The organism is Microvirga soli (assembly GCF_016734765.1).
Lineage (GTDB): Bacteria > Pseudomonadota > Alphaproteobacteria > Rhizobiales > Beijerinckiaceae > Microvirga > Microvirga soli.
The window spans coordinates 1-57,671 of the sequence record NZ_JAERQE010000016.1 but is presented as its reverse complement, the minus strand read 5'-3'; the positions used below and the strand labels follow the sequence as shown (position 1 = coordinate 57,671).

Sequence of the window (57,671 nt, the reverse complement as noted above, 5' to 3'; positions counted from 1 at the left end):
TCGGTCCGGTCATGGGCCTCGCGCATCCAGAGGCGGATATCAACGGCGACCTGGTCGTTGCGGCTGCGGGCCGTATGCAGGCGGGCCGCCGGGTCGCCGACGATCTCGCGCAGGCGGCTCTCCACATTCATGTGGATGTCTTCGAGCGCCGTGGAGAAGGTGAAGGAGCCGGACTCGATCTCGCCCAGCACCCGCTGGAGCCCCTGGTGGATGGCGTCCCGGTCGCTCTCGGCGATGATCCCTTGTTTCGCCAGCATGGTGCTGTGGGCAATCGAGCCTTGGATATCCTGGGAGGCCAGTCGCTTGTCGAAGTCGATGGAGGCGTTGATGGCTTCCATGAGAGCGCTGGGCGAGGACGAGAACCGTCCGCCCCACATGGTGTTGGCGCCGGGTTTTTTGGCTTCTTCAGACACGGGCTTCATCCGATCAAGAAAGGTCGGGCAGCCTTTGCCACATTTTCCCCCTCCAAGCCAACCTGAAGCTCCCCTGCTCGGCCTTTGGGCATGCTGCACAAGGTTTACCAGTTGGTAACCAGTTAGTAGACTCGACAGAACCTGTGTGATTTGCATTCATACGGGCGCACAAGAAGCGCACCCAGCGTTGCGAGGGAACTGGCCTATGAGAACATTACCGAAATTTATCCTATCCGCCGCCATGGTCACCGTGATGGCGACCTCCTTCTCTGCCGTACAGGCAGCCACGCCAGCTGACACTCTGGTCCAGGCCTGGCAGATGGACGATATCATCTCGCTCGACCCCGCCGAGATCTTCGAGCTGAGCGCGTCCGAGATCAACGGCAACACCTATGAGCGCCTGATCACCTACGACATCAAGGATGTCTCGAAGATCTCCGGCCAAGTCGCCGAGTCCTGGACGGTCTCGCCGGACGGCAAGACCTACACGTTCAAGATCAAGCCGAACAAGAAGTTCGCCTCCGGCAGCAACATCACGGCCGAGGATGTAGTCTACTCGCTCCACCGCGCCGTGTCGCTCGACAAGTCCCCGGCTTTCATCCTGGGCCAGTTCGGCTTCACGAAGGACAACGTGAAGGACAAGATCAAGCAGACGGGGCCGCTCGAGCTCACGATCGAGGTCGACAAGCCCTATGCTCCGACCCTGGTTCTCTACTGCCTTGGCAACTCGGTCGCCTCGATCGTGGAGAAGAAGGTTCTCGTCCAGAACGAGAAGGACGGCGACTGGGGCTATAACTGGCTCAAGACCAAGTATGCCGGCTCGGGCCCGTATATCATGCGCGATTGGAAGGCCAACGAGGTCCTCGTCCTCGAGCGCAATCCCCACTACGAGAAGCCGACACCTCTCGCCCGCATCATCTACCGCCACATCAAGGAAACCGCGAGCCAGCGCCTTCTGCTCGAGAAGGGCGACATCGACGTGGCCCGCAGCCTGAACCCGGAAGAGATCACCGCGATGTCCAAGAGCCCGGACATCAAGGTTCAGAGCGCCCCGAAGGGAACGATCTACTATCTCGGCCTGAACCAGAAGAACCCGAACCTGTCCAAGCCCGAAGTTCGTCTGGCTCTCAAGTACCTCGTGGATTACTCGGCGATTGCCGACACGATCATGAAGTACAAGGGTGAGGTTCACCAGAACTTCCTGCCCAAGGGCTTCCTCGGCGCCGAGACCACAACTCCCTATAAGGTCGATGTCGCTAAGGCGAAGGACCTCCTCGCTAAGGCCGGCCTGAAGGACGGCTTCTCGGTGACCATGGACACGCGCTCGACACCTGAGATCATGGGCGTCGCCCAGGCCATGCAGTCGACCTTCGCCCAGGCCGGCATCAAGCTGGAGATCCTGCCGATGGACTCCAAGCAGGCTCTGACCAAGTACCGCGCCCGCCAGCACGACATCTATATCGGCAACTGGGGCTCGGATTATCAGGACCCGAACTCCAACGCCGACACCTTCGCGGCCAACGACGACAACTCGGATGGCGCAAAGGCGAAGCCCCTCGCTTGGCGCAATGCCTGGGATCCGGGCCCGCTGACCGCCAAGACCCGCGCTGCCGTCATGGAGCGCGACGCCGAGAAGCGCGCTCAGATGTACAAGGAACTGCAGAAGTCGGTTCTCGACGACAGTCCGTTCGTGATCTTCCTGCAGCAGACTGAAGTCGCGGCTGTGCGCAAGAACGTGGACAACTTCGTCCTCGGTCCGTCGTTCAGCGACAACGATATGTCTCAGACAAAGAAGAACTAACACTTCGATGGTTTCAGCAGTCGTGAACCAGGGCGGAGGGCACGCAAGTGCCCTCCGCTCCTCCCTTAGGAACATCGCCCAGTTCGTCATCGTCCTGTTGACGACCCTCCTCGGCCTTGCCGCCGTCACCTTCTTCATCGGGCGCGTCGTGCCCATCGATCCCGTGATCGCCATTGTGGGCGACCGGGCACCTGCGCAGGTTTACGAACGCGTCCGCCAGGAACTCGGCCTCGATCTGCCGATGGCGCAGCAGTTCTGGATCTATCTAAAGAAGGCCGCCACAGGCGATTTCGGCAATTCGGTCCTCACCACCAATCCGGTGCTGACGGACATCGCCAATACGTTTCCCGCGACGCTGGAGCTTGCCACCCTCGGCACCCTGATCGGCGTCATCCTCGGCATCCCGCTCGGCATCCTCGCGGCGGTGAAACGCGGCAGCTTCATCGACCAGTTCGTGCGTGTGCTCGGTCTTGCCGGCTACTCCATCCCGATCTTCTGGCTCGGCCTGATGGGCCTGCTGGTCTTCTATGCCAAGCTCGGCTGGGTGGCTGGACCGGGCCGCATCGACGTGACCTATTCGTATCTCTACACACCGGTCACCAACATCGTGCTCCTCGACACAGCCATGCAGGGTCAGTGGGACGCGTTCTGGGATGCGGTTTCGCACATCATCCTGCCCGCCTGCCTGCTCGGCTATTTTTCGCTGGCCTATATCAGCCGCATGACGCGCTCCTTCATGCTCAACGAGCTTGCGCAGGAGTATGTGATCGCGGCGCGCGTCAAAGGCCTGTCCGAGATGCGCGTGATCTGGCGCCATGCCCTGCGCAACGCGGCCGTTCCCCTGATCACCGTGATCGCCCTGTCCTATGCCAACCTGCTCGAAGGCTCCGTGCTCACCGAGACGATCTTCGCGTGGCCAGGTCTGGGTCAGTACATCACCAATTCGCTGCAGAATGCGGATATGAACGCGGTGCTCGGCGGAACCCTCGTGATCGGAACCGCCTTCGTGCTGCTCAATCTCGTGTCCGACCTGCTCTACCGCTTGCTTGATCCGAGGACACGCTGATGACTGGCGCCCCTCTCCCCCTGGCTTCCGAGCCTGCCGGCATGCGTGCCTGGCTGCTCTCCCCGGAGCCGCATTCCCGCTGGCAGGCGCGCCTCGGCCGCTTCTATCTCGGCTGGCGTTCCTTCTCCCGGAACCCGCTCGCCGTCGTCGGCCTCGGCATCGTCCTCCTGCTGATCCTCGTGGCGATCTTCGCCGACGTCATCGCACCCTATTCGCCGGTCACCGGCGGGGACCTGCGCACTGAGCGTCTCCTGCCGCCGAGCGAGACCTTTTGGCTCGGAACGGACGATCAGGCCCGCGATATCTTCTCACGCATCGTGCACGGCTCCCGCGTCACGCTCTTCATCGTTGTTCTGGTGGCCCTGATCGCAACGCCCATCGGGCTTCTGGTCGGCACCGTCTCCGGCTATCTCGGCGGCTGGGTCGATACGGTCCTGATGCGGACAACCGACATCTTCCTGGCCTTCCCGCGCCTGATCCTGGCGCTCGCCTTCGTGGCGGCGCTGGGTCCCGGCATCGAGAACGCCATCATCGCCATCGCCATCACCTCCTGGCCGCCTTATGCCCGCATCGCGCGCGCCGAGACGCTGATGATCCGCAACAGCGATTTCATCGCGGCCGTGAAGCTCCAGGGCGCGTCTACGCCACGCATCATCCTTGGCCATGTGGTGCCGCTGTGCCTGTCCTCGCTGATCGTGCGCGTGACGCTTGACATGGCCGGCATCATCCTGACGGCGGCGGGCCTCGGCTTCCTCGGCCTTGGGGCGCAGCCGCCGATGCCGGAATGGGGCGCCATGGTGGCCACGGGCCGCAACTACCTCATCGATCAATGGTGGGTCGCCGCCATGCCGGGCATCGCCATCTTCGTGGTGAGCCTCGGCTTCAACCTGCTGGGCGACGGCCTGCGCGACGTTCTCGATCCGAAGGCTGCCAAATGACCAAGCCGCTTCTCGACGTCGAGGACCTGCGCGTCCGCTTTCATCTGCGCACCGGCACCGTGGAAGCGGTGCGCGGCGTGTCCTTCCAGCTCGGCCGCGAACGCCTCGGTATCGTGGGCGAGTCCGGCTCCGGCAAGTCTCAGACGGGCCGCGCCATCCTCGGCCTCACCCCGCCGCCCGGCGAGGTGACGGCCAAGCGCCTCGCCTTCGACGGCATTGACCTGCAGAAAGCCTCGAAGCGCACCCTGCGCACCTTGCGCGGCGGGCGCATCAGCATGGTCATGCAGGATCCGAAGTATTCGCTCAATCCGGTCATGACCATCGGCGAGCAGATCATCGAGGCCTATCAGGCCCATGTGAAGGCCGGCAAGGCGGAGGCCCGCGACAGGGCACTCGCCATGCTGGAAGCCGTGAAGATGCGTGACCCCGGCCGTGTGTTCTCCCTCTACCCGCACGAGGTCTCCGGCGGCATGGGGCAGCGCGCCATGATCGCCATGATGCTCGTGACAGAGCCCGACCTGCTCATCGCCGACGAACCCACCTCGGCTCTCGACGTGACAGTCTCGATGGAAGTGCTGCGCATTCTCGACGAGCTCGTGTCGGAACGCGGCATGGGCCTCATCTTCATCTCACACGATCTCAAGCTCGTCTCCTCTTTCTGCGACCGGGTGCTGGTGATGTATGCCGGCCGTGTCGTCGAAGAGCTGGAAGCGAAGAACCTGCGCGACGCGCAGCACCCATACACCCAGGGGCTGATGCGCTGCCTGCCGACGCTGGCGAATGACGTTCGCCCGCTACCCACCCTGAACCGCGATCCCGCATGGGCATTGTGACAGGCGACAGAACCGATGCTTGATATTCAGAACCTCAACGTTGTCTTCGGCACGGGCCGCCTCAGGGTCGACGCAGTCAAGAACGTGAGCTTCCACGTGGAGCCCGGAGCCGCTTACGGCCTCGTGGGTGAATCCGGGTCCGGCAAGTCCACGGTGCTGCGCGCCATCTGCGGCCTCGCGCCGATCACCAGCGGGCGCGTTGTCGTGGAGGGGAAGGAAGTCACCTCGCCGCGCAGCAAGGCCTTCTACCGCACCGCGCAGATGGTGTTTCAGGACCCCTACGCCTCGCTGCACCCGCGCCACACGGTGGACCGCACGCTGTCCGAGCCTCTCGCGATCCATGGCGAGAAGGACGCGGAGGCGCGCATTCTGCAGGCCCTGCGGGAGGTAGGCCTCGGCCCGTCCTTCCGCTTCCGCTATCCGCACCAGCTCTCCGGCGGCCAGCGCCAGCGCATCGCCATCGCCCGCGCGCTGATCCTGCGCCCGAAGGTGCTGCTCCTCGACGAGCCGACCTCGGCCCTCGATGCCTCCGTGCAGGCAGAGATCCTGAACCTCCTCGACGACCTGCGCCGGAGACTCGGCCTGACCTATATCCTGGTCAGCCATGACCTCGCCGTCGTAGCCCATCTGTGCGAGCGCCTGCTGGTCATGCAGCATGGCGAAGCCGTCGAGGAGACAACCTCTGCTGCCCTGCGCTCGGGCGTGGCCACGAACGACTATACGCAGTCGCTGATCCAGGCGAGCCAGGGCTTCACGCGGGTTGCCCCGCAACCGCTCCAGGCTCCTGCCGCCTAAGTACGCATTTTTCCCGCCACCCATTTTGATGTGAAACGATGTCCAGCTCTCCTTTGATGCCTGTCTTCGACGGCCACAACGACGTGCTGCTGCGCCTCATGCGCGGCAAGATCCAGCCCGAGCAGGCTTTTCTCGAAGGGGACAATATCGGCCATCTCGATTGGCCGCGCATGAAGCAGGGCGGCTTTGTCGGCGGGTTCTTCGCCGTCTACGTGCCGTCCGAGAGCGCGAATATCGACGTGGATGAGCTGATGGCTCAAGCGCAGTACGATGTTCCCCTCTCCTCGCCGCTTCCGCTGCCGACGAGCCAGCAGGTGACGGCGCACATGGCCGCGCTGCTCATCCGCATCGAGCGCGCCTCGAAAGGCGAGGTGAAGATCTGCCGTACAGCGGCCGACATCCGCCACTGCATCGATGCGGGCAAGCTCGCGGCGATCCTGCATATCGAGGGTGCTGAGGGAATCGACCCCGATCTCTATATGCTCGACGTGCTCTACGAGAGCGGCCTGCGCTCAATCGGCCCCGTCTGGAGCCGCCCGAACATCTTCGGCCATGGCGTGCCGTTCCGCTATCCCTCGACGCCGGACACAGGTCCCGGCCTCACCGATTGCGGCATCGAGCTAGTGCGCGCCTGCAACCGCCTCAAGATCATGATCGATCTCTCGCACCTGAACGAGAAGGGTTTCTGGGACGTGGCGCGGCTCTCCGATGCGCCGCTCGTCGCGACCCACTCCAATGCCTGGGAGATCTGCCGGCATTCGCGCAACCTGACCGACAAGCAGCTCGGCGCCATCCGCGAGAGCCGTGGCATGGTGGGCGTGAACTTCGCCACCTCGTTCATTCGCCCCGACGGCATGCGCAACGACGACACGCCCCTGGAGGAGATGATCCGCCATATGGATCACCTGATCGAGCATGTGGGTGTGGACGGCGTCGGCCTCGGCTCCGACTTCGACGGCGCGACGATTCCGGCCGAGATCGGCGACGTGCGCGGCCTGCCCCGCCTCGTCGATACCATGCGCCGCCACGGCTACGACGAGGCGACCCTGCGCAAGCTCTGCTACGAGAACTGGGTGAACGTTCTGGAGCGCACCTGGGGGCGGTGAGGCTGTTAAGCAGCACATCCCCTCTAGGGTCATCCCGGACGCCGCAGGCGATCCGGGATCGTGCGCAGAACCGGGCACTGGAACCTCGACACTGTCATCCCCGCGCAGGCGGGGATCCATAAACACGACATTTCATCACCGAACGAGGAGTGTCGCGCCTCGTTCTGCATCGTCAGCGGCTATGGATCCCGGGCTCCGCTTACGCGGCTCCGGGATGACAGTGCTGGACTGGTTTGAACGATCCCGGATCGGCATTCGCCGTCCGGGATGACACCTTAACATCTTCATAGCCGGCACAAGGACGGTGATGCCAAAGGCGGTGACCTACCGCTCCGCCTTCGAGGTCAGTGCAAACACGCTCGCAATGCCGCCGACGCCGAGCATGAGCAGCAGGCTCACCGCGTTGATCGCCGGCGATGCGCCCTCGCGCATCTGTCCGTACATGGTGATCGGCAGCGGCGCCACGGAACCCACCAGCATCAGGGTCGTGTTGAAGTTCTCGAACGACATCAGCAGCGCCACGAGGCCTGCCCCGATGAGGGCGGGTTTCAGGAAAGGCAGCGTCACGGTTCGCAGCACGCGCGCACGGCTGGCGCCGAGATCGAAGGCGGCTTCCTCCAGCGACCGGTCGAACTTGCGCAGGCGTGCGGCGATGATGAGCGTCGCGATGGTCAGGATGAAGGAGAGCTGGCCCAGCACCACGAGCGGCAGGCCGGGGCGCAGGAAGTCGAGATCGGTCTGAAGCCAGTCTTCAAGCCCATTCGCCACGCGCGAGAAGAAGGCCAGGATCGAGATGCCGAGCACCACGCCGGGGATGACCAGCGGCCACAGCATCATCATGGCCACGAATGTCTTGCCGCGAAACTCGGCCCGCTCCAGCACCCAGGCGTTCACCGTACCGAGCAGAACGGCGAGCAGCGCCACGGGAATCGCAACCCTGAAGCTGTTGCCGATGCTCTCGAGCCAAATCGGGTCCACCAGCACACCCGGCTTGCCGGCAATAGAGCCGGAGCCGGTGAACCATTCCAGCGTGAAGCCGCGCCACGGCGGCGACGGGAACGGGCTCGCGTTGAAGGCGAAGACCGCCACGACCAGAAGCGGCGCGAACAGGAAGAGATAGAACGCCCCGATGTAGAGCTTCCAGGTGAGAGACGGACGGTTCATGATGCCTAAGCCTGCTTCAGAGTGGTGCCGAGGCTCTGGCCGGTGAGGCGCAGGCCTAGCCACACGATGGCCGAGGAGAGCAGCAGGAGCAGCATGCCGAAGGCCGCGCCCTGGGGCCAGTTGAAGCGCGTGATGAACTGCGCGTAGATCTGCTCCGTGAACCACAACCCGTTCTTGCCACCAAGTAGCACCGGCGTGGCGAAGTTGCCCACGGTGAGCATGAACACGATGATGCAGCCCGCCACGATGCCGGGCATGGCATGGGGAATGACGATGCGGCGCAGTACGGTCCAGCGGCTCCCGCCGAGATCGTAGCCGGCCTCGACGACGGCGGGTTCCAGGCTCTCCAGCGCGTTAGCGAGCGGAACGATCATGAACAGCAATCCGCCATAGACGAGGCCGAGGATCACCGCGCCGTCGTTGTAGAGGAGCTCGACCGGCTGGCTCGAGAGGCCAATGGAACGCAGCACATAGGAGACCACGCCGGTCTCGCGCAGTAGGATCATCCAGCCGAGCGTGCGCACCAGCTCCGACACCCAGAACGGCAAGAGGCACAGCAGGAGAAGCATCGCCTTGAGGCGGCCTTGCGCCACGCGAGCGATGTAGAGCGCGATGGGAAAGGCGAGCACCAGCGTGAGCGCCGTCACGAGGATCGACATGAAGGCTGTGCGCGCGAAGGTGCGCCAGTAGAGCGGCTCGGTGAAGAATTCGAGGTAATTGCCGACACCGAAGGCATAGACCCGCGGCGCCACGCGCTCGCTGAAGGAGAGGACGAGGATCTCCACATGCGGCAGCACGATGAGCAGCCCGAGCCACAGGATGGCAGGCGCGAGCAGCAGGAAGAGCGTGAGGCGCTGCGCAGGCTTCGCGATCATGTGGCGAAGACCTTCATGGCATCGGCCGTCCAGCCCACGTGAACGGGCGCGCCGACCTGGATGCCGGCGAGCGGACCAACTTGCGGCAGCACAGCTCGCACCGGCTGCTCAAAGCCGGTCGTGTCGATGAGCAGGCTCGAAGCGGCCCCGTCGAACAGAACGGCCGAAACGCGGCCCTCGAAGCGGTTGGGGAGATTGCCCAACGATGAAGGATCCTGCGCGAGGGCCACAGCTTCAGGGCGCACGAAGGCAAGCGCCGCCTTCGCGGCTGCACTCCCCTGCCCCTGCACGATAGTGCCCGATGGAAGACGCACGGCAATGGCACCATTGGAGGCCGGCGCCGCCTCGCCCTGCAGGCGGTTCGTCTCGCCGACGAAGCTCGCGACGAAAGGCGTTGCCGGGTTGTGATAAAGCTCGCGCGGACTTCCTACCTGCTCAAACCGGCCCTGGTTCATCACCGCGATGCGATCGGACATGACGAGCGCTTCGGACTGATCGTGCGTGATGTAGGCGAAGGTGGTGTTGAACGTACCCTGCAACTGCTTGAGCTCGATCTTCATGTGCTCGCGCAGTTTCAGGTCAAGCGCGCCGAGCGGCTCGTCGAGGAGCACCAGCGTGGGCTCCAGCACCAAGCAGCGGGCAATCGCCACGCGCTGCCGCTGGCCGCCCGACAGCGCCGTCACGCGGCGCTCGCCGAAACCCTTGAGGCCCACACGCTCCAGCATGCGGCCTGCCCGCTCCTCGGCCTCCGCGCGCGAGACGCCGCGGCAGGTGAGCCCATAGGCCACGTTCTCGCCCACGCTCATCATGGGAAAGAGCGCGAGGCTCTGGAACACCATGTTGACCGGGCGCCGGTTGGCGGGAACGCCGATCATCGATTTCCCACGGATGCGGATGTCGCCGGAGGTCGGATGCTCGAACCCGGCGATCATGCGCATCAGGGTGGTCTTGCCGCAACCGGAGGGGCCGAGGATCGAGAAGAACTCGCCGGGAGCGACGCTGAAACTCACGTCATCGACGGCGGCATGCGCGCCGAAGCGCTTGGTGACGTTGACGATGTCGAGATCGGTGGAAGAGGCCATGACGCTGCCGATACAAAGTGTCATCCCCCAGCTTACGCCGGGGGATGATGGGACAAACGATGGAAGAGTTACGAACCGGCCTTCAGGCGGTCGAGAACCTTGCCTTCGATCTCCTCGAGGCCTGCCGGCACGGCTGGATACCACCGGATGTTGTCGATGGCGGCCTTCGGGAAGCTCTCGGCGAACTGATCCTTCAGCTTGCCTTCCATGAGCTTGTCGGCGCCGTTCGAGGCCGTGAAGTTGCCGGCGGCGGCAGCAACCTTTGCGGCGATCTCCGGGCGCATGTTGAAGTTGATCCACTTATAGGCAGCATCGTCGTTGCGGCCCTTGGCGGGGATTGCGAAGGTGTCGACCCAGCCGAGCGCTCCGGACTTCGGTGCAATGAACTTCATATCCGGGTTGTCGGCGTTGAGCTTCCATCCGCCCGTATCCCAGGCCATGGCGGCGACGATCTCGCCGGAGCGCAGTGCATTGAGGAGTTGATCGTTGCCCTCCCAGAAGAACTTCACGTTCTTTTTGCACTCGGCAAGCTTGGCGCCGACCTTGTCCATCAAGGCGGCATAGGCCTTTGCATCGCCGTACGCTGCGAAGGGATCCATGCCGTTGGCGAAGGCAAACGCAATCAGGGCCGGGCGCTTAGCGCGGAAGCTGGTCTTGCCGGCGAGAGACGGATCGCAGAGATCGTTGTAGTCGGCGACCTTGGGGGCGGCCTTGGTGTTCACCACGAGTCCGTCCGTGCCCCAGATATGGGGAACGCCGTAGACCTTGCCGTCCACGGTGGTGTTCTTTTTGGTGGCCTCGAGCATGGAGGCGATGAACTGGTCGGATTTCAGCTTGGAGACGTCGAGCGGCTTGTAGATGCCGAACTCCGCCTGCGGGCCGGCGATGCGGTCCTGGCTCGGCTGGGCGAGATCGAAGCCCGCCCCTTGGGTGGCGCGCAGCTTGGAGATCATCTCCTCGTTGTTCGAGGTCGTCACCTCGACTTCGATGCCTGTCTCCTTCGTGAACTGCGCCACGATATCGGCCGGCGCATAGCCCGACCAGGTCAGGAGCCGCAGTTTCTCGGCGGCCTCTGCCGATCCGACGACCATGAGAGCGGCCAGAGCGGTTGCCAGCTTCAGGCTGGTGCGTTTCGTCAACATCCTCGTCCTCCAGTGTGGTTGGGCTTTGCCCTTGTTCCCCAGTTGCAAAACTATATGACAGTTGCACGACGCGCTAGGGGTTTGAAGCCGGCTTAGGAATTCAAGGCCATGCTGACAGGGGCCGCTCTCCCGGCTATGGATGGGCTCTCTCTGCAGGAGCCTCTAGCCATGCGCAGTTTCTACCCCGAAATAGAACCCTATGAGACCGGCATGCTCGATGTGGGCGATGGTCATCGTGTCTATTGGGAATTGTGTGGGAATCCGAAAGGAAAACCCGTGGTTTTCCTTCATGGCGGCCCTGGTGGCGGCTGCACGCCGACGCAGCGCAGGCTGTTCGATCCTAAAAAATACCGCATCCTGCTCTTCGATCAGCGCGGCTGCGGGCGGTCCACTCCCTATGCCAGCCTGGAGGCCAACACCACTTGGCACCTCGTGGCCGATATCGAGCGCTTGCGCGAAATGATCGGTGTGGACAAGTGGATGGTCTTCGGCGGCTCCTGGGGCTCGACGCTTGCGCTCGCCTATGCCGAGACCCACCCGGAGCGCGTGACCGAACTCGTGCTGCGCGGGATCTTCACGCTGCGCCGCTCGGAGCTGCTCTGGTATTACCAGGAGGGAGCCTCGTGGCTCTTCCCCGACAAGTGGGAAGGCTTTCTCGCGCCGATTCCCGAAGAAGAGCGCGGCGATCTCATGGCGGCCTACCGCAAGCGCCTGATCGATCCAGATCCGGCCGTTCAGGCCAAGGCCGCACGCGCCTGGAGCCTGTGGGAAGGCGAGACGATCACACTTCTGCACAATCAGGAATACAGCGACCAGTTCGGCGACGAGCATTATGCCATCGCCTTCGCGCGAATCGAGAACCACTACTTCGTCAACGAGGGCTGGTTCGAGGAGGGGCAACTCATCCGCAACGCCCATCGGCTGAAGGGCATTCCGGGCGTGATCATCCAGGGCCGCTACGACATCGCCACGCCGCCGAAGACGGCGTGGGATTTGCACAAGGCTTGGCCTGAGGCACAGTTCATCATGGTGCCGGATGCCGGCCACGCGGTGAGCGAGCCGGGAATCACGCATCACCTCATCGAGGCGACGGATGCGTTTGCGAACCACTAAGCGTCATCCCGGATCGCCTGCGGCGTCCGGGATGACGAGCGTGCATTCTACTTCGCCGTCCAGCCGCCATCCATCGACAGGTTGGCGCCCGACATCTGGCTCGCTGCATCCGAGCACAGGAACACGGCAAGCCCCGCCACCTGATCGACGGTGACGAACTGCTTGGTGGGCTGCGCTTCCAGAAGCACGTCGTTGATCACCTGCTCCTTGGTCATGTTACGCGCCTTCATGGTGTCGGGAATCTGCCGCTCGACAAGCGGTGTCCAGACATAGCCGGGGCTGATGCAGTTCACGGTGATCCCGTGCGTCGCCACTTCCAGCGCCACCGTCTTGGTGAGGCCAGCGATGCCGTGCTTTGCCGCCACATAGGCCGACTTGAAGGGCGAGGCCACGAGGGAATGGGCCGAGGCCGTGTTGATGATGCGGCCCCATCCGCGTGCCTTCATGCCGGGCACCGCAGCGCGGATGGCGTGGAAGGCCGACGTGAGATTGATCGCGATGATCTGGTCCCATTTCTCGACCGGAAAATCCTCGATGGGCGAGACGAACTGGATGCCCGCATTGTTGACGAGAATATCGACGCTGCCGAAGGTACGCTCGCCGAGACGGACCATCTCCTCGATCTCGTCGCTTTTCAGCATGTTGGCCGGCGAATAGACCGCCTTCACGCCGAATTCGCTCTCGATCCCGGCGCGGGTCTTCTCGATCTCGACCTCGTCTCCCAGACCGTTGAGGACGACATTGGCGCCCTCCTTGGCGAACGCGCGGGCAATGGCCAGGCCGATACCACTGGTCGAACCGGTGACGACGGCTGCTTTCGATGTCAAGGTCATGGTCTTCTCCGCATGGGCCTGGGCTCCAGGCATCAGATGGCAGGTGGCATAACACGAAGGGCACGGTGGGGGTGAGCCTAGCAAAAAGGAGCATGGGGAACAGCAGCTATGCGCAAACCTGCCCATGTGTTGGGCGCATGTCCCTTTCACCTTCCCTACCGTTGTGTGGCAGCCGCCGATATGAGATGGATCGGAAGCCTTTGGACAACGCGATGGGGGCGTGGTGCCGACACCAAAGATTCTTCCCTGCGGCGATAGCGCCCTGACAGTCGAGTTCGGGAGCACGATCGATCCTGCCCTCAACGCCATGGTTCTGGCCCTCGATGAGATCGTCCGCACCCGTGCTCCAGCCGGGCTGATCGAGACGGTGCCGACCTATCGCTCGCTCAATATCCAGTTCGATCCGGCGGCGACCGACTACGATGCTCTTGTGAGGCTCCTCGACGAGGCGACGACGGATCTCGCGCCCCGCCACGCAGTGGGCCGGCGCTGGCGCGTGCCGGTGGTCTATGGCGGCGAATACGGGAGCGACCTGGAGGAAGTGGCGGAGATCCACGGCCTCACGCCCACCCAGGTGATCGATATCCACTCGTCTTCGGTCTACCGCATCTACATGATCGGCTTCCTGCCGGGCTTCACCTATCTCGGAGGCCTCGACAAGCGGATCGCCACATCGCGCAGGCTTCATCCGCGGGCCAAGATCCCTGCCGGCACCATCATGATCGGCGGCGAGCAGGCCGGCATCGCCCCCATGGACATGCCGAGCGGCTGGCACAATCTCGGCCTAACGCCCGTGCGGCCCTACGCACCGGAGCGCGATCCGGTGTTCCTGTTCGCGGCCGGTGATGAGATCATTTTCGAGCCCGTCGACGCCTTGCGCTGGGAGGCCATGGAGAAGGCCGTTCAGGCAGGCGAGCCGGTGGCCGAGGAGGTTTGCCCATGATCGACCTCGTGGTGAAATCCTGCGGCCCCATGACGGCCCTGCAGGATCGCGGCCGCTTCGGCTATCAGGGCTTCGGCGTCTCGCCCTCGGGCGCTATGGACCGTCGTGCCCTGGCGATGGCCAATGCCCTCGTGGGCAATCCGCACGACATGGGTGCAATCGAGTTCGTCAATCTCGGCGGCTCCTTCAACGGCGAAGGCGGCGACCTTCACCTTGCCGTCGCCGGCGCGGGCGTATCCGCCAGCATCGATGGCACCCCCATCCCGCCCCTGACATCCTTCGTTCTGAAGGAGGGCCAGAGCCTGGAGGTGGGGCACCCGCGCACCGGCACCTTCGCGTATCTGGCCGTAGCCGGCGGCGTTGCGGTCGAGCTGCAGCTGGGAAGCGTCTCGTTTCATCTGCGCTCCCGCCTCGGTGGCCTGAAAGGGGCGCCACTCCAGGCAGGAAACCGCCTGCTGTGCCGGCCGGAGAATCAGACGGGCGAGCCGATGCAGCTGAGCGTCGACATCCTTGAGGGGACCGGCCCCTTACGCGTCATGATGGGGCCGCAGGACGATTACTTCACGCCGGAAAGCATTTCTTTGCTTCTGGAAAGTGAATTCACCATCAGCCCCCAGGCCGACCGGATGGGCTTCCAGCTCACCGGCCCTAAGCTTGAGCATGCCAAGGGCTTCAACATCGTGTCGGACGGGATCGTCGACGGCCATATCCAGGTGCCAGGCAGCGGCCAGCCCATCGTGCTGATGCGCGACCGCCAGACAGCAGGCGGCTATCCGAAGATCGCCACGGTGATCAGCGCTGATCTCGCCCGCCTCGCGCAGATGCGCCCAGGCGCGAAGCTGCGCTTCAAGGCTGTGGGGCGGGACGAGGCCGTAGCGGCGGCGCGGCAGCTGAAGGACTGGATCGCGTCACTGCCTGGGCATCTCACTCCTGTGCGCTACAGCCTGACAACAGAACATCTCCTGAGCCGCAACCTCATCGGCGGCACGGTCGATGCGCTCTCTCCCGCAGGCCACGACTGAAAAGGGCGCCGCAACGGCGCCCTTCCCTTCTACTGTGTTCTGACGCCGCTCTCGTCGATGCGGTCCGGCGCGCCGGACGCCTTTGCCTCGCGACGGCGTTCGTGCAGCACGTATTCGGTATAGCCGTTGGGCTGCTCCGCCCCCTTGAACACCAGATCGCAGGCAGCGCGGAAGGCGGGGCCGTCGAAGTTCGGCGCCATCGGCCGATAGAGCGGATCGCCGGCATTCTGCCGGTCCACCACTTCCGCCATGCGGCGCAGGGTCTGCATCACCTGATCCTCGCTGACGATGCCGTGGCGCAGCCAGTTGGCAAGGTGCTGGCTCGAGATGCGCAAGGTGGCACGATCTTCCATGAGACCAACGTCATGGATGTCCGGCACCTTCGAGCAGCCGACGCCCTGGTCGATCCAGCGCACCACATAGCCGAGAATGCCCTGGCAGTTGTTGTCGAGTTCCTGCTGCACCGCATCGGGTGCCCAGTTCGACTGCGACACCGGGATGGTCAGGATGTCGGAGAGCTTGGCGCGCGGGCGCTTCTTGAGTTCTTCCTGTCGGGCCGGCACGCTCACCTGGTGATAATGCAGCGCATGCAGCGTCGCGGCGGTGGGCGACGGTACCCAGGCGGTGGTGGCCCCGGCCTGCGGGTGGCCGATCTTCTGGGAGAGCATGTCGGCCATCTTGTCGGGCGCGGCCCACATGCCCTTGCCGATCTGCGCCTTGCCGGGCAGGCCACAGAGCATACCCACATCCACGTTGTTGTCTTCGTAGGCCTTGATCCAAGGCATCGACTTCATGTCGTTCTTGCGGATCATCGGGCCTGCTTCCATCGAGGTGTGGATCTCGTCGCCCGTGCGGTCGAGGAAGCCGGTGTTGATGAACACGATGCGCTCGGCCGCCGCATGGATGCAGGCCTTGAGGTTGACGGTGGTGCGCCGCTCCTCATCCATGATGCCCATCTTGAGGGTGTTGCGAGGAAGATCCAGCATGCTCTCGACGGCGGCGAAGAGTTCGTTGGCAAAGGCCACCTCGTCCGGCCCGTGCATCTTGGGCTTCACGATATAGACCGAGCCCGCGCGGCTGTTGCGCAGGGAGCCCGCACCTTTCACATCATGGATGGCGAGGAGCGACGTAATGGCCGCATCGAGGATGGTCTCAGGGATCTCCTCGCCGTTCTCGTCGAGCACCGCATCGGTGAACATGTGGTGGCCCACGTTGCGCACCAGCATCAGGCTGCGCCCATGCAGGCGAAGTTCCCCGCCGTTCACGCTCGTATAGACCCGGTCCGGATTGAGACGGCGCTCGATCGTGCGTCCGCCCTTCTCGAAGCTCTCGACGAGGTCCCCCTTCATCAGCCCGAGCCAAGTGCGATAGACCTCGACCTTGTCGTCGGCATCCACTGCCGCCACCGAGTCCTCCAGGTCCATGATGGTGGAAACGGCCGATTCCATCACTACGTCGGCGACACCGGCCGGGTCCTCGGCCCCGATGGCATGGGAGCGGTCGATGCGGATGTCGAGATGCAGGTTGTTGTGGCGCAGCAGCACCGATGAGGGGCTTGCCGCCTCACTCTGGTAGCCGACGAACTGGGCCGGATCGGCAAGGCCCGTCTCGGTGCCGTCGCGAAGGGTGACGATGAGGGCCGTGCCCTGGATCGTGTAGGAGGCTGCATCCCGGTGGCTGCCGCCGGCGAGCGGTGCCGCCTGGTCGAGCACCTCACGGGCGCGGGCCACGACCTTGGCGCCGCGGGCCTTGTTGTAGGTCCCTGAGCGGGTGGCCCCCTCGTCCTCCGGGATCGCATCAGTGCCGTAGAGAGCGTCATAGAGGCTGCCCCAGCGGGCATTGGCGGCATTCAGCGCATAACGGGCGTTCGACACCGGCACTACGAGCTGAGGCCCGGCGATGCGGGCGATCTCGTCGTCCACGTTCTGCGTCCGAACCGCGAAGTCCTCGGGCTCCGGCAGCAGATAGCCGATGTCGCGCAGGAACCGTTCGTAGGCAGCCTGATCGAAGGGCTGGCCCTTTCGGGCGCGGTGATACTCGTCGATCTGCCCCTGGAGCTTGTCGCGAATGGCGAGCAGCTCGCGGTCGCGCGGGGCGAACTCCTTTACGAGACCGGCCAGCCCCTTCCAGAAGGCATCGGCGGATACGCCGGTATAGGCCAACGCCTCCCGCTCGATGAAATCGTGAAGAACCGGGGCGACCTGGAGGCCGTTCGTCTGGATGCGCGTCATCGTTCCGCTTTCGGTGGATGTGAAGATCCTGGCCTTAGATTAAGGCGTGGCGACTAAAAATGAAGATGAGCGCCGTTTCCATGAGACGAAGGGCTGATGGTACGGCCGGTCAACAAAAAAGCCGCCCGAAGGCGGCTCTTTGGAAAGATTTGGTGGAGCCAGGCGGGATCGAACCGCCGACCTCTTGCATGCCATGCAAGCGCTCTCCCAGCTGAGCTATGGCCCCATCCGAGCCGCGGTGCATGGGGGCATCGCGGCGAACTCTTTTGAAATCGGAGGCGTCTCTATAGTCGCCTCCGATCTGAGGTTCAAGCCTCTTCGTCGTCTTCCAGATCGCTGTCGATCAGGTCGGACACATCGTCGTCGCCCTCTTCCTCGTCCTCGAGGAAGGTGTCGTCATCGGCAGCGTCGTCGGCCACCTCGATGTCGTCATCGACCGGGATGTCCTTCTCGTTCTCGTCAGCTTCGACCTCGTCGAGGGAGACCATCTCCGGACCGGCCGCCTCGAGCTCGGTCTCGTCGTCATCGGCCACGGCGGCGGCACGGGCCGCCACGGGAGCGGCCACGCGGGTCGTCATGGCGGTTGCCTGGAACACGGTGCCGCATTTCGGGCAGACGGCCGGGTCCTTGCTGAGATCGTAGAATTTCGCGCCGCAGCTCATGCACTGGCGCTTCAAGCCGAGTTCCGGTTTGGCCACGGGTGATTGCCTTGGATAAGTGTGAATGGTTGGGAAGGCTCCGTTAGTCGGCAGGGGATGGCTTGTCAAATGGGAAATTGCAGAGGCCAGGGCCGAGCTTGACCCAGCTTGCGCGTGACGGCGGGAAAACCCCGTGTTAGGAGCCCGCCCTGACGAGAAGGCTCTGAGGAACTCACCACAATGTCGCACGCGCACGGAACGCCCTCCCCGGTCGCCAGCAGGTCCGGAGCGCCCCTGAAAGGGCGCATCCGCGTTCCCGGCGACAAGTCGATCTCCCACCGCTCCATGATCTTCGGGCTTCTCTCCATCGGCGAAACCCGGGTCGAAGGCCTGCTGGAGGGCGACGATGTGCTGCGCACGGCCGAGGCCTGTCGGGCGCTCGGCGCCACCATCACCCGTGAGGGACCCGGCCGCTGGCGGATCGTCGGCGTCGGCATCGGCGGGCTGACCGAGCCCAAGGATGTGCTCGATTTCGGCAATGCGGGCACCGGCTCGCGCCTCATGATGGGCGTTGCCGGCAGCCACCCGATCACCTCGACCTTCGACGGCGACGCCTCCTTGAGGAAGCGCCCCATGCGCCGGATCCTCGACCCGCTCGCCCAGATGGGCGTGACCGTGGTGAGCGAGGCCGAAGGCGGGCGCTTGCCCCTGACCCTGCGCGGCCCCCGCGAGACGCTGCCCATCACCTACGAGACGCCCGCCGCCTCGGCCCAGATCAAGTCGGCGATCCTGCTCGCCGGCCTCAACTCGCCGGGTAAGACCACAGTGATCGAGCGCGAAGCCACCCGTGACCACACGGAGCGGATGCTAGGCCATTTCGGGGCGAGCGTGGAGGTTACCCCCCATGGCACCGACGGCCGCGCCATCACTCTGCAGGGCCAGCCGGAGCTTCGCGGCACCGATATCGTCGTGCCGACCGATCCCTCCTCGGCTGCCTTCCCCCTGGTGGCGGCTCTGATCACCCCCGGCTCGGACGTGGTGATCGAGGGCGTGATGATGAACCCGCTCCGCACCGGCCTCATCACGACCCTGATCGAGATGGGCGCTGCCATCGAGCGCCTGAACGAGCGCAACGAGGGCGGCGAGACGGTGGCTGATCTTCGCGTCCAGCACAGCAGGCTCACCGGTGTGACCGTTCCCCATGCGCGGGCACCGGCGATGATCGACGAATACCCGATCCTGGCGGTGGCAGCTTCCTTCGCCGAAGGCACGACCCGGATGCAGGGGCTGCATGAGCTGCGGGTCAAGGAATCCGACCGCTTGGCGGCCGTGGCGGCGGGCCTCGCTGAGGCGGGCGTCACGTATGAGATTGAGGGAGATGACCTGATCGTCCATGGTTCCGGCGGCAAGGTCCGGGGCGGCGGCAAGCCGGTGGCAACCCATCTCGACCACCGTATCGCCATGGCGTTCCTGGTCATGGGCCTGGCGACGAGCGAGCCGATGACCGTGGATGACGGCGCCATGATCGTGACCAGTTTCCCGTCCTTCATCCCGCTCATGCGGGAGCTCGGCGCCACGATCCAGGATTGAGCCCACCCATGATCATCGCCATCGACGGCCCTGCGGCTTCCGGCAAGGGCACCCTGGGCAAGCGTCTCGCCGAGCATTACGGCTTCGCCCATCTGGATACTGGCCTGCTCTACCGGGCCGTCGCCCGTGTGCTCATGGACAGGGACGTTCCCCTCGCCGACCAGGATGCGGCCACCGAGGTGGCGCAGAACCTCGACGTCTCGCACCTGGAGGACGATTCCCGCCTCAGAGGCGCTGCGATGGGCGAGGCTGCCTCGGTGGTCTCCGCCTATCAGCCGGTGCGCGACGCGCTTCTGGCCTTCCAGCGCCAGTTCAGCATGCAGAAGCCGGGCGCCGTGCTCGACGGGCGGGACATCGGCACCGTGGTTTGCCCGGACGCGGACGTGAAGCTCTTCATCACCGCGGCTCCCGAGGAACGGGCGCGGCGGCGCCATCTCGAACTCCTGCGACGCGGCGAGCAGGCCGAGTACGAGAACATCCTTGAGGACATCCGCCGCCGGGACGAGCGGGACATGAACCGCAGCACGGCCCCGCTCAAAGCCGCCGCCGACGCCGTGGCCCTCGACACGACGCACCTTGACCCCGACGCAGCGTTCCAGGCCGCTCTCACGATCATCGAGGCCAAGGATTCTTAAGCTGCATTCTTAAGCTGCATTCTTAAGCTCCCCTCTGGTCCAGGAGCAGCCTTGCCTTACTTCCAGAAGCTGGCACAGTTTTCCGACCAATCCGGCTCCCGCACAGGAGAATCCGATGGTTCGTTCCGGCTTCACCCGCCTTGCTGCAGGCCTGGCCTGTCTCTGGGCGCTCCTCGGCGCGCCGGCCCAGGCCCAGACTGAGAGCGAAGTCGACCTCGCTCTCGTGGTCGCGGTGGACATCTCCTTCTCCATGGACACGGACGAGCAGGCCCTGCAGCGGGAAGGCTTCGCCCAGGCCTTCCGGTCCAAGCTCGTTCACGACGCGATTCGCGGCGGCATGCTGGGCCGGATCGCCGTGACCTACATGGAATGGGCGGGCTCCCCGGATCAGAAGGTGATCGTCCCCTGGACGGTGCTCGACAATTCCGAGAGCCTGATGGCCTTCGCCGACAAGATCGCCTCCACGCCCCTGCGGCGGGCGCAGCGGACCTCGATCTCTAGCGCCATCGATTTCAGCGTAAAGCTACTGGAGGAGAGCGGTCTGAACGCCACCCGGCAGGTCATCGACGTATCCGGTGACGGCCCCAACAACCAGGGCCGGATGGTGCTGGAAGCCCGCGACGCGGCGCTCGCCAAGGGCATCACCATCAACGGGCTGCCGATCATGCTGCGCCAGCCGGGCTACCTCGACATCCCGGACCTCGACGTCTATTACAAGGATTGCGTGATCGGCGGCCAGGGTTCGTTCACCGTTCCGGTGCGGGAGCGTGACCAGTTCATCGAAGCGATCAAGACCAAGATATTGCTCGAGGTTGCCAACCTGATGCCCGGACAGCCCCTGATCAGCCGCATCCAGTCCCCTCAGCGCACCAACTGCATGGCCGGCGAGATGCAGTGGCGTGACCGCTGGAGCAATTGAGCTGTCTCTCCCATGAAGCAATTGACGCTGGCGCTCGTGGCCCACGACGCCAAGAAGGACGACATGGCCGCATTCGTGGCCCTGTACGAGAACGATCTTCGCCCCTTCTCCCTCTTCTCCACCGGCACCACCGGAGCGCGCGTGATGGAGCGTTGCCCTTCGCTCTCGGTCACGCGGCTGAAGAGCGGCCCGCTCGGCGGCGACCAGCAGATTGGCGCGATGATCGCGGAGGGCAGGATCGACGCCCTGTTCTTCTTCGTCGATCCGCTCTCGCCGCATCCGCACGACGTGGACGTGAAGGCGCTGATGCGGCTTGCCCTGGTGTACGACATCCCGATGGCCCTGAACCGCGCGACGGCGGGACGGCTGATCGAGTCGTTCCGGAGTTAGGGCCTGTTTGCCTTCGTGTATCGCGTCGGTGGGTTATGTCTTGATCAATTGGAAGCGATGAGATGGCCCGACTTTCAGCAGAAGAGCGCAAGCGACAGTCGCAAGCCCGCCGGGAAGCAAACGAGAAAGACCGCCGCGAGTATTGGGAAATCCTGATCGCGGGAACGCGGGACGGGCACGAGAAGACGCGACTGCTCTTCGACCAGCGGCAGGAGAACCTCTATCGACGTCTCGAGGAGCTCGAACTCAATTTAAGGGACGAGATCCGCGAACATGGACGGGTAACGCGCCTCTGGCTTGCTCTGCTCAGCGCGTCGGTCGTGATCCTGATCCTCGTCGCTCTTGGGCTCTGGGTGGGTTAAGCCCAGCGTTCGGATTTTACCAGACGGCCCTAACGACGGCAGCATCAAGAATCACGTGCCCCGCGGCTTCGCGCGTCTTGTGGGCGGCGCGGTCAGTGGATCCTCAGGCCAGGGATGCTTCGGGTATTGCCCGCGCATATCCGCCCGCACAGCCGCCCAGGAGCCGCGCCAAAATCCCGGCAGGTCGCGGGTGATCTGGATGGGGCGCTGCGCCGGCGAGAGCAGGTGCAGGATGAGCGGCACGCGCCCGGCCGCGATGGTGGGGTGCTTGTCGAGGCCGAAGAGTTCCTGCACCCGCACAGCGAGGACGGGCCCCTCTTCGGCGCCGTAATCGATCGGAATCTGCGATCCGGTCGGCACCTCGATATGGGTTGGCGCCTCGGCATCGAGGCGACGCTGCAGGTTCCACGGCAGCAGCCCGCGCAGGGCTTCGCTCAACAGGTCGGCGCCGATCTCGCCGAGGCCGCTCCGGCCAACCAGATGCGGGGCCAGCCACACGTCCGCCGTGCCCGTCAGCGCCTCATCGGACAGATCCGGCCATTCCTCGCCCTCGGCCTGGCGCAGAAACACCACGCGCTCGCGCCACTGCGCCAAGGCCTTCGACCAGGGCAGCGCATCGAGCCCCAATGAGACGAGACCTTCGGCCAGCGCCCGCGCGGCCTCTTCTGTCTGCGGAACCTTCAGGGGACGCTCGTTGAGCAACAGCGCACCCAGGCGTCGGACGCCCCGCGCCCGCAGGGCCCGCGCCTGCCGGTCGAAGGTGACTTCGTCGCGCTGCTCGATTGTATTGCCGAACAGCGCCTCGATCTCCTCCAGGGAAATGGCCGCCGCTGCGAGGATCCGTGCGGAGGCCGCACCACCGGCGATTTCGGCAACAGCCAGATAAGGCTCCTTGGCCAGCCGCTCATGCGCCTCGAGCGAGGCGCCACGCCCATTGGCCATGAGATATTCGCCCGGCTTGCCACGGGCCTTGGCGATGCGGTCGGGATAGGCCAGCGTCAGCAGCGCGCCGATGGAGTGCGGCTCACCTTTCGATGCACCTTTACTGCCCTTTGCCCAGCCCTCCGCCATACGCCGCATGTCCTCGGCGCGCTTGGAGCGGTCGCGGCGAAAGCGCTCGACCCGGTCAGCGAGATCAGCCGCATCGCCCCCGAGGCCGCGCTCGACGAGCACGGCGGCCACACCGGCGGCATCACGGGCCTGCCCGGTCTCGCCCGCGAGCAGCACCATGCGGGCTAGCCGCGGCGGCAGGGGCAGGTCGCGCAGGCGGCGCCCGACATCCGTGATGCGCCCCTCGCCATCGAGGGCGCCGAGCTGCTGCAGCAGCGTTCTCGCCTCCTTCAGGGCCGGTGCGGGCGGCGGATCGAGGAAGGAGAGCGCCATGGGATCGGCGACACCCCAGGCCGCGCAATCGAGCAGCAGAGGGGCGAGGTCGGCGGATAGGATCTCCGGCCGGCCGAAAGGCTCCAGCGCTCCGGTCGCGGCCTCCTCCCACAGCCGGTAGCAGACGCCAGGCTCGGTACGTCCTGCGCGGCCCCGCCGCTGATCGGCGGCGGCACGGGAGACGCGTACGGTTTCCAACCGCGTGAGGCCGATATTCGGCTCGTAGACCGGCACGCGGGCCAACCCTGAATCGACGACGACCCTCACACCCTCGATGGTGAGCGAGGTTTCGGCGATGGAGGTGGCAAGCACCACCTTGCGGCGTCCGGGCTTGGCGGGGCTCACCGCCAGATCCTGCTCGCCCCGCTCCAGCGCCCCATAGAGCGGCGCGATGTCGACGGCGGGATCGGTGATGCGCTCGCGTAGTACCGTCTCGACCCGGCGGATTTCTCCCTGGCCCGGCAGGAAGACCAGGATGGAGCCACTCTCAGCGCGAAGTGCGCGGGTGACCGCGTCCGCTACCTGCTCCTCGATGCGGCGGTTGGGGTCGCGCCCGAGATAGCGGGTCTCCACCGGATAGGCCCGGCCTTCGGATTCGACCACCGGCGCGTCGCTCAACAGCCTCGCCACCCGAGCGCCATCGAGCGTCGCGGACATTACGACGAGGCGAAGATCCTCGCGCAGCCCGCCTTGCGCATCGAGCGCCAGGGCAAGGCCGAGATCCGCATCGAGGGAGCGTTCATGGAACTCGTCGAACAGAACGGCCGCAATGCCTTCCAGCGCCGGATCGTCGAGGATCATGCGGGCGAAGACGCCCTCGGTCACCACCTCGATCCGCGTCCTGCGGCTCACCTTGGAGCCGAGGCGAACGCGCAGGCCCACAGTCTCGCCCACCGCCTCGCCAAGCGTCTGCGCCATGCGAGCCGCCGCCGCGCGGGCCGCAAGACGGCGCGGCTCCAGGACGATGATCTTTCCGCCGTTTACCCACGCCTCGTCGAGCAGCACCAGCGGCACGCGAGTGGTCTTGCCGGCGCCGGGCGGCGCGACGAGCACCGCATTCGGCCGCCCGCGCAGACTCGCCGTCAGGTCGCCGAGAACGGCATCGATGGGAAGGGAGGTGTCGAAAGCGCGCATGCCGCCTGATGGCTCATGCGGAGCGAGAGGGCAAGCGGTTAGACCGGAAAGCCATACCCCCGCAGCTCTGCCGCCAGATCGATTCCCTCCACGCAGTGGATCGCATGCATGCCGACATCGCGCGCCGCCGCTACATTGGGCTGGGAGTCGTCGATGAACACGCAATCCTCGGCTTTGAGCCCATAGCGGTCGAGCAGTAGATGGTAGATGGCGGGATCGGGCTTCAGCAGGCGCTCGTCGCCGGACACGATGATGCCGTCGAAGCCCGCGAGGAAGGGGAAACGCTCCTGCGCCAGGATGAACTTGGGGCCGGAGAAGTTGGTGATGCAGTAGTTCGGCACACCCGCCTCACGCAGGCGGAGCAGCAGGGCCACATGCTCCTCGAACACGCCGGAGACGGTCTCGTGCCAACGCTCATGAAAAGCGCGGATATGCGGCTCGTGCTTGGGATGATCCTTGACGAGAAGGGCCACCGCCTCGTCCCAGTCGCGGCCCCGGTCCTGCTCCACGTTCCAGTCATGGGTGCAGACGTTCTCCAAGAACCACTCCATCTCCGCCTCATCGTCGAAGAGGGTGCGGTAGAGGTTGCGCGGATCCCAGCGCAGCAGCACATTGCCGATATCGAACACGATTGTGGTGGGATGCCCCATGGTCAGGTTACTTTCCTTCAGTTCTCTTCGGGTGTGTTTAGCCTTGCAGAGACGGCGGCGCCACTCTCAAGATCGGCAGGGTGCTTGAAGGAAATGAGCAGCTAGAGAGCTTTCAGCCTGAACCGTCCCGAAAGTATTTCGAATCGGGAAGGCGGCAATTACAGGCTTTGTCGAATGTATCATTGAGGGTTTGATGGCCGAGGATGTGTCGCTCCTGCAATACGGGCTCATTGCCTTGTGCGCCCTGATCACGGGAACGATCGGCGGCATTGCGGGCTATGGCACCGGCCTTCTCATGCCTCTGGTGCTCGTGCCGATCGTCGGGGCAGAACCGGTCGTCCCGATCATCGGCCTGTCGGCCCTGTTCACCAATGCCAGCCGTGTCCTGGCCTTTCGTCAGGATCTCGACACCCGCCGCGCGCTCCTGATCGGCGGCATGGCCCTGCCGACCTGCATGCTCGGGGCCTATGGCTATACGTTCCTGACCGGCCGCGGCGCCGCCATCACCATCGGGACCTTCCTGATCCTGATGGTTCCGGCAAGGCTTTATCTGAAACGACGGCAGATGCAGCTGTCGGGCGGCAGCCTGGCAGCCGCGGGAGCAGGGTATGGATTGCTCGTCGGCGGCACGGCAGGCTCAGGCGTGATCCTGCTGTCGATCCTCATGGCATCGGGCCTGAGCGGGCGAGCGGTCATTGCGACGGATGCCGCAATTTCCTTAGGCTTGGGCGTCGTGAAGTCCGGCATCTTTCAGGCGTTCGGCGCCCTGCCCCCGTCATCGTGGATCATGGCCGTGATCATCGGTGTTTCGGCAACGCCGGGAGCCTTCATCGCCAAGAGGCTCACGCAGGCTCTGCCAATCCACATTCACAATGCCATTCTGGACGCCGCCATCATCTGTGGCGGCGTCATTCTTGTCGTTCAGGGGCTGCGCTGATTCAGCCACCGATATTGTAGGCGGCCAACGCCGCCATGTTGACGATGTCGTTGTCGGTGGCGCCCAGCGAGACGATCTGCACCGGCTTGTCGAGACCCACGACGAGCGGTCCCAGAACCATTGCGCCGCCGAGTTCCTGCAGCATCTTGGTGGAGATCGATGCCGAGTGGAAGGCCGGCATGATGAGCACGTTCGCCGTGTCGGTGAGGCGGCTGAATGGATACTGCGCCATGACGTCCCGGTTGAGCGCCACATCGGCAGCCATCTCGCCGTCATACTCGAAATCGACCCGCATGCCGTCGAGGATCTTCACGGCTTCCTGGATCTTCTCGGCCCGCTCCGCCTTCGGATGGCCGAAGGTCGAGAAGGACAGGAGCGCCACGCGGGGCTCGTAGCCGAGGCGGCGCGCCACGCCGGCGGATTCGATGGCGATCTCGGCGAGTTCCTGAGCGTTCGGCATCTCGTGAATGGCCGTGTCCGCCACCAGCACCGTGCGCCCCCGCGCGAGGCAGAGCGAGACGCCGATGACCCGGTGACCGGGCTTCGCATCGACCACGTGCCGCACGTCGGCAAGGGCCGTGGAGTAGTTGCGCGTCGCGCCTGTCACCATGGCATCAGCATCGCCCAACGCCACCATGGAGGCGGCGAAGTGGTTGCGGTCCTGGTTGATCATGCGCTGGCAGTCGCGGAACAGGTAGCCCTTGCGCTGCAGGCGTTCATAGAGAAACTGCGCATAGGTCGCGTTGCGGTTCGACAGGCGCGCGTTGTGGATCTCAATGCCTTCGCGGCCTTCGAGGTCGATGCCGGCCTGCACCGCCGTCTCATGGATGCGGTCCTCGCGTCCGACCAGGATGGCCTTGCCCAGCCCCTGGTTGACGAAGGACAGAGCCGCGCGGATCACCTGCTCCTCCTCGCCCTCGGCGAAGACCACGCGTTTGGGGAACCTGCGCACGCGCTCGAAGATGCGGTTGAGCGTTCCCGCCACCGGATCGCGCCGGGCGGAGAGCTGCGCCTTGTAGGAGCGCATGTCGACGATGGGACGGCGCGCCACCTCCGTGTCCATGGCGGCCTTCGCCACGGCCATCGGGATCGTGTGGATCAGGCGCGGATCGAACGGCACCGGGATGATGTAGTCGCGGCCGAAACGGGGGCGCGCACCCTGATAGGCGGCCGCCACCTCGTCCGGCACGTCCTCGCGGGCGAGTTCCGCCAGTGCGTGGGCGGCAGCGATCTTCATCTCCATGTTGATCGTGGTCGCCTGCACGTCGAGAGCGCCGCGGAAGATGTAGGGGAACCCGAGCACGTTGTTGACTTGGTTCGGGTAGTCGGAGCGGCCGGTCGCAATGATCACGTCGTCGCGAATGCGCGCCACCTCTTCCGGGGTGATCTCCGGGTCAGGATTGGCCATGGCAAAGATGATCGGGTTCGGCGCCATGGAGCGGATCATGTCGTCGCTGAACGCGCCCTTCGCCGACAGGCCGAACACCGCATCCGCGCCCTTGAGCGCGTCCGCTAGCGTGCGCGCATCGGTTTCGGCCGCGTGCGCCGATTTCCACTGGTTCATGCCCTCGGTGCGGCCCTTGTAGATCACGCCCTTGGTGTCGCAGAGGATGACGTTGTTGGGCGCAAAGCCCATGGCTTTCAGAAGCTCGGTGCAGGCGATGCCGGCCGCACCCGCGCCGTTCACAACGAGCCGGGTCTTTGCCATGTCGCGGTCAGTGAGATGCAGGGCGTTGATGAGCCCTGCGGCCGCGATGATCGCCGTGCCGTGCTGGTCGTCATGGAACACTGGAATGTCCATGAGCTCCCGCAGGCGCTCCTCGATGATGAAGCATTCCGGCGCCTTGATGTCCTCCAGATTGATGCCGCCGAAGGAGGGGCCGAGATAGCGCACGCAGTTGATGAAGTTGTCCGCATCTTCCGTGTCGACCTCGAGGTCGATGGAGTCCACATCCGCGAAGCGCTTGAAGAGCACCGACTTGCCCTCCATCACCGGCTTCGAGGCGAGCGCCCCGAGATTGCCGAGGCCGAGGATCGCGGTGCCGTTCGAGATCACCGCCACCATGTTGGCCCGGGTGGTGTAGTCGAAAGCGAGCGATGGGTTCTCGGCAATGGCCAGCACCGGCACCGCGACGCCCGGCGAATAGGCGAGCGACAGGTCGCGCTGGGTCGCCATGGGCTTGGTGGGGACGACCTCGAGCTTGCCGGGGCGTCCCTGGGCGTGGAATTGCAGCGCCTCCTGGTCCGTGAAGGTCGGGCGTTTGCGGCGGGTCGGGCGCTGATCGTCGGTCATGAGGGTCCGATTCTTGTGAGCAGGGCGTTTCCTAAGGGGGATGCGACCTTAAGACATAGGATGCGCTTTCCTCAAGACTTGTCCACATGCGCCCTTCGGACCCCATGACACGGGTGAAAGGGGCCTTGAGCTTTGCTACACAGGACGGATGTCGTCCCAAGCCGCGTATAAATCCTCCGAGACCGCCTCAGCGAACGCCGTCCCACAAGACAGCCGCGTCACGCCCATGATGGCCCAGTATATCGAGATCAAGGCCGCCAACCCGGACAGCCTGCTGTTCTACCGGATGGGCGACTTCTACGAGCTGTTCTTCGAGGACGCGGAGATCGCGAGCCAGTCGCTCGGCATCGTGCTCACCAAGCGCGGCAAGCACCAGGGGCAGGACATTCCCATGTGCGGCGTGCCGGTGGAGCGGGCGGACGATTATCTCCAGCGCCTCATCGGTCTCGGGCACCGGGTCGCCGTCTGCGAGCAGACAGAGGACCCGGCCGAGGCGAAGAAGCGCGGCTCGAAATCGGTGGTTCGCCGCGACGTCGTGCGCCTCGTCACGCCGGGCACGATCACCGAGGAGCGCCTGCTGGAACCGGGGCGGGCCAATTACCTGCTCGCCATCGCCCGGCGCCGGGCCTCCGACACCCAATGGTGCTATGGGCTGGCCGCCCTCGACATATCCACAGGCCATTTTGTCTTGAGCGAGACGGACGGCACTGGCCTCTCGGCCGAGATCGCCCGCTTCGAGCCGCGCGAGATCCTGGTGCCGGACGTGATCCACGACGATCCGGAGTTGAGGGGCTTCTGGCAGGAAACCCGCGCCTCGATCACGCCCCTGTCCCGCGAGGGCCTCGATCCGGCCTCGGCCGAGCGGCGGCTGAAAAGCTATTTCGGAGTCGCGACGCTGGACGCTTTCGGAGCCTTCAGCCCCGCCGAGATCACGGCGGCGGGCAGTGCGCTGTTCTATGTCGAGAAGACCCAGATCGACAGCCGTCCGATTCTCAACCCGCCTTCTCGCGATACCTCGGGCGCGGCGCTCGCCATCGATGCGGCGACTCGAGCCAACCTGGAACTGACCCGCACCCTGTCGGGCGAGCGGGCCGGCAGCCTGCTCGCCACCATCGACTGCACAGTAACACCCGGCGGCGCGCGGCTGCTGGCCGAGCGGCTTGCCGGTCCCCTCACCCATCCGGACCGGATCCGCGACCGGCAGGATTCGGTCACGGCGCTCGTCGAGAACGGCGACCTGCGTGACCGGCTGCGGCGCATCCTCAAGCGCTCGCCGGATCTCGCCCGCGCCCTGTCGCGCTTGAGCCTGGGACGCGGCGGACCGCGAGATCTGGCCTGCGTGCGCGACGGCTTGTTCGCGGCGCGCGAACTCGGGCTTGAGCTGGCGATTGCGCCCAATCTGCCGAGAGAACTCTCGGAGGCCGCCCAGGTGCTCCAAGGCCTGCGCACGGATGTAGCCGACCGGTTAAGCGCCGCCCTTGCCGACGAACTGCCGCTGCTCAAGCGCGACGGCGGCTTCATTCGCGCCGCGTTCGACGCAAGCCTCGACGAGTTGCGCGAGCTGCAGCAGGATTCCCGCCGCTTCATCGCGGCTCTTCAAGCCCGCTACGCCACCGACACCGGCTGCCGGGGCTTGCGCGTCAAGCACAACCACATGATCGGCTACTTCGTGGAGGTGCCGCAGAATGTGGGCGAGGACCTGCTGAAGGAGCCCTGGAAGGACACCTTCGTCCATCGCCAGACCATGGCGGGCGCCATGCGCTTCTCCACCATGGAACTCGGGGAGCTCGAATCGAAGATCGCCTCCGCGTCCGACCGAGCGCTGAAGATCGAACTCGCGCTGTTCGACGAGATGGTGCAGGCGCTCCTCGACCTCACGGAAGACATCGCCGCAGCCGCAGAGTCATTGGCCGTGATCGACGTGACGGCGGCCCTCGCAGACCTCGCCATGCGTCTCGACTGGACCTGCCCCGTGGTCGATACGGGCCTCGCCTTCACGATCAAGGGCGGTCGCCATCCGGTGGTCGAAGCGGCGCTCAAGCGCGAGGGCGTTCCGTTCATCGCCAACGATTCGGATCTATCGGGCAAGGATGCAGGTCACATCCTGCTGATCACGGGCCCGAACATGGGCGGCAAGTCCACCTATCTGCGCCAGAACGCGCTCATCGTCGTGCTGGCCCAGATGGGCTCCTACGTGCCGGCCAAAGAGGCGCATGTCGGCATCGTCGACCGGCTCTTCTCACGCGTCGGTGCGGCCGACGATCTGGCGCGGGGCCGCTCGACCTTCATGGTCGAGATGGTGGAAACCGCCGCCATCCTCAACCAGGCCACCGCCCGCTCTCTCGTGATCCTCGACGAGATCGGGCGCGGCACCGCCACCTTCGACGGGCTGTCCATCGCCTGGGCGGCTATTGAGCATCTGCACGAGACCAATCGCTGCCGGGCGCTGTTCGCCACGCATTTCCATGAATTGACGGCGCTGGCCGAGCGGATGCCTCGCATCTCGAACGCGACCCTGAAGGTCACGGAATGGAACGGCGAGGTGGTGTTCCTGCACGAGGTGGTGGCTGGTGCGGCCGACCGCTCCTATGGTCTGCAGGTGGCGCGGCTCGCAGGCCTGCCCACGGCCGTCGTCGAACGGGCAAAGACGATCTTGAGCGAGTTGGAGAGATCCGACCGGGAGGCTCCGAAGCGCGCGCTGCTCGACGACCTGCCGCTTTTTGCCGTTCCTGTTCGAACCGAGACCCCGCCTGCACCGAAGCAAGATCTCTTGCGTGAGGCGCTCGATGGTCTGGACCCGGACCAGATGACGCCGCGAGAGGCACTCGAGGCGCTCTACCGCCTGAAAGCGCAGCGATAACGGCAGGAGCCGTCAGGATATCTGGGAGCTACGCTCTCGGGCCCCACGACCGAAAGGGACGAAGGTCACCGTGCGGGCCTCCTGCGGCTCGCGCGGCTGGCCAGCCATCACATAGGCCAGCGCCTCGCGAACGCCGCGCTCCGTATAGGGCTTGGCGATGACGCCCCAGGCGCCGGCGAAATCCTCGGGAATGCGCTTGGCATTGGCCGTCATGAACAGCACAGTGACCCCGTGCTCACTGCTGAGATGGCGGGCAACATCGATGCCGCTCGGACCGTCGGAGAGATGGATATCGACGAATGCGAGGTCGGGCTTGAGATCCCGGCCAAGGGAAAGCGCGTCCTTGGACGAGGCCGCTATGCCCACGACATCATGTCCCAGATCCTGGAGCAGGCTTTCGAGTTCGAGCGCGATCAGGATTTCATCCTCCACAACGAGGATGCGCAAAGGCTTATCGCTACTCAAACTTCGTCTCCTCCGTGACAGCGGACACTCCAGTCTCTGCACGTGTACCTGGCTTCCGATCGTGCCAAGTCAACGGCCCTTTCAATCGGCGGATCAGCATCGCGGCTTCAGCGGAATGGAATCGATCCGTGTCATGAATGGGCCCCTCCCGAACAGGCTTTGCGGAGTTTAGTCGCCTTCCGGCTTTCTCCGTGCAGTCGGACTCAACGAATTTCCAGGGAAAGGGTTCCGCCGGAAAACGAAAGTCCTCCGCGAAAAATATAGCAACACTATCGCGTTTCAAATGGTCGCGCTAACATCGGGCCCAAGCTGGGAGGTTTGAGCCCGATGGTCACGCGCGTTTCCACTGTTGCGTTCGAAGGGATCGAGGCGCGTACGGTCGATGTTCAGGTGCAGATTTCCCCAGGTGCGGTCGCCTTCACCATCGTCGGCCTGCCCGACAAGGCAGTGGCGGAATCCCGCGAGCGGGTTCGCTCGGCCCTGATCGCCTCGGGCCTTGCCCTGCCGGCAAAGCGCATCACCGTGAACCTTGCTCCGGCCGACCTGCCGAAGGAAGGCAGCCATTATGACCTGCCCATCGCCCTTGCGGTCATGGGAGCCATCGGGGCCATCCCGGCGGATGCCTTGGGCGGCTTCACGGTACTGGGCGAACTGGCACTTGATGGCTCGATCACCGCCGTGGCGGGAGCGCTTCCCGCCGCCATGGCGGCCCATGAGCGTAGTCATGGGCTGATCTGCCCCGCGGCCTGCGGCTCGGAGGCCGCCTGGGCCGGCAGCGACATCGACATCCTGGCGCCGCGCTCGCTGATCCAGCTCGCCAACCACTTCAAGGGCACCCAGGTGCTGGCGCGGCCTGAGCCTGCCATCATGCCCGCCTCCGGCATGCTGCCTGATCTCAAGGACATCAAGGGACAGGAAAGCGCCAAGCGGACCCTCGAGATCGCCGCGGCCGGCGCCCATAACCTGTTGAGGTTATGCTACATTAATTTTCAACTATCGAATGTTGGTCTGAGTATCACTTCGCGCTGACATCATCTTGATCCGAGCACAGACAAATATCAGTATAACGGTGCCAACAGATCTCACCTGCCTCACCACGAAACTCGCTCTCATGGCCTGCCGCGGACTTATACTTTTGGCATACGTAGAAGCCGTAGAAATGAGGTTGCCTAATAGCGAGTGCGTGAATAGTCTCCTCCAGCAAAGAAAAAGGGCCGCACGAATGCGGCCCGAAGTTTAGGGAGGAAACGCCCAAGAAGGGCGGGCAGCACGGCAACGCCAATTGCCGTGCTGCATTGCAATAATGTACTTCTTGCTCTCAAAAGCGGCAAGCACAGACAGGCAGCATAGCTGCCTCTTTTTTTGACCTGTGACCTATTCGCCTCAGTCCTGCCGATGGTTTAACAGGTGAACGGGTATCGGCCCCCTTAGAAGGCCGAAAGTGTTGGTGCTCCAGCTCTACTGATCCAGGATTTCCTTCATGATCATTCAGATCAGGGGCTTGGGCATCCGGTCCATGCGGCTGACATAGAACGAGCCATAGTCTTTCGAGGCTTCCTTAGATTTCCTGAAGATCTGAATGCTCCAGAGATCGAGCTGCAAGCCCGCAACGCGAAGAGAGCCGCTTGGGCAACAGCGACTCTCTGAGCTCCTGATATCAGCGGGAGGGATAGAGCCAACCTTTGGCACCCGGCCAAGCGGTACTATCCCACCATGCTCTACGATAATTTATGACCAAAAAGCCTGCTCATGGCGATAGCGGCTGTTCAGCAACGCTGGCCCGGCGCTCGAGCGCAGCAAGGCTCCTGGGCGTTGGTGATCTCCCAGCCCCCTTTGGCAAGTTCAACATATGCCCGACTGGCAGTAAAATCGAACCTGCGAGCGAAGCTACAACAAGCACAAGCAAAGGCAGTGTCATCGGAATACTCATTCGCAATACAGCGACCACAAATGGCCACGTCCTCAGTATGGTGAATGAGTGTAGTTACTGGAATGTTAGTGGCGAATGGCCGACTGCTGAAAGCAGCAAAGAAAAAGGCCGCCCCAGATGCGGCCCAAGTTTGAATTCGTTCACGTGAATGGCAAGTGGGCTGAGCCCCGAGGCGGGAAGCGACAGCGACGCAGCGCCTTGCTGTAACAGCTATAGCCTCTTGCGCTGCCCCGAGGCTTGCACATGCCCCCCTGGCGCTGGATCGACCAAAGAAAAAGGCCACTGCGAACAGCGGCCGTAAGGCGGGACCAGGGTCCTTCCAGAGGGAACGACACAATCGGGAGGAATGATCGCGTCCTCCTTGAAATGGGTACGCCTGCCGCCGCCCGTCACCCGTTAAAAAGCCAAGCTGTCATGCGTCAAGCGCATCGTAGCTGCCCTGAAACCGACATCATTCAGATCACTTGCAAGAAAGCTCCTAAGCCATGATTCTGGCCAGCACCGGTTTCAACTGCTGGCAGAACTGCACCAGGGCGTCACGCTCGCCCGGCACCTTGAACCCGCGGGCGCAGATTGCGGGCGAAGGCAGGCCCGAACTTGAGCACTCACCGCCGGCCCGTCTCATAGGAGACATCAAGCCCACGTTCGGTCAGGACTTCCTCCACATCTCGATAACGGAGCGAGAACCGCAGGTAGAGCCAGACGGCATGCCAGATGATCTCGGGCGGGAATTGATGACAGCGATAGGAGATGGGCTGCATTCCCTACCCTACCGCGCGTCAGCCCCTTACGTCAGCCGTTCCCGTGACAATGCCTTCATCCCTATTCATGATTGAGACCAACAATAGGTTTGGTACAAAGGCCACTCGGGTCACCCTTGTGGATCGAGTTCCAAAAGAACCTGAAATTGTCTGATAGCATTCAATATTCCTGCTGAACAAATCTCAGGTTCCGAAGTCATCACGGTATATGCGCCGTCGCGCAAAAGTAGCGGGGTACACATGGACAAGTTACCGCTTGAGGGCATCAAGGTGCTGGACCTGTCGCGCGTGCTCGCGGGACCTTGGGCAACGATGACGCTCGCAGATCTTGGCGCGATGGTTTGGAAAATCGAGAGCGTAAAGGGCGGCGATGACACCCGTGCTTGGTCGGTGCCGAGCTACAAGGGAGTCAGCACATACTATCTCTGCGCTAATAGGGGCAAGCAGAGCATTGCTTTGGACCTCAAGAGCCCCGAAGGGCAACAAGTCGTCTTGGAGCTCGCGGCGGCAGCAGATGTGATCGTGGAGAACTTCCGCCCCGGAACGATGGAGCGGCTGGGTATCGGCTATGAGGATGTTCGCAAGCTTAACCCCGGCATCGTCTACTGCTCTATTTCCGGGTACGGCCAGACGGGACCGGAGAGCGATCGGCCAGGCTATGATTTCATCATGCAGGCGGAAAGTGGGCTGATGTCGATTACTGGCGAGGCGGATGGTCTCCCGCATCGGCTGGGCGTGGCCTTTACTGATGTGGCGGCCGGAATGGTCGCTACCCAATCAATTCTTGCAGCCCTCTATCAGCGGCGCGATACCGGCCTAGGGCAGTTCATCGATGTGGCTCTGCTCGAGACCACACTGAACCTGCTGATCAATATTGGGACAGGCTACCTGAATGCGGGCGTCGAGCCGAAGCGTTACGGGAATGCCCATCCCACAGTCGTACCCTATCAGGTGTTTGAGGCCGAGGATGATATCTTCGCACTGGCAGTGGGTAATGATCGGATGTTCGCAGATTTCTGCAATCACGTGATTGAGCGGCCTGATCTGGCGCTCGATCCCCGTTTCATCACTGCGCGCCAGCGTGCCCTGCACAGGGAAGAGCTTTTGCCGATCCTGGCAGAAATAATCCGGAATAGGTCATGCCAACACTGGCTTGATGCTTGCCACAGGGCAAGTGTGCCCGCCGGACGGGTCAAATCTGTATCGGAGGCGCTCAATAGTCCAAGTGTTGTCGAGCGTGAGGTGATTCAGCGGCTCGAACATCCAGAACTAGGCCCTGTCGCATTGGTCCGGCCCGCGCACGGCCTTGCCGCGCAACGAGATCACAAGGCCAAGGCGCCGCCCTTGTTGGGCGAAGACACGGCGGATGTACTTGCCACTGTTCTCGGTCTGCCACCTGAAGCAATCGCGGATCTCGTCCGCAAGGGCGTCATTGCATGCCATGCGCATTCCCCGCCTGAACCGCAATAGGTGCGCCAGTACGCGAATGCGGCTTTCACCGTCCGGATTGCGCATCCGGATCCTCATGGAACGCCACGATACCGGCACATCAAAAGTGCCGTGCTGAAGGTGCGGCAGCCAAGTTGAGCCCGAGGAGGTTTGAGTGTTAAATCAATTGAGCCTCAGACGATTACTTGCCCAGCTCGGTTGCCCGCGGGCATAGTGGCCCTGCGGGCTCACAGCGTCCGGCAGGCTCTGTCTAGGAAGCCTTCGCCTGTCTCGCGCGCTCATTTGACTCGTGTGTTGTCGCCTGCGGAGAGTTGAGAGCTGCCTGACGCAGGTCTTCCTTGGTAACTTCACCGTTTTCCAGCCGTTGGAGCAGCTGAACTAATCGAGCCCCGCCTTCGATCATGTCGGCCTGAATGGCCTCCCGGACACCTGCCGGGTTCCTGGCTTTAAGAGCTTCAAGCACTGCCAAGTGCTGGTGCGGACCAGGATAGGTTGGTCGAGCGTGGGGATAGTGATAATTGACCAAAGGCCCATTTCGCAGCCAGATAGTCTCAAGGATCGACAAGAGCTCAGGTAAGTCAGCGGCCTGGTACAGTGTATGATGGAATTCCCAGTTTGCGTGGACGGCATCGAACCAGCGGCTAGCCTCCTCCGCCTCAATCAATGTCCTATGAAGGCGCTCAAGCGTTTTTATAGTCTGTTTGGAAATCTTCCTGGTTGCCGCCTCAGCAGCCATTCCCTCCAGATGAAGACGGATGTCGCGGAGTTCCAAATACTGGCCGAGGGTAAGTTCGGCAACCGTGAAGGAGCGGGCGGCTTGCATTGTGAGCCCCTTCTCGCATACCAACTGCAGCACAGCCTCCCGCACAGGCGTTTCTGATACACCCATTGCAGACGCAAGCTCCCGAATTTTGAGCCGGTGCCCTGGCCAGAATCGGCCCTCCATCAGAGCCTTGCGCAGTTGGTTGTAGACGCGTGCGGTGAGATTGTCCCGCGCTACGGCCTCCACGAAGTTACCCATCCTGCTCTCTCGTCCTTCGCCGTTCGCTAGTGGGCCCTTCTTAGCGCCGCAGGCCCATCAAGCCCCAGATCCAAAATCCGGCATCTCCCGCGGGCGGCGCTGACTGGGCCTTAAATAACCTCTTGGCCCTTATTCCCAATCGCTCGATCTGGCAATATCATATATCATGTTGAAGCTGGAGGGAGAAGCGATGCTGTTCGGGTGCGTTGCAGACGATCTGACAGGTGCTGTCGAAATTGCATCGATGCTCGTGGCTCAAGGTGTGAGGACTTCTTTCTCCATTGGGCCAAACGTTCCGCAGGTGCAGGCCACGGACGCTCACGTTGTGGCCTTGAAGAGCCGCGTGGCACCTGTTGCCGAAGCCGTTTCCGATGTTGTGGCTGCGGCTTCAGCGTTGCGCCGCAGCGGAAGCAAACAGCTCTTTTTCAAGTACTGCGCTACATTCGATTCAACGCCGAAGGGTAACATCGGGCCATGCGCGGAAGCGCTGTTGGACCTTGTGGGATCCGATTTCACCATCTTTGCCCCGTCGTTTTGCGAAGTCGGACGCACGGTCTATCAAGGACACATGTTTGCCGGGCCACAGCTTCTGTCGGACTCCCCTAAGCGGTTCGATCCGCTCACGCCCATGACCGACTCAAACCTGCTGCGGGTTCTTGATGCACAAAGCACAAAGAAAGTTGGACTTCTGCCACATCAGGCAATTCATGCCGGGCCCCAAGCGGTTCGCCAGCGTATCGCGGAGTTGCGGGAAGGCGGCACCGCGTTTGCGATTGCCGACGCGATCTACGAGGCGGATCTTGCCGTCCTCGCCCGATCCTGTGCCGATCTTCCCCTCCTGACCGGCAACTCGTCCGTCGCGGCCCACCTTCCTCGCGTCTGGCGGGAAGAAAGCCTGCTTCAAGCTGATACTTCCGTTGATCCGCTGCCGGGCATCTCCGGCAATGCGGCGATCCTTGTGGGAAGCTGTGCTGAGCGAACGGCCGCGCAGTTAGCTTATTTCGAACAATCACATCCCGTTCTCAGACTGGACCTCGCCGGTGCATTTGCCGGCGAAGACCTGGTCAAGCGGGCAATGGCCTGGGCGGCTCAGCACATCGACAATGGACCGATCGCAGTCTCAACGGCCGCAGACACTGCGGAAGTGGCGCGGCTGCAGGACCGGCATGGCCGCCTTGAGGTCGCGGGCCGGGCAGAAGCCATTCTGTCAGATCTTGCCTCTGCCCTTGTTGAGCGATTTCAGGTCCGCCGGCTGATCGTTGCCGGTGGGGAAACGTCAGGTGCCGTCCTGAACGCCCTTGGCATCGATCGCCTCCAAATTGGCCCATATGAGGGACCAGGGATCGCCCGGGTATTCGCTCACGATCCGAAACCCATGGCGCTCCTGTTGAAGTCGGGCAAGCTCGGGAGCCTCGATATCTTCGAGGCTGTGCTGGACGCCATGCAGCATGCGATAGGCCCGGAGCACCGGCACGCGACCTGGCTCAACGCATGAACTCGGACATCGGAAAGAACATCATGAGTGAAGAGGCCCTGCGCGGCGGCATTGTGGAAGCAAGCCGCGAGGCTGAGCGACAGCATCTAAACAGCGGAACCGCAGGCAACATCAGCGTGCGCTGCAGGGATCGCATGCTGATCACGCCGACCGGTGTTCGTGTGAGCGATCTTACCGTGGACAAGATTGTTCTTACGGACTTTGAGGGCGCCTTCGAAGGCACTTGGCATCCATCCAGCGAATGGATGATGCATGCCGCGATTTACAAGGCATTTCCCGAAGCAGGGGCGGTTGTGCACACCCACTCGGACCATTGCGTCGCCATTGCATGCTTACGTGAGGCCATTCCGTCCTTCCACTACATGCTCGCAAGCTTCGGTGGTCGTGATGTCCCTTGCGCGGAATATGCACCCTTCGGCTCACCCGAGCTTGCTGCCGCTGCAGTGACGGCTCTCAAGGATCGAAGCGCCTGCCTCCTTGCCAATCACGGCGCAATCTGTTTCGGCGGGAGCTTGCCTGTGGCATTGGCTAAGGCCGCAAAACTCGAAAGCCTGGCCCGGCAGTACTGGCTTGCCCGTGCTATCGGTGCACCGGTTCTCCTTGATGCGAGTGAGATGAGCGAGGTTCACGCTCGCTATAAGGGGTATGGACAGCCATCATCCGTAGTCCCGTGATCCGTGTGCCCCTGCGAAGCCCAAGTCTCATCGCATTGACTGTCCCCTACGCCGGACAAGCCCGGCGCCTTGCGCGTTCTCGAAGTACCGCTCCGCTTCTCCCTGTTAGGGCGTCAGTTAGCGCAGGAAACAAATTTTGTGTTGAGGTAGGCTTCCATCGCCTCTGTGCCTCCCTCAGAACCATAGCCTGAGTCCTTGATGCCGCCGAAGGGAACTTCAGGAAGCGCAAGACCGTAATGGTTGATCGAGACCATTCCGCTTTCGATTGACGCCGCGAGGGTCGCGGCGTGTTCGGCCGAGCGTGTGAAGCCATATGCGGCAAGTCCGTAATTCAGTCGGTTAGCCTCCGCGATGGCCTCCGAGAGAGAACCGTATGGCACCACCAGCGCAAGAGGTCCGAACGGTTCCTCATTCATTGCCCGTGCCTCGCGAGGAACGGCGCTCAACACTGTTGGCTCGAAAAAGTAGCCTTTGTTGCCGATACGGCGTCCGCCTGTCACAACGCGCGCGCCCTTCGAGACAGCATCCTGGATCAGGTCCTCCATGGCGTGAACCCGGCGGGCATTGGCCAGCGGACCCATGGTGGTTCCATCCGCAAGCCCGTCGCCGACATTGATGGCCTCGGCGGCAGCCGCGAGGCGGCCGATGAACTCGTCGTGCACGTCCTCATGGACGATGAATCGCGTCGGCGCCACGCAGATTTGGCCGGCATTCCGGAATTTGCTCATCGCGAGAACCTTTGCAGTCTTCTCGATATCGGCGTCCGGGAGAACCAGGGCCGGGGCGTGGCCACCCAGTTCCATCGTGACCCGCTTCATATGAAGCCCTGCCAGCGAGGCAAGGTGCTTTCCGACGGCGGTGGATCCTGTGAAGGAGATCTTTCGGATGGTGGCGTGCGGGATCAGATGTCCGGAAATCTCGGCCGGGTTCCCATAGACCAAGTTGAGAACCCCCGCCGGCAGGCCTGCATCCGCATAAGCGCGCACCAACGCGGCTGGCGCAGCGGGCGTCTCCTCCGGTGCTTTGAGAATGACCGAGCATCCTGCGGCAAGCGCGGCCGAGATCTTGCGGACAGCTTGGTTAATCGGAAAATTCCAGGGCGTGAAGGCGGCGATGGGACCTACAGGCTCCTTGACCACGAGTTGTTGCACGTTGACGGACCGTGCGGGGATAACGCGACCGTAAGTGCGCCGTGCCTCCTCGGCAAACCAGTCAATGATGTCCGCCGCCGCAGCAGTTTCCGCACGCGATTCAGTAAGCGGCTTTCCCTGCTCTAAGGTCATGAGCCGGGCAACGTCCTCCTGCCGGCCCCGCAGCAGGTCAGCAGCCCGGCGCATCAGCTTGGATCGCTCGAAGGCCGAGATCCTGCACCACTCGGCGAACCCCCGTGCGGCGGCATTGAGGGCACGATTGAGGTCATCCTGGTCGGCGCAGGCTACCGTGCCAATTGTATCTTCGTTGGCTGGATTGAGGATCGGGATGGGTTTGCCACGCCCGGGCTGCCATACCCCGTCGATGTAGAGCAGAACGTCAGAATACATGTTGAGACCTCTGGACAGAGCCTCCGCTGCGGTTGTCAAGCGGTGGGGACCGGTGCCAAGTGCGTCGGAGGCCTGTTGATCGGGTGGTTAAGAACCGGTTGGGCAAAATGACAGGCTGCACGTTGACCTGGGGAGTACTCGACAAGGGGCGGCTCCTGTTCAGCGCAAATTCCTTGCGCTTTCCAGCAACGGGTGCGGAAACGGCATCCTGAAGGAGGGTTGAGCGGGCTTGGAACATCACCCTTCAACACGATCCGCGCGCGGGCCTTCTCCTTCTCCGGATCGGCTATAGGAACCGCGGACAACAGCGCCTGCGTGTACGGATGTCGGGCTTCGCGATAGAGCTGCTCCGCCTCGGCGATTTCAACGATCTTGCCGAGATACATCACCGCGACCCGATGTGAGATATGCCGCACGACGGATAAATCGTGGGCAATGAACACGTAAGCTGTCCCAAACTCCTGCTGAATATCCTTAAGCAGGTTCAGCACGCCGGCTTGGACTGACACATCGAGAGCCGAGACGGGCTCATCCAGCACAACGACATCCGGTTGAAGCGCCAGTGCGCGCGCGATTCCAACCCGCTGCCGCTGGCCGCCGGAAAGTTCGTGCGGATAGCGTTGCTTGTGTTCCGGACCGAGGCGGACAAGACGAATCAGATCGTCGACACGCCGCTCACGCTCTTGTCTCGGGTACCCTGCATTTCTCAGAGGCTCGGCAATGTTGTCTCCAATCCTCATGCGCGGATGCAGCGACGCATAAGGATCCTGGAACACAAGCTGGATATGCCGCCGCTGGCTGCGTAGGCTTTCGCCATGAAGGGCAACAAGATCCTCGCCGCGGAACAGGACCTGCCCTCCGGAAGGCTCAATGAGTTTAAGCAAGCAACGGCCAAGGGTGGACTTGCCACAGCCTGACTCCCCGACGAGGCCCAGCGTCTCGCCTGGAGCAAGATCAAAGGAAACATCAGAAATGGCCCGCACATGTGCCACCACTCTGTTGAGAAGGCCGCCGCGGATTGGGAACTCCTTCACCAGATGGCGCACGGACAGTATTGGTGTACGCTCAGCCGGATCGTTCGGTTCCATACTCTCCCGGCTCATTGCCTCACCTCTGCAATCTCGGCCCCGGCAAGCGCTTGATGAACGGGGATCTCCTCAAGACAATCCGCGAAGTGACAGGCTGAAAGGCTTTCGCCAGCCACCCGGAGTGCCGGATCGTCCGTCGCGCAGACACCGCGCGCATAGGTACAGCGGGGATGGTAAGCGCAACCGGGCGGCCGGCGTCCGAGGGGTGGCGGCGTACCTTCAATTGAGAACAGCCGCTCGCGTTTCTCGTCGAGCTTTGGAATCGAGGAGAGAAGCCCTCGCGTATAGGGATGCCGTGGATCGCGGAACAAGGCGCCGACCTCCGCCGCTTCAACCACCCGTCCTGAATAGATGACGGCAACGCGATCCACGTTCCCGGCGACGACACCAAGGTCATGAGTGATGAGCACGATGCCGAGGCCGAGCCGATCGCGCAGGCTCTTCAACACGTCGAGGACCTGAGCTTGCACGGTGACATCAAGGGCAGTGGTCGGCTCATCGGCGATCAGCAGATCAGGATCATTCGCCACAGCCATGGCGATCATTGCACGCTGGCGCATGCCCCCTGAAAATTCGTGCGGATACTGAGTCACCCGTCGGTCAGGCTCGGGGACTGCGACAAGGTCGAGCAGTTCGACCGCCCGGTCGGAAGCCTGTTTGCGGGAGATCCCCGGCTGATGCAACCTAATGGCCTCAACGATCTGCGCCCCGATGGTCAAAACCGGGTTGAGCGAGGACAGCGGATCCTGAAAGATCATGCCGATCCGGGATCCACGAAGCTTACGCATGTCGGACTGCGGCATTCCGACGAGTTCCTGGCCCTGGAACCGCACCGAACCTGCAACGCGCGCCGTTCGCGGTACCAGACCAAGGCAAGCCAACATCGCAACCGACTTGCCGGATCCGGATTCGCCGACGACGCCAAGGACCTCGCCGCGCGCGACATCGAGATCAATGCCGCGCACGGCGTCGAGCGTGACACCGCCAACGTGAAAGCCCACTGTAAGATTGCGGACCGACAGGAGAGACTTGTCTTGGTGCTTGAGTATCATCGATCTCGACTTAGAACTGATTGCCTCGGGGCCGGCATCGCCTTGTTAATGGGTTCTCGGATCGAGCATGTCGCGCAGTCCGTCCCCGAGAAAGTTGAACCCAAGGACGACGGTCAGGATCGCGAAGCCAGGCCCGAAGGCGATCCACCATTGATAGAAGTGGATGGCACCATCCGCCACCATTGAGCCCCATTCCGGCGTCGGTGGCGTTGCACCCAGACCGATAAAGCTCAACGACGCCGCAAGGAGGACCACCTGCCCGAAATCCATCGTGGCGTTGATCAGAACAGGTGTCCAGCACAGCGACAGGATATGGGTGAACAACAGCCGGGTCCGGCCTGCGCCGCCGGCGATGGCGGCCTCCACGTGCTCGCGTTCTCGAACTTCGAGCACCTGCCCGCGCATGAGCCGGGCATAGACCGGCCACCAGACCAGAACCATCGCGATGCCGGCGTTGGTCAGGCCTGGCCCGAGCGAGGCAGCGACCGCCATGGCGAGAAGCACCGGCGGAAACGAAAGGGTGATGTCGACCAACCGCATGATGGCGGCGCCAATGAAGCCTCCGACGAAGCCGGCAATCCCGCCAAGCAGGGACCCGATCACAACAGCCGATATGACGACGCCCAATGCAACCGGTAGCGAGTACTGAACCCCATAGAGCGTTCGTGTGAGCACATCCCGCCCCAAGGCGTCGGTGCCGAGCCAATGCGCCATGCTCGGCGGCTGAAGCCGCCGGCCTGCCAAGGCGAGGGGATCATAGGGCGCCCACAGGTTGATCGTGGCTGCCACGACGATCCAAAACAGGATTACGAGCGCACCGGCCAGCAATGGAGTTGTGAGCCAGTCCGGAGCCTTGCGACGGGGAAGAGTTGCCGAGGCTGCCATGCTTCGTCCTAACTGAGGCGGATTCGGGGGTTGGCGAACATATAGGCGATGTCTGTCAGAAGGTTCGTGACCAGAAAGGTTACACCGCCAACGACGGTCACGCCGATGATGGCCGGATAGTCGAGCGCGCGCGCAGCTTCGACCGCGTAAGATCCCATCCCCGGCCACGCAAAGATGGTTTCCGTCAGCACCGCTCCGGTAATCAAGTATGCGAACGAGTGGCCGATGACGGTCAGGGTCGGGATGAGCGTGTTCCGCAACGCATGATGAAGCAGAACCCGCAGTTCACCCGCACCTTTGGCGCGGGCAGTCAGCACATATTCTTGATTGAGTACCTCAAGCATGTTGGCCCGCACAAGCCTGGAGATCGTCCCCGTCACCGTCCAGCCAAGAACAAAGGCTGGCAAAATGAGGTGATGGAGCGCATCGACAAAGGCGGTGAGATCGCCGGCGAGCAGGGTATCAAGGGAGATCATCCCCGTGATCATGGGTGGCGGTTGCAGACGGGCATCCAGGCGCCCCGGGCCGGGCAACCAGCCCAGTTGGACCGAAAGGATGAAGAGCAGGCTGAGCCCCGACCAGAAGACAGGGAGCGATGATCCAACAAGGGCAAACAGCCGCGATCCGTGGTCGATCCAACTGTTCCTGTAATAGGCGGCAAGAACCCCGAGAGCGATCCCGAGCACCGTGCCGATCACCATCGCAGCAATCACCAGTTCCAGAGTGGCTGGAAGGCGTTCGAGCAGATCCTGCAGCACAGGCCTCTTGGTCGTGAACGACGTTCCCAGGTCGCCAGTGAGAAGCTTGCCCATATAAACGAGGTATTGTTCGGGCAGGCTCAGGTCGAGTCCCCATCGCTGCTTGGCCGCTGCGACCACCTCTGGATTGCTCATCTGCTGCTCGGAAATGATGGCCGTCAGCGGGTCGCCTTTCGTCACCCGCGACAGGAAGAATGTGATGGTGATGATGCCAAGAATGAGAAACGGCATCGCAATGAGGCGTCGGATCAGATAGCCGGACATGAACGAGTACCTCCAGCATAATTAGCTTGGATTGGGCCTTCTGCGCCGTAATGCGCCGCCTGGGTGCCGAACCTCGGTTGGACGGAACGGCCTGAAGGCAAGGAGTACGGCTCGTCCGCTGTCCAACGCATCCTCAGCCTGCTGTCGCCTCGTCGCGGGCGACGGCGGCAAAGCCAGCCTCGGCTGCCGCCAGGACGTGATTGATATCGGCAGGGGTGTGCGCTGCCGACAGGAACATGTTGTGCTTGGGATGGAAGTAGGCACCGTGTCGCAGTGCCGATGCGCAGAACAAGGCTGCCTTACCGAAATCCGGGTCGTCCTCAAACAGGATCATTGGCATCTGTACAGGTCCGGTCTGACGCAGAGCTAGCCCATAGCGCGATGCAAGGGTCTCCATGCCAGACCGCAGGCGTTGGCCCATGTCCCTCATGTGAGCGATCGCTTGCGTGTCCCGCAGCGTCGTGATGGTTGCCACCGCAGCCGCCATGGAGACGGCGCCATACCAGAACGATCCCGTGACGTAGACCTTCGTTGCAGCCTCACGGAACCGATTACTCCCCGTGACGGCTGCCAGAGAGTGGCCATTGGCAATCGCTTTGCTCCAGGCGCTGAGGTCGGGACGAATCCCGAGAGGCTCCCAGCTTCCTCCAAGATCTATGCGAAAGCCCGCCCGGACGTCGTCGACGATCAGCGCAGCTCCCTGCAGGTCACACAACCGGCGGGCACTCTGGGCAAACTCGACCGTGGGCATCTCCTGATCCCGGCCGATATCGTGCCGGAACGCGGTGACAATGATCGCGGCGAGATCGGAGCCGGCTTGGTCGACTGCGGCTTCCAAGCTCGGGACGTCATTGTAGTCGAAATGGATGATGTGCGCCCGGTCCTCCGTCGTGACTCCCGCCAAGGACGGCGTGCACCACGGCACGGCTCCGTGATAGGATCCGCGGGCCACGAGCACCTTGCGCTTTCCGGTGCCGGCCCGGGCGATGGTCACGCAGGCGGTCGTGGCATCGGTCCCGTTTTTTTGTAACATGACCCAATCAGCATGCGGGACTGTGTCGACCATTAGCTCGGCGAGTTCGACGAGAACATCGGCTGGTCCGTTCATGTTATCGCCACGCTCTCGCTGCCGGCGTGCCGCGTCCTCGACGGCGGGATGATGGTGACCAAGAACGATGGGACCCCAGCTGCACATCAGGTCGACATACTCATTGCCGTCCACGTCCCAAAGGCGGCACCCCTCCGCCCGTGCGAAGAATTGAGGATAGGCGTCTCCCAGATAACGGGTACTCATGTGCCCCCACATGCCGCCCGGGATCACCTGTTCAGCCCGGCTCCGCAGGGACCGGTCGATGGAGTTGATTAGCTTCGTCATGCAAGTACCAGAGCCCGGTTTCAAACCAAGAAATCAATGATGGAGAAGGCGGGAGACGCCTATAGCGTCTCCCGATGAAACGTCAGCGGCTGATCTCTGCAACAGGCAGGTTGCAGCAGGCGCTGTAGCGCACTCCCTTCACGCCCTTGTTGTAGGCAAGGATCAGGTTGGGGCTCACTAGCGGCAGAATGACCTTGTCCTTGATCATCTCAAGTCCGATCTCGTGATAGATCGTCGCCGCCTCCTCGCCTCCGGATGCAAGCGCTTTCTTCAACAGTTCCTGCTCCCTCGGGTTGATCACCGATGGGTCGTTCGCCGCACCGGCCCGCTTGGCCCAGGGAGATCCCGGCATCATCCCGAAGTACTCCACGTACTGGGCTGAGCCATAATAGTCAGGCGCGTAGAACACGGCCGTCAGCGGAATGCCGTTACCGCTCACCTGCTCTCGCCAGTTGGAGAAGGTCATGGGCTGAAGATTGACCTTCACGTTAATCTTGCTCAGTTCCTGCTGAACCTTTTGCATCAGGAGCGAGAGGTCGACGCCGTAAGCATTGAGGTTCGGGAAGGCGGCATCAAGCTCGATGTTGCTAGCATTGGACTTAGCGAGTAGGTCCTTGGCCTTGGCCGGATCGTAGGGTTCTTCCGGAAAGCCGCTGCCTCCCGGAAAGCCGAGCGGGATTGGAGCGGAGATGAGCTGTCCCTCCTTGCCAAGCGTGAATTCGAGGATCTCCTTTCGATTGAGGCCGAGGCTGATCGCTTCCCGGACCTCCTTCGTCATCTTCACCTTGTTGCCCTTGGCTCCGGGAGAAAGGGCGAGATAGATGAAGTTGTAGGACGGCACCGTCTGAACGGTCACGTCCTTGCTCCGGATTGTTTTGGCAGTGTCCGGGTCGATCTGCATGGCGATGTCCGCTGTCCCGCTCTCAAGCATCTGGGCTTGGGCGACAGCATCCTTGACCTGGCGGAAGACCACATCCTCGATCGCCGGTGCACTCCGCCAGTACTGCGCATTGCGCTTCAAGCGCAACTCGTTGTTGGGGCTGTAGGATGCGAGGACATAGGGACCGCTGCCAGGGGAGTTCTGAAGAAACCAGCCCTCGGCATTGTCTTTGGTGGCGGCATCGGCGGCTGCCATTGCGCCATTGGCTGAGGCCACCTTGCTGTTTACGACAGCCATATAGGGAGCCGAGACGATATTCAGGAACTCCGAGTTGGGCGCGGCCACGGTTACGACGACGGTTTGCGGATTCGGAGTGTCAATCTGGGTGATGTTCTCCGCCAGGAAGGCCGCGCTGCCCTTCAGATTTTTCAGCCGCTCCCATGACCATTTTACGTCTTTGGCCTCAACCGGAGATCCATCGCTGAACTTGGCCTTCGGGTCGAGCTTGAACGTGAACTTGGTCTGATCTGCACTCGCCTCCCAGTTGGCGGCCAGCAGGGGAACAAGCTTGTTACTGGTGTCGAGGGTGAGGAGCGTTTCATAGACAGTGGAATTGTAGATCTGGCAGGTGTCACAGAATGAGCGATGCGGGTCGAGCGAGTTGAGATCCATATTGCGCGCAATCACCAACGGCTTGTTCGCGCCTTGGGCATGGCTGGGAGACGGGGCGGCAAGGATGAGGCCGGCAGCAAGAGCGAGCAGGGCGGCTGTGCCATCAGAGCGCGTGATCCGTGACCGGCTGGATGATCCGCGGAGGTCGAGATGCTTCATCTTGGTCTTCCCCTCTGTATGGGCCTGAGTTCAGCCCGTGGTTGATTGGATCACACAGTCATGCCAAGCCTTGACAAGCCTGCAATGATTTCGGCGGGACCAGCGAGTGCTGCCCTGTTGAGCGGAGCGGAAACGACCGGAGCCGCACGACTTCCGGTCACGTGAACGATCTCGTGATCCAGATAGTCGAACACCCGGAGCTGAATCTCGTGGACGAGCTTGGCTCCGAGAGACGTGCCGTGCATTCCCTGTTCAGCGATCAAAACCCGGTTCGTACGACGGATGCTCGCCTCAACGCTGTTCCAGTCAAGCCCCAGCGGATCCAAGGTCCGCAGATCGATGATGTCAGCATCTACGCCGCTCTCGCGGGCCGCCTGAACCGCCTTATCCACCATGCTCGCGGCAGCAAGGATCGTGCATGCTGATCCCGATCGAACGGTTCGGGCTTTGCCGAACGGAACACAGAAGTCGAGGTCGCGCGTGGGAACAGGCCCCTCTGTCTGAAACAGCTCCACATGCTCGATCACCAAGACAGGGTCATCGCAGCGCAAAGCCGAGTTCATCAGCCCGACATAGTCGAAGGGCGTTGTCGGGGCGACAATCCGCCAGCCAGGGAACTGTGCAAAGAACCCCGACGGATCGCCGGAGTGCTGGGAGCCATACCCGGTATGCGGAGAGACTCGCACTCGAAGCACGAGCGGAACCCCGAACCCGCCCCCGAACATGTGCCGGATCTTGGCAACCTGATTGAAGAGTTGATCGGCGGCCACGAGGCAGAAATCACCAAACATGATTTCGACGATCGGGCGTAATCCACACAGCGCAGCGCCGAGGGCAACTCCGACGAACCCATTCTCGGCAATCGGCATTGCAAGCACGCGTTCAGGCCATCGCTCCAAGGCTCCGCGCGTGGCCCCGCTGACGCCGCCGCGCAGGCGATGGACGTCCTCACCCAAGATGACGATCCGGGGGTCACGCTCCATGGCATGGGCGATCACATCGGAAGCGGCCGTGATTAGCTTCGTCGTCTGAAGTTCATCGTCATGGTAGTCGCCGACCTCCCGGAAGCGCTCGCTCTTCAATTCGGACAGGTTGCCAAGGATCCCTTCGTCGATGGTGGACGGGTCGGGCCAGAGGTGTGCCGGCACCTTCTGTCGGTTGGTTTCGGGCTCTGTTTCCGTGAGCGCCGTGACGGCGGTTTCGATGGCCGCCCGCACCTTGGCGTCCAAGGCATTGATTTGGTGGCGATCGAGGATCCCCAAGCGCTCCAGCTCTGAGGCTGTTGTCGTCAGTGGATCGCGCGCCTTCCACTCGGCCTCCTCCTCGCGGCTCCTGTAGCCGAACTCACTCCCCGGTCGAGGGCCGCTTTGATGAAGAAAGCGGTAACACTGCGCCTCAATGAGGACGGGCCCGCGCTCCTCACGGATCATCCGGCAGGCTTCCTGCATGGCGCGTCGGACGGCAATGAGATCCATGCCGTCAACTGCGATCGCGGGAATGCCAAGCATTGGACCGCGGGTCGTCAGACACACCTCCCGGGTCTGCTCCCTGACATGGGTGGAGACCGCATAGAGATTGTTCTCCAGAAAGAAGATAACCGGCAGATCGTACAGAGCGGCGATGTTCATGGCCTCGTAGGAGGCCCCTGCCATAAGGGTTCCGTCGCCGAAGAAGCTGACCGAGATGTTGCCCGTGCCGAGCAGTTTGTCAGCCAAACCGTAGCCTGCCGCGTGGGGCAGGTTCCCGCCGATAATCGCGCTGGTGCCCGGAATACCAGCCCCAGCGAACCGCATGTGCATGGAACCACCACGGCCGCGGCAAAAGCCGGGGTCTAGCCCCATGATCTCGGCCATCAGGCCGGTGACCATGTCCTGCATCAGAGGCGTGAATGCATCCCCAGGAGCGCGATAGCCGGACGGGGTCGCGCTGTTCATCAGTTTCGTCAGGACCTGATGATGCGCCCGATGCGTCCCGTTGATGCGATCCGCGTTGCACAGTACTGACATCGCCCCGACGGCGCCCGCCTCCTGACCGATGCTCGCGTGCGCCGGCCCGTGTACGAGACCCTGCCCGGCGAGGTCGAGGATAGCCTCCTCGAAGCGGCGAATGAGGAGAATCTGCTCAAGCCAGCGAACGAGATCGTCTGGGCTTTCGGACTGCCAATCCGATTCCGTAACCTCAAGTCTGAACCAAGGTGTGCGTGTCTTCAGCAGCCGACGAGCTGTCATAAACTTCCCCCGGACTTGGTACATGATATATGATGTTGGGACGTTTCCAAGTGCTTTGATGAAAGCTCGCCGGTGCCCTTTTTCGATCCAATGATCCGGCAGGCCGCGTGGGTGTTCCTTCAGCCACTACAAGGCTTTTCCCTTCCTTGTTTCGGTTAGCGAGTATGGCTAACGGTTAGCGGAACCCACTCTGAAGACTTGTGCCCACTTCATTTTGAGATCACGGCCTCGATAGTCCGTTACATCTCTGGGGTGAATACACTGGATATAAGGTCTCACTAGGATCTGTCGTATCCAGATCCTAATCGTTGAATTCAGCGTTGGTTTACATCAAAGGGACACCGAGCCCCGATCCCGTCCTAGCCTCAAAGGAGCTAGGGCGAACTGCATCATGCCCGATGAACGCCAGGTCGGGGATGGTCGACTGGACCTCGGACCTAAGCACAACTTGACCCCTTCAACGTTTGGCTACCATAGCTACGTGGAGCAAAACGGCACAAAAGGCCGATGCTAGTACCCCATTGATGATGCTCGGGAGTGCTTCGAGTCGAACTCAGGAACCTCTAATCAAACGTTCGATGTTCCACTCGATCCGATGAACGCCACTTCATTCTGAGATCAAAGCCGAAAAGTAATAAAACTACAATCCGGTGGATCTAACCCGTTGATGAACGGCCCGCCCGGCGCCGGCAAGTCCATGCTGGCCCAGCGCCTGCCCTCCATCCTTCCGCCGCTCTCGCCGCGGGAGCTTCTGGAGGTCTCGATGATCCAGTCGGTGGCAGGGCTGCTGGCCGAGGGGGCCCTGTCGAGCCGCCGCCCGTTCCGGGCTCCGCACCATTCGGCCTCCATGGCGGCGCTGGTGGGCGGCGGCCTCAACGCCCGACTATGGAGCGACAATAAAGTTTTTGCAAAATAGAGGCATTGCTCCCTCTGAAGGTCTGGGGAGTAGCCAAACTAAAGTTTTGACATTTTAGCCGTTCAGGCGCCTGTCAGGCCGTGATCGGCATCAAACTAGAAACAATAAATTTTTTACAAAACCGAGATCGTTCTTGGTGGACCATCCACCAGAGAACTGAGGCGGAAATGATCGTCAGCACGACGAGACGCAGCGCTTGGCAGCACAGTGCAAAGGTCCATCACTCGGCGCCGTAGCTCCTGGCACAATCAAGAACATCCTGCTGCCGCCCCGCTTGGAGCGCGTCCCACGGCGTTTCGTTGTCCAGGGCAGCGTCAGGGGTCAGAAACCATTCCAACCGCATCCAGGGATCCCTGATCGGCATGACTGAGAGGATCTTGCGCATGTGCAGGATCGTCGTCGGATTCTTCAGTTGAAACGCCGGGTAGACCGTACGGCCGTCCATGTCGACGGCGATCAGGTCGCCCGCCTCCGCGTACCGCCGCAACTCCGGAAGGCTCATGCCGAGCCATTCGGCCACCAAATCCTCCTCCAACGCGCCGCCGGCCTTGCCGATCAGCCAGTGCTTGCGCTCGGCAGCGTCGCGATGCTGGATTTCCTCGTCACGGTAGTTCTGCCGCCGCAGCACCTTCGGTGGCGCCTCTCCGCTCAGGAATCGTACGATCGCACGGCCGTGCCACAGGGCAGTGTCGGTGGACGATTCAAGACGCTCCGGCCGAGGATGGTCCGACAGCGGCACGAATGTGTCGTCGGTGGCTAGCGCGGCGAGCCAGCCCAGTGCCGCCCAACCGAGCGTGAAATCCGCCAGTGTCAGCTCCGCTGAAGTCTCGGCGGATGCCGCGAGGGCTGTTGCCGCATTGCAGGCGAGTGTGATCATGCTCTCGTGCTGCCCGAGAGCAGCCCGGTAGACGCTGCACCGGAGCCGCCCCTCACGATCTTCTTCGGCCAGGGCGAGCATCAGCACGTCAATGCGCTGGGCCAGCTTTGCACCGACAACATCGGAGTCTTCCAAGTCGTTGAGCAGCCCCTGAAACGGGAGGAGCGCCTGGCGCTCAGGTGGGTCGAGCCGCTCAAGGCAGGCGATCTCGCCCTTGGCCCACTCAAGGACGTCCTCACGGATGCTGTCCTCAAAGAAGGGCATGAGGCGCAGCAGTTCGTCGGCAGACGGGAGGGTCCGTCCGGCCAGGATATGGCGCTGGCGGGTATTGTAGGCACGGACTTCAGCCGTTCTGACCGTCATGAGCCACCCCTCCGCAACCGCATACGCATGTTGTCGACGAGCAGTTGCCCGTGGTGTCGTGCGGTGTGTGCCGGCGCGTCGCAGCGGATGGGTCTCGGTTGCCCCACCAGTGCAGGGTCACCTGCCGCCACATCCGCTAGCCAGCCCAGCGCCGTGGCGATCAGTTGACAGTCTGCCTCGGGGGGCGATCCGGCCTCGGCTGAAACCAAGGCAAGCGAGACTGCCGTGGTCGCAATATCGATCTTGGCCTCCCTCACCCCGAGTGCTGCCCGGTAGTAGCTGCACCGGAGCCACCCCTCGTGATAGGCCGCGGGGAACGCGAGCATCAGTCGATCGACGATCGGACTCAAGTCCCACTGAGTCGAGGCTCGGCTGCTTGCCACCTGCCGCAGGTGCCGGGCGTGATGGTTGATTGACGCTTCGCAGCCATTCCAGTCATCGGGTTTGTATCCGTCCCATTCAATGCCCCCCAGCAAGCGCCCGGCGTAGTGGCGCATATCCTCGTGGAGGCTATCCTTGAAGAAAGGCATCCCGTGCAGGAGTTCGATGGCCTCGGGCCATCCACGTCCCGCGAGAATATCCCTCATGCGTTCCGGAGGATCGTTCGCTTGCGGCGCAACGGCAGCCGGATGTCGGAGATGGCCATCGGCTTCCACGTGCGGGGCCTGACGATCGGTGCCCGTGCCGGCATTCACGTCAGCCGGCCCGCCGGGCGTCCGTCGGCTTTCCTCATCCGTCGGGAGCAGAAGTGCCCTGAGCCTGCTCAGATACACCTGGCAGCGGCGGTGCTCGATGAGGGCCCAAGGCGGCAGGGCATCCACCACCTGGCGAACGAGCTCGAGCAAGTGCTGGTCAGCCGTGCGCGGATCCCTCGCGCCGTCCCGCAACGAATGGAGGGCGGCGACATACCCCGAGCCGTCCCCGCCCGTGTCCGGCTCCTCCCGCTCCCGCCGCAACATGCGCTCTGCCCATATGCACATATCGGCACGGATGCTGCCCCAGTAGAAGGGGAATCCGGCTTCGAGTTCCCAGACTTTCGGGAGCCTTCGCCCCCTACGGATGTCCGAAATGATCCTGCTGTTCATGGAGCCTCCCTGACGACACCGAAGGCCTGTTCCCCGTCAGCCGCCGCATCAGGTCGGCTGCGACGCTGCCGGCACGGCATTGTCGAGCGCATCGACAGGCCTCGGACATGATCCGGATGCCGGACGTGCAGATCACGCGTCCGGCCCCGGGGATTGGCGAATGCCCCAGGGCCGCGCCGACAGGCACGCTGTCGGGAACCCCGCATTCCTCCGAGAGGCCGTGACCGAGCCATGCATCCGTCCCCCATGCGCAAGGATCCAGGTCAGTGCCGCACGTCCCTGCTCGCCAGAACGACCTCGATCACGCTTCGCAGCTTGCGCAACGAACCGCCCGGCCATGCCTTCGCCACGGCTTCCATCTCGATCCCGTCGAGCGGGCTGCCCCAGCGGTGATCCAGTCCTTGCTCGGCCAGGATGTCGGAGATGATCCGGCGGGAGAGGATCGGGAGGTGGTCCCGTCCGGGTTCGGGAAACGGAAGGACACGGCAGCGGTCCCGGAGCGGGGCCGACAGTCCCTCCAGGGAGTTGGCTGTCATCAGCCATGTGACATAGGAAAGGCCGCACGGCGCCTGGACATATGGATCGTGAAAGCGGGATGCGGTCTCCCGTTCCAGAAACGCGAGAAGTGCGTCATGCGCCTGACCGTTGTGACGAGAGGTCCCGACCTTCTCGATCTCGTCCAGGATCGCACCCGGTCCTGCGGCCTTGTAGCGAGTGATGAGTGCAAAGGGCAGGGACGGTTCGCCGGTCGACCATCGACGTGGGGTACCCGCGAATGTTCCGTCGGAAACCCCACCGCATGGGATCATGTCGTGCGGCAGATTGAGAACCTTCAGGAGGCGGGTCGCGAAGCGGGACTTGCCGCATCCAGGAGTGCCGACAAGGATAGTCGGGCGGATCTGGACATGGGATCGGAGCGCGACGTCCCGAAGGACCTCGTCGATCACGTCTGCCGCATACGGGAACTCCGCCCTCAACGCTGCGCGAGCCGCCTTGAGATCAGGGACTGGAACCAGGGGCAGAGCGTTTCCGGTGAGTCCCTCGAGCTCTTTCACGACCTTCTTCCCTTCCCCTGTATTCGCGTTGCCGACGTGGGTGAAAATGACCGCTGATGTCGACATGGCGACTTCCGAGCGGCCCGTTGGGGATAAGCATCCCGGGCTCTTCGCAGGTTGGCTCGCCGGGAGCTGTCCGCTTGCGGTGGCCGCGCCATCCGTCATGGTAAGCAGCGCTTGGTGCTCCACGAATTCGATGAGCAATTGCCCAAAGCGGTCGACCATTGTCGCCGCCTCGCCCCGGCAAGGTGGCCGGATCTCACGTCCAAGATAGGCGTACTCAGGATCAGACGTTGCGAAGAAGAGCCAACCCAGTGTGGCCTTGACCATTTTGAGGGCCGTTGCCCGCTCGCTAGGGTACGACTCCAGCGTAATGGCCATCAGGACCGTATCGCGCGCGAGTGCGAGCACGGCGCGAGGGTCACCAAGGTGCGCGAGATAGATCCGACACCGCAGTCGCCAGGACCGGACGCCCTGTGGCAGACTGGCTTTGGCGTCATCAAGGACGTCCATAAGCGCCCTGACTTCGTCCGCTCCGGCGCATACGGTGAGTTGCTCCAAGCCGTTGACGACTGCGGCGACGTGGGGGTGGTCCGCCCTCCGGCGCAATCGAGGCATCAGCCGCTCGGCAAAGGCTTGCATGTCCTGCTGGATGTCGTCGCCAAGGAATGGCATTCCCTCGAGGAGTTCTTGTTCCGTCGGCAGGTGAAGGCCTGCTAAGGCGGCTTTCCGTCTCCGCTCGAAATGCTTTCGATCACGACCTGGACTGCGGCCAGGATCTTGGGGTGGCATGTCTGCTGACATGGCGAATCCTGCTTTTCACGACGGACTGTTAGGTCTCAGCGGGACTTCCGAGGCGGTACCAGCCTGCGAGGCCCCTCACCCAACCTTGCTGTTCAGCGAAGATCCAAAGATCCGGCATCTCCCTGAGGGGTTCGTCCTTTGGAAGGACCAGATCGTCAGCCGAGTCAGCCATGATTCTCAGGGATGGCGTGGATTGGATCTCGATGCTCCAATTGTTGAGGATGGGAGCCTCAGCCAGCTCCTGGGCAGTGGGTCCATGCCCATCCTGAATTGCTCGGAGAACCGCGCAAAGGTGTTCGAGGCCGTCGATCAGCCGGGCAACGCTGTCTCGGCCAAGGATCCGATCCTTGAGGATTACGAACATCAAGTCCCTCCTATGGTCTGAAGCGGCGTCTGTCGGCAAAGATGTGGGGAACTGCTGGGGTACAGCCGTGCAGTGGGTTCACTCGTCGGGCCGATAAATCGGGGTTCGTGCGTTGAGACGAGTGGCTCCCTGCGGAGCGGGCGCCCCCGTCCACCCTATGTTTTACTCTTGGAGCTTCTCCGGCTGCCCGAGACGGTACCAGCGCTCCAGCGTCAGCACCCAGCCTCGCGGCTCGGCAAGGACCCAGAGATCCGTCGAACAGAAGCCGAGATACTTCTCCGGCAGGTGGCTCGCCACACGTCCGAACAGAGCCTTGGCAGGTACGTATTCCATGGCCCAGTTCTCGATCACCGGGGCGTTGGCGAGGTCCTCCTCGGTTGGACCGGCGCTTGCGTGGATCGCCCTCAGGTTCGCGGCGAGGCGTTCCAGGCGATCGGCCGTCAGCAGCATTTGATCGGCGTCGGCGAATTCATTGCCCTCGAGTTCGAACATTCGAAGTCTCCTATCCGACGGGGTTGCTCCGGACTCGGAGCGATCGTCATCCGTCACGCGCGGGATGTGCGCCCGTCAGGCGTGCGCGGGTGCGATCTGCAAGCCTGCCGGCTCCGTCCGGCATCGGCAGCCGGCCTCGGGCCCTGCCGCAGACCGGCATGTGCATGGTCGTGCGAATCCTTTTGCACGGCATGCTGACGATGACGGGCAAGGACTCGGGACCTCCCTGGACGAGGAGCCAGGTTCGTGCGGCCTCGAGCCCTGCGCCGTGCGCCGGGATCGAGGCCGTGCCGAAAGGAACTTGCCGGACCGTCCCCGGGGCTGGAGAACGCCTGGGAGGAACGGCCCCTACACGGAGAGGGCCAATTGCCAGACCGCATGCGCTGGCCGCGAGCGAGGCCGGATATCGTTGGCGGTCCCTTGTCCATGGAGCCTGTGAATGTCCAAACCGTCATGCGTCTCCCCGGGATCAGGAACGAGTGATTCGCCTGACGATAGCCCACCCAAAGGATTGGATCCAGCATTATTGGCGTATCATGCGCCAAACTAGGCCTATGAAACGCCTGAACAGGCGTATTATGCGCCAATTGTTGACAAGCTGGTGTTCTCTGGCGGCGCATGCTCATTGGCGCGCATGGATCCCGCGCCCGACCTGCTCAAGGCTGCCCGCATTGCGATCGGCCTCACCCAGCGTGAACTCGCCGATGCCGCACGCATTGGGCTGCGGTCGTTGACGCGCGTGGAGGCCGGTCTGGATCTGAACAGGCGTCTTCACCGCGCGGTCAAAGAGGCGTTGGAGACCAAGGGAGTGACATTCGAACCGGACGATGGCGTGTCTGGTCCTGGTTTTCGCGTAAGACCCGAATGCCTTGGCCGATCACGAGTATCAGGCTCACTGCTCTGATTCGACAGCGTCAACGACCTTCAGGACGATGGACCTTTTCGGAGCCTGTTGCGGGAGACTGGATCACCCAGACGCGCCTATCATAGCCTCGGCCTGCTCTCGGAGAAGTCAGGACCAAGGACTCAACGCCAGTGAACAAGTCCTTGCTGGATCAGCGCAAGCAGCATGCGAATGGCATGGATTACTGTGGTGAACTGGATTTCCCCGTATTCCACAGGCCAAGAACAAACCAAGAACTTTCCGGTGGCGGCTGCCGGCCGGAATCAGTACCTTCACGGCTCTCGAGGGAGGTGACGTGACCGATCAAGCTAAGCCAATAAGTGACATCGAGCGGTTGGAGGCTGAAGTCACCGCTGTCATCGAGGACTTCAATGGCGATCCACGAGCCGCCATCAAGGCGCTTCTCGTAGAACAGGACATCCTAGAGCAGCGGATTGGACGCTTGGCCTCAGCCCTGTCGTTTGGGTACGTCCGCGGCCGGACCGGCATCAATTCCGGCCAGTCTTGCTGACGACATGTCACCCGAGAGGATGGCGCCCATGCGTCACGGTCACTCGAGACGATCCCGGCGCATGATGACACCTGAGATAGCCGACAGGCTGCTCGAGTCCTTGCGTCCAACGCGCCATCTTCTCACGCGGTCGCTGGCCGACATTTCGATCGGCTGCCCGGAGTACCGCCAGATCGACCGCATGGTGCAGGAGATCGATGGCCTCGCCAAGCTCCTGATCGGTGACGAAACACATTTCTATCGGATGGATCCACCCGCGTCAGGGAATGGTGACAGGTAGCCGACCATTGACCGGCAGAGAGAGACAGGAGGCACTGCGAATGTCCGGATGGCGGCACATTCGAGACCTTCGGCTTATTTCCGCCTCGTGCCGATTTCGTTCTCTAATGGGTCAAGGGGCAACTCTCCAATCCTGAGCGGTTTTGCGATCCCAAAGGGTTTCTGCGTTCTCTACG

Annotated in this window: 48 protein-coding genes, 1 tRNA gene and 3 pseudogenes (1 of these 52 running past the window's edge); 24 read left to right on the top strand and 28 right to left on the bottom strand. The window is 62.9% G+C overall.

Features of this window, described 5'->3' with window-relative positions:
- A protein-coding gene (gene argH / locus JKL45_RS15185; RefSeq protein ID WP_376771037.1) for an argininosuccinate lyase crosses the window boundary here: on the bottom strand, positions 1–413 show its 5' portion. It extends 988 nt beyond the left edge of the window; the window shows 413 of its 1,401 coding nt (coding positions 1–413); the start codon lies at positions 411–413; its stop codon lies off the left edge, out of view.
- A 205-nt stretch (positions 414–618) separates the two neighbouring features.
- Here argH and JKL45_RS15180 point away from each other — a divergent pair, with 205 nt between their 5' ends.
- The 6 genes from JKL45_RS15180 to JKL45_RS15155 are packed head-to-tail and all read left to right on the top strand — an operon-like array spanning position 619 to position 6,952.
- On the top strand, positions 619–2,214 hold the full coding sequence (locus JKL45_RS15180; protein ID WP_201862271.1) for an ABC transporter substrate-binding protein: 1,596 nt from the start codon (positions 619–621) through the stop codon (positions 2,212–2,214).
- 7 nt (positions 2,215–2,221) lie between these two features.
- The gene (locus JKL45_RS15175) at positions 2,222–3,280 is read left to right on the top strand and encodes an ABC transporter permease (protein WP_201862270.1); all 1,059 of its coding nucleotides are present in this window, start codon (positions 2,222–2,224) and stop codon (positions 3,278–3,280) included.
- Positions 3,280–4,218: an ABC transporter permease gene (locus tag JKL45_RS15170; protein ID WP_201862269.1), complete on the top strand. Its 939-nt coding sequence runs from the start codon at positions 3,280–3,282 to the stop codon at positions 4,216–4,218. Before JKL45_RS15175 ends, JKL45_RS15170 begins: the two co-directional genes overlap by 1 nt.
- On the top strand, positions 4,215–5,051 hold the full coding sequence (locus JKL45_RS15165; RefSeq protein ID WP_201862268.1) for an ABC transporter ATP-binding protein: 837 nt from the start codon (positions 4,215–4,217) through the stop codon (positions 5,049–5,051). Before JKL45_RS15170 ends, JKL45_RS15165 begins: the two co-directional genes overlap by 4 nt.
- Positions 5,052–5,066: 15 nt before the next feature.
- Positions 5,067–5,846 carry an ABC transporter ATP-binding protein gene (locus tag JKL45_RS15160; protein WP_201862267.1) on the top strand — a complete coding sequence of 260 codons (780 nt, stop codon included), beginning with the start codon at positions 5,067–5,069 and terminating at the stop codon, positions 5,844–5,846.
- A gap of 38 nt (positions 5,847–5,884) precedes the next feature.
- The gene (locus JKL45_RS15155) at positions 5,885–6,952 is read left to right on the top strand and encodes a dipeptidase (protein ID WP_201862266.1); all 1,068 of its coding nucleotides are present in this window, start codon (positions 5,885–5,887) and stop codon (positions 6,950–6,952) included.
- Between the two features lie 324 nt (positions 6,953–7,276).
- Here the strand turns inward: JKL45_RS15155 and JKL45_RS15150 are convergent, their stop codons facing one another.
- Genes JKL45_RS15150 through JKL45_RS15135 form a run of 4 tightly spaced genes read right to left on the bottom strand, consistent with a single transcriptional unit; the run spans position 7,277 to position 11,215 of the window.
- The gene (locus JKL45_RS15150; protein WP_201862265.1) at positions 7,277–8,116 is read right to left on the bottom strand and encodes an ABC transporter permease; all 840 of its coding nucleotides are present in this window, start codon (positions 8,114–8,116) and stop codon (positions 7,277–7,279) included.
- A gap of 5 nt (positions 8,117–8,121) precedes the next feature.
- Positions 8,122–8,991, bottom strand: a complete 870-nt coding sequence (locus JKL45_RS15145; protein WP_201862263.1) for an ABC transporter permease — start codon at positions 8,989–8,991, stop codon at positions 8,122–8,124.
- Positions 8,988–10,097 carry an ABC transporter ATP-binding protein gene (locus tag JKL45_RS15140; protein ID WP_246498559.1) on the bottom strand — a complete coding sequence of 370 codons (1,110 nt, stop codon included), beginning with the start codon at positions 10,095–10,097 and terminating at the stop codon, positions 8,988–8,990. The genes JKL45_RS15145 and JKL45_RS15140 overlap by 4 nt, the downstream gene beginning before the upstream one ends.
- Positions 10,098–10,141: 44 nt before the next feature.
- Positions 10,142–11,215, bottom strand: coding sequence for an extracellular solute-binding protein (locus tag JKL45_RS15135; RefSeq protein WP_201862261.1), 1,074 nt, complete (start codon positions 11,213–11,215; stop codon positions 10,142–10,144).
- Positions 11,216–11,383: 168 nt separating this feature from the next.
- Between JKL45_RS15135 and pip the strand changes: the two genes are divergently transcribed.
- Positions 11,384–12,328 (top strand): prolyl aminopeptidase, encoded by a 945-nt coding sequence (pip, locus tag JKL45_RS15130; protein ID WP_201862259.1) that lies wholly within the window; start codon positions 11,384–11,386, stop codon positions 12,326–12,328.
- Positions 12,329–12,375: 47 nt separating this feature from the next.
- Here the strand turns inward: pip and JKL45_RS15125 are convergent, their stop codons facing one another.
- The gene (locus JKL45_RS15125; protein WP_201862257.1) at positions 12,376–13,161 is read right to left on the bottom strand and encodes a 3-hydroxybutyrate dehydrogenase; all 786 of its coding nucleotides are present in this window, start codon (positions 13,159–13,161) and stop codon (positions 12,376–12,378) included.
- A 223-nt stretch (positions 13,162–13,384) separates the two neighbouring features.
- Here JKL45_RS15125 and pxpB point away from each other — a divergent pair, with 223 nt between their 5' ends.
- Entirely contained in the window at positions 13,385–14,104 is a 720-nt protein-coding gene (gene pxpB / locus JKL45_RS15120) for a 5-oxoprolinase subunit PxpB (RefSeq protein WP_201862256.1), read from the top strand.
- The gene (locus JKL45_RS15115) at positions 14,101–15,126 is read left to right on the top strand and encodes a 5-oxoprolinase subunit C family protein (RefSeq protein ID WP_201862252.1); all 1,026 of its coding nucleotides are present in this window, start codon (positions 14,101–14,103) and stop codon (positions 15,124–15,126) included. Before pxpB ends, JKL45_RS15115 begins: the two co-directional genes overlap by 4 nt.
- A gap of 29 nt (positions 15,127–15,155) precedes the next feature.
- Here the strand turns inward: JKL45_RS15115 and JKL45_RS15110 are convergent, their stop codons facing one another.
- From JKL45_RS15110 to JKL45_RS15100, 3 genes are all read right to left on the bottom strand, one after another.
- A complete protein-coding gene (locus JKL45_RS15110) occupies positions 15,156–17,357 on the bottom strand; it encodes a malate synthase G (protein ID WP_201862249.1) in 2,202 nt (733 codons plus the stop codon).
- Between the two features lie 150 nt (positions 17,358–17,507).
- Positions 17,508–17,583, bottom strand: a tRNA-Ala gene (locus JKL45_RS15105).
- Positions 17,584–17,665: 82 nt separating this feature from the next.
- A complete protein-coding gene (locus JKL45_RS15100) occupies positions 17,666–18,055 on the bottom strand; it encodes a TIGR02300 family protein (RefSeq protein ID WP_201862247.1) in 390 nt (129 codons plus the stop codon).
- Positions 18,056–18,235: 180 nt separating this feature from the next.
- Here JKL45_RS15100 and aroA point away from each other — a divergent pair, with 180 nt between their 5' ends.
- The 5 genes from aroA (at position 18,236) to JKL45_RS15075 (ending at position 21,891) form a co-directional block, all read left to right on the top strand.
- Positions 18,236–19,585, top strand: coding sequence for a 3-phosphoshikimate 1-carboxyvinyltransferase (aroA, locus tag JKL45_RS15095; protein ID WP_201862245.1), 1,350 nt, complete (start codon positions 18,236–18,238; stop codon positions 19,583–19,585).
- An 8-nt stretch (positions 19,586–19,593) separates the two neighbouring features.
- Entirely contained in the window at positions 19,594–20,220 is a 627-nt protein-coding gene (gene cmk, locus JKL45_RS15090; RefSeq protein WP_201862243.1) for a (d)CMP kinase, read from the top strand.
- A 115-nt stretch (positions 20,221–20,335) separates the two neighbouring features.
- Complete coding sequence (locus tag JKL45_RS15085) at positions 20,336–21,139, top strand: DUF1194 domain-containing protein (protein ID WP_201862241.1); 804 nt, start codon at positions 20,336–20,338, stop codon at positions 21,137–21,139.
- A 12-nt stretch (positions 21,140–21,151) separates the two neighbouring features.
- Positions 21,152–21,529 carry a methylglyoxal synthase gene (locus JKL45_RS15080; RefSeq protein WP_201862239.1) on the top strand — a complete coding sequence of 126 codons (378 nt, stop codon included), beginning with the start codon at positions 21,152–21,154 and terminating at the stop codon, positions 21,527–21,529.
- A gap of 62 nt (positions 21,530–21,591) precedes the next feature.
- Positions 21,592–21,891, top strand: a complete 300-nt coding sequence (locus JKL45_RS15075) for a hypothetical protein (RefSeq protein ID WP_201862238.1) — start codon at positions 21,592–21,594, stop codon at positions 21,889–21,891.
- A 51-nt stretch (positions 21,892–21,942) separates the two neighbouring features.
- On the opposite strand, the gene hrpB is transcribed toward JKL45_RS15075, so the two are convergent.
- Both hrpB and JKL45_RS15065 read right to left on the bottom strand, forming a co-directional pair.
- Positions 21,943–24,408: an ATP-dependent helicase HrpB gene (gene hrpB / locus JKL45_RS15070; RefSeq protein ID WP_201862237.1), complete on the bottom strand. Its 2,466-nt coding sequence runs from the start codon at positions 24,406–24,408 to the stop codon at positions 21,943–21,945.
- A 38-nt stretch (positions 24,409–24,446) separates the two neighbouring features.
- Positions 24,447–25,058: an HAD family hydrolase gene (locus JKL45_RS15065; RefSeq protein WP_201862236.1), complete on the bottom strand. Its 612-nt coding sequence runs from the start codon at positions 25,056–25,058 to the stop codon at positions 24,447–24,449.
- 193 nt (positions 25,059–25,251) lie between these two features.
- Between JKL45_RS15065 and JKL45_RS15060 the strand changes: the two genes are divergently transcribed.
- The gene (locus JKL45_RS15060; protein ID WP_201862235.1) at positions 25,252–25,995 is read left to right on the top strand and encodes a sulfite exporter TauE/SafE family protein; all 744 of its coding nucleotides are present in this window, start codon (positions 25,252–25,254) and stop codon (positions 25,993–25,995) included.
- 1 nt (position 25,996) lies between these two features.
- On the opposite strand, the gene JKL45_RS15055 is transcribed toward JKL45_RS15060, so the two are convergent.
- On the bottom strand, positions 25,997–28,288 hold the full coding sequence (locus JKL45_RS15055; protein ID WP_201862233.1) for an NADP-dependent malic enzyme: 2,292 nt from the start codon (positions 28,286–28,288) through the stop codon (positions 25,997–25,999).
- A gap of 148 nt (positions 28,289–28,436) precedes the next feature.
- Here JKL45_RS15055 and mutS point away from each other — a divergent pair, with 148 nt between their 5' ends.
- A complete protein-coding gene (mutS, locus tag JKL45_RS15050; protein ID WP_201862231.1) occupies positions 28,437–31,148 on the top strand; it encodes a DNA mismatch repair protein MutS in 2,712 nt (903 codons plus the stop codon).
- Between the two features lie 12 nt (positions 31,149–31,160).
- On the opposite strand, the gene JKL45_RS15045 is transcribed toward mutS, so the two are convergent.
- Positions 31,161–31,613 (bottom strand): response regulator, encoded by a 453-nt coding sequence (locus JKL45_RS15045; RefSeq protein WP_201862230.1) that lies wholly within the window; start codon positions 31,611–31,613, stop codon positions 31,161–31,163.
- A 327-nt stretch (positions 31,614–31,940) separates the two neighbouring features.
- Here JKL45_RS15045 and JKL45_RS15040 point away from each other — a divergent pair.
- A pseudogene (locus JKL45_RS15040) lies at positions 31,941–32,582 on the top strand (magnesium chelatase domain-containing protein); the annotation flags it as partial.
- Between the two features lie 1,569 nt (positions 32,583–34,151).
- On the opposite strand, the pseudogene JKL45_RS15035 reads toward JKL45_RS15040, so the two are convergent.
- Positions 34,152–34,304 (bottom strand): annotated as a pseudogene (locus JKL45_RS15035) (IS6 family transposase); the annotation flags it as partial.
- A 240-nt stretch (positions 34,305–34,544) separates the two neighbouring features.
- Here JKL45_RS15035 and JKL45_RS15030 point away from each other — a divergent pair.
- Complete coding sequence (locus JKL45_RS15030; RefSeq protein ID WP_201862228.1) at positions 34,545–35,774, top strand: CaiB/BaiF CoA transferase family protein; 1,230 nt, start codon at positions 34,545–34,547, stop codon at positions 35,772–35,774.
- Positions 35,775–36,003: 229 nt separating this feature from the next.
- On the opposite strand, the gene JKL45_RS15025 is transcribed toward JKL45_RS15030, so the two are convergent.
- Positions 36,004–36,774 (bottom strand): GntR family transcriptional regulator, encoded by a 771-nt coding sequence (locus JKL45_RS15025; protein ID WP_201862226.1) that lies wholly within the window; start codon positions 36,772–36,774, stop codon positions 36,004–36,006.
- 166 nt (positions 36,775–36,940) lie between these two features.
- On the opposite strand from JKL45_RS15025, the gene otnK reads away from it, so the two are divergent.
- Entirely contained in the window at positions 36,941–38,269 is a 1,329-nt protein-coding gene (otnK, locus tag JKL45_RS15020; RefSeq protein ID WP_312896968.1) for a 3-oxo-tetronate kinase, read from the top strand.
- Positions 38,266–38,943, top strand: coding sequence for a class II aldolase/adducin family protein (locus tag JKL45_RS15015; protein WP_246498558.1), 678 nt, complete (start codon positions 38,266–38,268; stop codon positions 38,941–38,943). The genes otnK and JKL45_RS15015 overlap by 4 nt, the downstream gene beginning before the upstream one ends.
- 113 nt (positions 38,944–39,056) lie before the next feature.
- On the opposite strand, the gene JKL45_RS15010 is transcribed toward JKL45_RS15015, so the two are convergent.
- From JKL45_RS15010 to JKL45_RS14975, 8 genes are all read right to left on the bottom strand, one after another.
- Positions 39,057–40,484: an NAD-dependent succinate-semialdehyde dehydrogenase gene (locus tag JKL45_RS15010; RefSeq protein ID WP_201862224.1), complete on the bottom strand. Its 1,428-nt coding sequence runs from the start codon at positions 40,482–40,484 to the stop codon at positions 39,057–39,059.
- A 35-nt stretch (positions 40,485–40,519) separates the two neighbouring features.
- On the bottom strand, positions 40,520–41,572 hold the full coding sequence (locus JKL45_RS15005; RefSeq protein WP_246498557.1) for an ABC transporter ATP-binding protein: 1,053 nt from the start codon (positions 41,570–41,572) through the stop codon (positions 40,520–40,522).
- 11 nt (positions 41,573–41,583) lie between these two features.
- Positions 41,584–42,624: an ABC transporter ATP-binding protein gene (locus JKL45_RS15000; protein WP_201862220.1), complete on the bottom strand. Its 1,041-nt coding sequence runs from the start codon at positions 42,622–42,624 to the stop codon at positions 41,584–41,586.
- Positions 42,625–42,669: 45 nt separating this feature from the next.
- Positions 42,670–43,509 carry an ABC transporter permease gene (locus tag JKL45_RS14995; protein ID WP_201862218.1) on the bottom strand — a complete coding sequence of 280 codons (840 nt, stop codon included), beginning with the start codon at positions 43,507–43,509 and terminating at the stop codon, positions 42,670–42,672.
- Between the two features lie 8 nt (positions 43,510–43,517).
- On the bottom strand, positions 43,518–44,531 hold the full coding sequence (locus JKL45_RS14990) for an ABC transporter permease (protein WP_201862217.1): 1,014 nt from the start codon (positions 44,529–44,531) through the stop codon (positions 43,518–43,520).
- Positions 44,532–44,664: 133 nt separating this feature from the next.
- Positions 44,665–45,906: an aminotransferase class III-fold pyridoxal phosphate-dependent enzyme gene (locus tag JKL45_RS14985; protein WP_201862216.1), complete on the bottom strand. Its 1,242-nt coding sequence runs from the start codon at positions 45,904–45,906 to the stop codon at positions 44,665–44,667.
- An 82-nt stretch (positions 45,907–45,988) separates the two neighbouring features.
- On the bottom strand, positions 45,989–47,617 hold the full coding sequence (locus JKL45_RS14980; RefSeq protein WP_201862215.1) for an ABC transporter substrate-binding protein: 1,629 nt from the start codon (positions 47,615–47,617) through the stop codon (positions 45,989–45,991).
- Positions 47,618–47,667: 50 nt separating this feature from the next.
- Complete coding sequence (locus tag JKL45_RS14975; RefSeq protein WP_201862214.1) at positions 47,668–49,845, bottom strand: dehydrogenase E1 component subunit alpha/beta; 2,178 nt, start codon at positions 49,843–49,845, stop codon at positions 47,668–47,670.
- A 646-nt stretch (positions 49,846–50,491) separates the two neighbouring features.
- Here JKL45_RS14975 and JKL45_RS14970 point away from each other — a divergent pair.
- Positions 50,492–50,728: pseudogene (locus JKL45_RS14970) on the top strand (ATP-binding protein); the annotation flags it as partial.
- A gap of 253 nt (positions 50,729–50,981) precedes the next feature.
- Here JKL45_RS14970 and JKL45_RS14965 read toward each other — a convergent pair.
- The 5 genes from JKL45_RS14965 to JKL45_RS14945 form a co-directional block, all read right to left on the bottom strand.
- Entirely contained in the window at positions 50,982–52,001 is a 1,020-nt protein-coding gene (locus JKL45_RS14965; protein WP_201862212.1) for a hypothetical protein, read from the bottom strand.
- Positions 51,998–53,086, bottom strand: a complete 1,089-nt coding sequence (locus JKL45_RS14960; protein WP_201862210.1) for a hypothetical protein — start codon at positions 53,084–53,086, stop codon at positions 51,998–52,000. The genes JKL45_RS14965 and JKL45_RS14960 overlap by 4 nt, the downstream gene beginning before the upstream one ends.
- A gap of 263 nt (positions 53,087–53,349) precedes the next feature.
- Positions 53,350–54,816, bottom strand: coding sequence for an AAA family ATPase (locus tag JKL45_RS14955; protein ID WP_201862207.1), 1,467 nt, complete (start codon positions 54,814–54,816; stop codon positions 53,350–53,352).
- A gap of 157 nt (positions 54,817–54,973) precedes the next feature.
- Positions 54,974–55,309 carry a hypothetical protein gene (locus JKL45_RS14950; protein WP_201862199.1) on the bottom strand — a complete coding sequence of 112 codons (336 nt, stop codon included), beginning with the start codon at positions 55,307–55,309 and terminating at the stop codon, positions 54,974–54,976.
- Positions 55,310–55,471: 162 nt separating this feature from the next.
- Complete coding sequence (locus tag JKL45_RS14945) at positions 55,472–55,801, bottom strand: DUF6634 family protein (protein WP_201862197.1); 330 nt, start codon at positions 55,799–55,801, stop codon at positions 55,472–55,474.
- A 634-nt stretch (positions 55,802–56,435) separates the two neighbouring features.
- On the opposite strand from JKL45_RS14945, the gene JKL45_RS30810 reads away from it, so the two are divergent.
- The 3 genes from JKL45_RS30810 (at position 56,436) to JKL45_RS14930 (ending at position 57,496) form a co-directional block, all read left to right on the top strand.
- Complete coding sequence (locus JKL45_RS30810) at positions 56,436–56,705, top strand: helix-turn-helix domain-containing protein (RefSeq protein WP_376771036.1); 270 nt, start codon at positions 56,436–56,438, stop codon at positions 56,703–56,705.
- A 295-nt stretch (positions 56,706–57,000) separates the two neighbouring features.
- Positions 57,001–57,216 carry a hypothetical protein gene (locus tag JKL45_RS14935; protein WP_201862193.1) on the top strand — a complete coding sequence of 72 codons (216 nt, stop codon included), beginning with the start codon at positions 57,001–57,003 and terminating at the stop codon, positions 57,214–57,216.
- Positions 57,217–57,277: 61 nt separating this feature from the next.
- Positions 57,278–57,496, top strand: coding sequence for a hypothetical protein (locus JKL45_RS14930; RefSeq protein WP_201862191.1), 219 nt, complete (start codon positions 57,278–57,280; stop codon positions 57,494–57,496).
- The last annotated feature ends 175 nt before the right edge of the window (positions 57,497–57,671 follow it).

Coding starts and splice junctions, on each gene's coding strand:
- mutS (WP_201862231.1), top strand. CDS start 28,437: ATGTCGTCCCAAGCCGCGTATAAATCCTCCGAGACCGCCTCAGCGAAC.
- JKL45_RS14930 (WP_201862191.1), top strand. CDS start 57,278: ATGATGACACCTGAGATAGCCGACAGGCTGCTCGAGTCCTTGCGTCCA.
- JKL45_RS15150 (WP_201862265.1), bottom strand. CDS start 8,116: ATGAACCGTCCGTCTCTCACCTGGAAGCTCTACATCGGGGCGTTCTAT.
- JKL45_RS14980 (WP_201862215.1), bottom strand. CDS start 47,617: ATGAAGCATCTCGACCTCCGCGGATCATCCAGCCGGTCACGGATCACG.
- pip (WP_201862259.1), top strand. CDS start 11,384: ATGCGCAGTTTCTACCCCGAAATAGAACCCTATGAGACCGGCATGCTC.
- hrpB (WP_201862237.1), bottom strand. CDS start 24,408: ATGCGCGCTTTCGACACCTCCCTTCCCATCGATGCCGTTCTCGGCGAC.
- JKL45_RS15065 (WP_201862236.1), bottom strand. CDS start 25,058: ATGGGGCATCCCACCACAATCGTGTTCGATATCGGCAATGTGCTGCTG.
- JKL45_RS15155 (WP_201862266.1), top strand. CDS start 5,885: ATGTCCAGCTCTCCTTTGATGCCTGTCTTCGACGGCCACAACGACGTG.
- JKL45_RS15030 (WP_201862228.1), top strand. CDS start 34,545: ATGGACAAGTTACCGCTTGAGGGCATCAAGGTGCTGGACCTGTCGCGC.
- JKL45_RS14990 (WP_201862217.1), bottom strand. CDS start 44,531: ATGTCCGGCTATCTGATCCGACGCCTCATTGCGATGCCGTTTCTCATT.
- aroA (WP_201862245.1), top strand. CDS start 18,236: ATGTCGCACGCGCACGGAACGCCCTCCCCGGTCGCCAGCAGGTCCGGA.
- JKL45_RS15115 (WP_201862252.1), top strand. CDS start 14,101: ATGATCGACCTCGTGGTGAAATCCTGCGGCCCCATGACGGCCCTGCAG.
- JKL45_RS15125 (WP_201862257.1), bottom strand. CDS start 13,161: ATGACCTTGACATCGAAAGCAGCCGTCGTCACCGGTTCGACCAGTGGT.
- JKL45_RS15170 (WP_201862269.1), top strand. CDS start 3,280: ATGACTGGCGCCCCTCTCCCCCTGGCTTCCGAGCCTGCCGGCATGCGT.
- JKL45_RS15010 (WP_201862224.1), bottom strand. CDS start 40,484: ATGTATTCTGACGTTCTGCTCTACATCGACGGGGTATGGCAGCCCGGG.
- cmk (WP_201862243.1), top strand. CDS start 19,594: ATGATCATCGCCATCGACGGCCCTGCGGCTTCCGGCAAGGGCACCCTG.
- JKL45_RS15060 (WP_201862235.1), top strand. CDS start 25,252: ATGGCCGAGGATGTGTCGCTCCTGCAATACGGGCTCATTGCCTTGTGC.
- JKL45_RS15055 (WP_201862233.1), bottom strand. CDS start 28,288: ATGACCGACGATCAGCGCCCGACCCGCCGCAAACGCCCGACCTTCACG.
- JKL45_RS15075 (WP_201862238.1), top strand. CDS start 21,592: ATGGCCCGACTTTCAGCAGAAGAGCGCAAGCGACAGTCGCAAGCCCGC.
- JKL45_RS15110 (WP_201862249.1), bottom strand. CDS start 17,357: ATGACGCGCATCCAGACGAACGGCCTCCAGGTCGCCCCGGTTCTTCAC.
- JKL45_RS15000 (WP_201862220.1), bottom strand. CDS start 42,624: ATGATACTCAAGCACCAAGACAAGTCTCTCCTGTCGGTCCGCAATCTT.
- JKL45_RS14985 (WP_201862216.1), bottom strand. CDS start 45,906: ATGACGAAGCTAATCAACTCCATCGACCGGTCCCTGCGGAGCCGGGCT.
- otnK (WP_312896968.1), top strand. CDS start 36,941: ATGTTGAAGCTGGAGGGAGAAGCGATGCTGTTCGGGTGCGTTGCAGAC.
- JKL45_RS15180 (WP_201862271.1), top strand. CDS start 619: ATGAGAACATTACCGAAATTTATCCTATCCGCCGCCATGGTCACCGTG.
- JKL45_RS15085 (WP_201862241.1), top strand. CDS start 20,336: ATGGTTCGTTCCGGCTTCACCCGCCTTGCTGCAGGCCTGGCCTGTCTC.
- JKL45_RS15140 (WP_246498559.1), bottom strand. CDS start 10,097: ATGACACTTTGTATCGGCAGCGTCATGGCCTCTTCCACCGATCTCGAC.
- JKL45_RS15160 (WP_201862267.1), top strand. CDS start 5,067: ATGCTTGATATTCAGAACCTCAACGTTGTCTTCGGCACGGGCCGCCTC.
- JKL45_RS14960 (WP_201862210.1), bottom strand. CDS start 53,086: ATGAACAGCAGGATCATTTCGGACATCCGTAGGGGGCGAAGGCTCCCG.
- JKL45_RS15005 (WP_246498557.1), bottom strand. CDS start 41,572: ATGGAACCGAACGATCCGGCTGAGCGTACACCAATACTGTCCGTGCGC.
- JKL45_RS15080 (WP_201862239.1), top strand. CDS start 21,152: ATGAAGCAATTGACGCTGGCGCTCGTGGCCCACGACGCCAAGAAGGAC.
- JKL45_RS15015 (WP_246498558.1), top strand. CDS start 38,266: ATGAACTCGGACATCGGAAAGAACATCATGAGTGAAGAGGCCCTGCGC.
- JKL45_RS15175 (WP_201862270.1), top strand. CDS start 2,222: ATGGTTTCAGCAGTCGTGAACCAGGGCGGAGGGCACGCAAGTGCCCTC.
- JKL45_RS14965 (WP_201862212.1), bottom strand. CDS start 52,001: ATGACGGTCAGAACGGCTGAAGTCCGTGCCTACAATACCCGCCAGCGC.
- JKL45_RS14975 (WP_201862214.1), bottom strand. CDS start 49,845: ATGACAGCTCGTCGGCTGCTGAAGACACGCACACCTTGGTTCAGACTT.
- JKL45_RS14955 (WP_201862207.1), bottom strand. CDS start 54,816: ATGCCATTCCTTGGCGACGACATCCAGCAGGACATGCAAGCCTTTGCC.
- JKL45_RS14950 (WP_201862199.1), bottom strand. CDS start 55,309: ATGTTCGTAATCCTCAAGGATCGGATCCTTGGCCGAGACAGCGTTGCC.
- JKL45_RS15025 (WP_201862226.1), bottom strand. CDS start 36,774: ATGGGTAACTTCGTGGAGGCCGTAGCGCGGGACAATCTCACCGCACGC.
- JKL45_RS30810 (WP_376771036.1), top strand. CDS start 56,436: ATGGATCCCGCGCCCGACCTGCTCAAGGCTGCCCGCATTGCGATCGGC.
- JKL45_RS15135 (WP_201862261.1), bottom strand. CDS start 11,215: ATGTTGACGAAACGCACCAGCCTGAAGCTGGCAACCGCTCTGGCCGCT.
- JKL45_RS15165 (WP_201862268.1), top strand. CDS start 4,215: ATGACCAAGCCGCTTCTCGACGTCGAGGACCTGCGCGTCCGCTTTCAT.
- JKL45_RS14945 (WP_201862197.1), bottom strand. CDS start 55,801: ATGTTCGAACTCGAGGGCAATGAATTCGCCGACGCCGATCAAATGCTG.
- JKL45_RS14995 (WP_201862218.1), bottom strand. CDS start 43,509: ATGGCAGCCTCGGCAACTCTTCCCCGTCGCAAGGCTCCGGACTGGCTC.
- JKL45_RS15145 (WP_201862263.1), bottom strand. CDS start 8,991: ATGATCGCGAAGCCTGCGCAGCGCCTCACGCTCTTCCTGCTGCTCGCG.